The 57,671-nt window shown below is 44.3% G+C and carries 69 protein-coding genes and 1 pseudogene (2 of these 70 cut by a window edge); 64 read left to right on the plus strand and 6 right to left on the minus strand.

Annotated features, from left to right (window positions below; all coding sequences use genetic code 11):
* The 30 genes from BVG16_RS13725 to BVG16_RS13865 all read left to right on the plus strand — a co-directional run.
* Positions 1–1,554, plus strand: partial view of a terminase large subunit gene (locus BVG16_RS13725; RefSeq protein ID WP_078499244.1) — the 3' portion only. 237 nt of this gene lie to the left of the window's left edge; only the last 1,554 of its 1,791 coding nucleotides appear in the window; the start codon falls outside the window, past its left edge; it ends in the stop codon at positions 1,552–1,554.
* A gap of 21 nt (positions 1,555–1,575) precedes the next feature.
* A complete protein-coding gene (locus BVG16_RS13730) occupies positions 1,576–2,844 on the plus strand; it encodes a phage portal protein (protein ID WP_233147035.1) in 1,269 nt (422 codons plus the stop codon).
* Positions 2,795–3,403, plus strand: a complete 609-nt coding sequence (locus BVG16_RS13735) for an HK97 family phage prohead protease (protein WP_233147036.1) — start codon at positions 2,795–2,797, stop codon at positions 3,401–3,403. The genes BVG16_RS13730 and BVG16_RS13735 overlap by 50 nt, the downstream gene beginning before the upstream one ends.
* Before the next feature lie 3 nt (positions 3,404–3,406).
* Positions 3,407–4,582: a phage major capsid protein gene (locus BVG16_RS13740; protein WP_078499246.1), complete on the plus strand. Its 1,176-nt coding sequence runs from the start codon at positions 3,407–3,409 to the stop codon at positions 4,580–4,582.
* Between the two features lie 36 nt (positions 4,583–4,618).
* Positions 4,619–5,140 (plus strand): hypothetical protein, encoded by a 522-nt coding sequence (locus BVG16_RS13745; protein WP_078499247.1) that lies wholly within the window; start codon positions 4,619–4,621, stop codon positions 5,138–5,140.
* Entirely contained in the window at positions 5,137–5,619 is a 483-nt protein-coding gene (locus BVG16_RS13750) for a phage virion morphogenesis protein (protein ID WP_078499248.1), read from the plus strand. Before BVG16_RS13745 ends, BVG16_RS13750 begins: the two co-directional genes overlap by 4 nt.
* Positions 5,619–5,966, plus strand: coding sequence for a hypothetical protein (locus tag BVG16_RS13755; RefSeq protein ID WP_078499249.1), 348 nt, complete (start codon positions 5,619–5,621; stop codon positions 5,964–5,966). Before BVG16_RS13750 ends, BVG16_RS13755 begins: the two co-directional genes overlap by 1 nt.
* Positions 5,953–6,447 carry a phage neck terminator protein gene (locus tag BVG16_RS13760; protein WP_078499250.1) on the plus strand — a complete coding sequence of 165 codons (495 nt, stop codon included), beginning with the start codon at positions 5,953–5,955 and terminating at the stop codon, positions 6,445–6,447. The genes BVG16_RS13755 and BVG16_RS13760 overlap by 14 nt, the downstream gene beginning before the upstream one ends.
* A complete protein-coding gene (locus BVG16_RS13765; protein WP_078499251.1) occupies positions 6,437–7,441 on the plus strand; it encodes a DUF3383 family protein in 1,005 nt (334 codons plus the stop codon). Before BVG16_RS13760 ends, BVG16_RS13765 begins: the two co-directional genes overlap by 11 nt.
* 16 nt (positions 7,442–7,457) lie before the next feature.
* The gene (locus tag BVG16_RS13770) at positions 7,458–7,847 is read left to right on the plus strand and encodes a phage structural protein (RefSeq protein WP_078499252.1); all 390 of its coding nucleotides are present in this window, start codon (positions 7,458–7,460) and stop codon (positions 7,845–7,847) included.
* Between the two features lie 23 nt (positions 7,848–7,870).
* Positions 7,871–8,179: a hypothetical protein gene (locus tag BVG16_RS13775; protein WP_078499253.1), complete on the plus strand. Its 309-nt coding sequence runs from the start codon at positions 7,871–7,873 to the stop codon at positions 8,177–8,179.
* A complete protein-coding gene (locus BVG16_RS13780) occupies positions 8,142–8,330 on the plus strand; it encodes a hypothetical protein (RefSeq protein ID WP_078499254.1) in 189 nt (62 codons plus the stop codon). The genes BVG16_RS13775 and BVG16_RS13780 overlap by 38 nt, the downstream gene beginning before the upstream one ends.
* A 49-nt stretch (positions 8,331–8,379) precedes the next feature.
* Complete coding sequence (locus tag BVG16_RS13785; RefSeq protein WP_078499255.1) at positions 8,380–9,120, plus strand: phage tail tape measure protein; 741 nt, start codon at positions 8,380–8,382, stop codon at positions 9,118–9,120.
* Positions 9,121–9,169: 49 nt separating this feature from the next.
* Positions 9,170–10,255 carry a GIY-YIG nuclease family protein gene (locus BVG16_RS13790; protein WP_158081696.1) on the plus strand — a complete coding sequence of 362 codons (1,086 nt, stop codon included), beginning with the start codon at positions 9,170–9,172 and terminating at the stop codon, positions 10,253–10,255.
* Between the two features lie 192 nt (positions 10,256–10,447).
* Positions 10,448–11,950, plus strand: a complete 1,503-nt coding sequence (locus BVG16_RS13795; protein WP_078499257.1) for a phage tail protein — start codon at positions 10,448–10,450, stop codon at positions 11,948–11,950.
* Entirely contained in the window at positions 11,951–12,460 is a 510-nt protein-coding gene (locus tag BVG16_RS13800; RefSeq protein ID WP_078499258.1) for a phage baseplate protein, read from the plus strand.
* A gap of 9 nt (positions 12,461–12,469) precedes the next feature.
* Positions 12,470–12,790, plus strand: a complete 321-nt coding sequence (locus BVG16_RS13805) for a phage baseplate plug family protein (RefSeq protein ID WP_078499259.1) — start codon at positions 12,470–12,472, stop codon at positions 12,788–12,790.
* On the plus strand, positions 12,783–13,571 hold the full coding sequence (locus BVG16_RS13810) for a phage protein (protein WP_078499260.1): 789 nt from the start codon (positions 12,783–12,785) through the stop codon (positions 13,569–13,571). The genes BVG16_RS13805 and BVG16_RS13810 overlap by 8 nt, the downstream gene beginning before the upstream one ends.
* Complete coding sequence (locus BVG16_RS13815) at positions 13,568–13,960, plus strand: Gp138 family membrane-puncturing spike protein (RefSeq protein WP_078499261.1); 393 nt, start codon at positions 13,568–13,570, stop codon at positions 13,958–13,960. Before BVG16_RS13810 ends, BVG16_RS13815 begins: the two co-directional genes overlap by 4 nt.
* Positions 13,948–14,310: a GPW/gp25 family protein gene (locus BVG16_RS13820; RefSeq protein ID WP_078499262.1), complete on the plus strand. Its 363-nt coding sequence runs from the start codon at positions 13,948–13,950 to the stop codon at positions 14,308–14,310. The genes BVG16_RS13815 and BVG16_RS13820 overlap by 13 nt, the downstream gene beginning before the upstream one ends.
* On the plus strand, positions 14,300–15,403 hold the full coding sequence (locus BVG16_RS13825; RefSeq protein ID WP_078499263.1) for a baseplate J/gp47 family protein: 1,104 nt from the start codon (positions 14,300–14,302) through the stop codon (positions 15,401–15,403). The genes BVG16_RS13820 and BVG16_RS13825 overlap by 11 nt, the downstream gene beginning before the upstream one ends.
* Positions 15,404–15,817 (plus strand): phosphoglucomutase, encoded by a 414-nt coding sequence (locus BVG16_RS13830; RefSeq protein ID WP_078499264.1) that lies wholly within the window; start codon positions 15,404–15,406, stop codon positions 15,815–15,817.
* A 1-nt stretch (position 15,818) separates the two neighbouring features.
* On the plus strand, positions 15,819–16,841 hold the full coding sequence (locus BVG16_RS13835; RefSeq protein WP_078499265.1) for a DUF2793 domain-containing protein: 1,023 nt from the start codon (positions 15,819–15,821) through the stop codon (positions 16,839–16,841).
* Positions 16,842–16,854: 13 nt separating this feature from the next.
* A complete protein-coding gene (locus BVG16_RS13840; protein ID WP_078499266.1) occupies positions 16,855–17,451 on the plus strand; it encodes a hyaluronate lyase N-terminal domain-containing protein in 597 nt (198 codons plus the stop codon).
* 2 nt (positions 17,452–17,453) lie between these two features.
* Complete coding sequence (locus tag BVG16_RS13845) at positions 17,454–18,071, plus strand: YmfQ family protein (protein ID WP_078499267.1); 618 nt, start codon at positions 17,454–17,456, stop codon at positions 18,069–18,071.
* Between the two features lie 5 nt (positions 18,072–18,076).
* Positions 18,077–19,084, plus strand: a complete 1,008-nt coding sequence (locus BVG16_RS13850) for a hypothetical protein (RefSeq protein ID WP_078499268.1) — start codon at positions 18,077–18,079, stop codon at positions 19,082–19,084.
* Between the two features lie 15 nt (positions 19,085–19,099).
* Positions 19,100–19,369: a hypothetical protein gene (locus BVG16_RS13855; RefSeq protein ID WP_078499269.1), complete on the plus strand. Its 270-nt coding sequence runs from the start codon at positions 19,100–19,102 to the stop codon at positions 19,367–19,369.
* A gap of 19 nt (positions 19,370–19,388) precedes the next feature.
* Positions 19,389–19,529, plus strand: coding sequence for a hypothetical protein (locus tag BVG16_RS33115; protein WP_198957467.1), 141 nt, complete (start codon positions 19,389–19,391; stop codon positions 19,527–19,529).
* A gap of 78 nt (positions 19,530–19,607) precedes the next feature.
* On the plus strand, positions 19,608–20,036 hold the full coding sequence (locus BVG16_RS13860) for a phage holin family protein (RefSeq protein WP_078499270.1): 429 nt from the start codon (positions 19,608–19,610) through the stop codon (positions 20,034–20,036).
* Positions 20,029–20,766, plus strand: a complete 738-nt coding sequence (locus tag BVG16_RS13865) for an N-acetylmuramoyl-L-alanine amidase family protein (protein WP_078499271.1) — start codon at positions 20,029–20,031, stop codon at positions 20,764–20,766. The genes BVG16_RS13860 and BVG16_RS13865 overlap by 8 nt, the downstream gene beginning before the upstream one ends.
* Positions 20,767–20,853: 87 nt before the next feature.
* Here BVG16_RS13865 and BVG16_RS33355 read toward each other — a convergent pair whose 3' ends face one another.
* Entirely contained in the window at positions 20,854–21,057 is a 204-nt protein-coding gene (locus BVG16_RS33355) for a hypothetical protein (protein WP_078499272.1), read from the minus strand.
* A gap of 68 nt (positions 21,058–21,125) precedes the next feature.
* Positions 21,126–22,373, minus strand: a complete 1,248-nt coding sequence (locus BVG16_RS13875; RefSeq protein WP_078499273.1) for a hypothetical protein — start codon at positions 22,371–22,373, stop codon at positions 21,126–21,128.
* 240 nt (positions 22,374–22,613) lie between these two features.
* Between BVG16_RS13875 and BVG16_RS13880 the strand changes: the two genes are divergently transcribed.
* From BVG16_RS13880 to coaD, 5 genes are all read left to right on the plus strand, one after another.
* A complete protein-coding gene (locus BVG16_RS13880) occupies positions 22,614–22,970 on the plus strand; it encodes a YolD-like family protein (protein WP_078499274.1) in 357 nt (118 codons plus the stop codon).
* Positions 22,971–23,347: 377 nt separating this feature from the next.
* Positions 23,348–23,605, plus strand: a complete 258-nt coding sequence (locus BVG16_RS13885; RefSeq protein ID WP_078499275.1) for a hypothetical protein — start codon at positions 23,348–23,350, stop codon at positions 23,603–23,605.
* A 147-nt stretch (positions 23,606–23,752) separates the two neighbouring features.
* Positions 23,753–23,881 carry a hypothetical protein gene (locus BVG16_RS33705; protein WP_269845597.1) on the plus strand — a complete coding sequence of 43 codons (129 nt, stop codon included), beginning with the start codon at positions 23,753–23,755 and terminating at the stop codon, positions 23,879–23,881.
* A gap of 144 nt (positions 23,882–24,025) precedes the next feature.
* Positions 24,026–24,592, plus strand: coding sequence for a 16S rRNA (guanine(966)-N(2))-methyltransferase RsmD (gene rsmD / locus BVG16_RS13895; RefSeq protein ID WP_078499591.1), 567 nt, complete (start codon positions 24,026–24,028; stop codon positions 24,590–24,592).
* Complete coding sequence (gene coaD, locus BVG16_RS13900) at positions 24,589–25,098, plus strand: pantetheine-phosphate adenylyltransferase (protein WP_078499277.1); 510 nt, start codon at positions 24,589–24,591, stop codon at positions 25,096–25,098. The genes rsmD and coaD overlap by 4 nt, the downstream gene beginning before the upstream one ends.
* Before the next feature lie 7 nt (positions 25,099–25,105).
* Here the strand turns inward: coaD and BVG16_RS13905 are convergent, their stop codons facing one another.
* The gene (locus tag BVG16_RS13905) at positions 25,106–26,341 is read right to left on the minus strand and encodes a nucleoside recognition domain-containing protein (RefSeq protein ID WP_078499278.1); all 1,236 of its coding nucleotides are present in this window, start codon (positions 26,339–26,341) and stop codon (positions 25,106–25,108) included.
* A 98-nt stretch (positions 26,342–26,439) separates the two neighbouring features.
* Here BVG16_RS13905 and BVG16_RS13910 point away from each other — a divergent pair, with 98 nt between their 5' ends.
* Positions 26,440–27,486 carry a YlbL family protein gene (locus BVG16_RS13910; protein WP_078499279.1) on the plus strand — a complete coding sequence of 349 codons (1,047 nt, stop codon included), beginning with the start codon at positions 26,440–26,442 and terminating at the stop codon, positions 27,484–27,486.
* Positions 27,487–27,901: 415 nt separating this feature from the next.
* On the opposite strand, the gene BVG16_RS13915 is transcribed toward BVG16_RS13910, so the two are convergent.
* Positions 27,902–29,173 carry a nucleotidyltransferase gene (locus BVG16_RS13915; protein ID WP_078499280.1) on the minus strand — a complete coding sequence of 424 codons (1,272 nt, stop codon included), beginning with the start codon at positions 29,171–29,173 and terminating at the stop codon, positions 27,902–27,904.
* 109 nt (positions 29,174–29,282) lie between these two features.
* On the opposite strand from BVG16_RS13915, the gene BVG16_RS13920 reads away from it, so the two are divergent.
* From BVG16_RS13920 to BVG16_RS14030, 23 genes and pseudogenes are all read left to right on the plus strand, one after another.
* A complete protein-coding gene (locus BVG16_RS13920; protein ID WP_078499281.1) occupies positions 29,283–29,795 on the plus strand; it encodes a YceD family protein in 513 nt (170 codons plus the stop codon).
* A 63-nt stretch (positions 29,796–29,858) separates the two neighbouring features.
* Positions 29,859–30,032 (plus strand): 50S ribosomal protein L32, encoded by a 174-nt coding sequence (rpmF, locus tag BVG16_RS13925; protein ID WP_026263995.1) that lies wholly within the window; start codon positions 29,859–29,861, stop codon positions 30,030–30,032.
* Between the two features lie 142 nt (positions 30,033–30,174).
* Positions 30,175–30,778 (plus strand): annotated as a pseudogene (fapR, locus tag BVG16_RS13930) (transcription factor FapR); the annotation flags it as partial.
* Positions 30,765–31,751 (plus strand): phosphate acyltransferase PlsX, encoded by a 987-nt coding sequence (gene plsX, locus BVG16_RS13935; RefSeq protein WP_078499282.1) that lies wholly within the window; start codon positions 30,765–30,767, stop codon positions 31,749–31,751. The pseudogene fapR and the gene plsX, both read left to right, overlap by 14 nt.
* A gap of 10 nt (positions 31,752–31,761) precedes the next feature.
* Complete coding sequence (locus BVG16_RS13940; protein WP_078499283.1) at positions 31,762–32,748, plus strand: beta-ketoacyl-ACP synthase III; 987 nt, start codon at positions 31,762–31,764, stop codon at positions 32,746–32,748.
* 79 nt (positions 32,749–32,827) lie between these two features.
* On the plus strand, positions 32,828–33,757 hold the full coding sequence (gene fabD / locus BVG16_RS13945) for an ACP S-malonyltransferase (protein WP_078499284.1): 930 nt from the start codon (positions 32,828–32,830) through the stop codon (positions 33,755–33,757).
* 65 nt (positions 33,758–33,822) lie between these two features.
* Positions 33,823–34,572, plus strand: coding sequence for a 3-oxoacyl-ACP reductase FabG (fabG, locus tag BVG16_RS13950; protein WP_078499285.1), 750 nt, complete (start codon positions 33,823–33,825; stop codon positions 34,570–34,572).
* Positions 34,573–34,677: 105 nt separating this feature from the next.
* Positions 34,678–34,911: an acyl carrier protein gene (gene acpP, locus BVG16_RS13955; RefSeq protein WP_078499286.1), complete on the plus strand. Its 234-nt coding sequence runs from the start codon at positions 34,678–34,680 to the stop codon at positions 34,909–34,911.
* Between the two features lie 118 nt (positions 34,912–35,029).
* Positions 35,030–36,268: a beta-ketoacyl-ACP synthase II gene (gene fabF / locus BVG16_RS13960; protein WP_078499287.1), complete on the plus strand. Its 1,239-nt coding sequence runs from the start codon at positions 35,030–35,032 to the stop codon at positions 36,266–36,268.
* A 12-nt stretch (positions 36,269–36,280) separates the two neighbouring features.
* Positions 36,281–36,979: a ribonuclease III gene (gene rnc / locus BVG16_RS13965; RefSeq protein ID WP_078499288.1), complete on the plus strand. Its 699-nt coding sequence runs from the start codon at positions 36,281–36,283 to the stop codon at positions 36,977–36,979.
* Between the two features lie 208 nt (positions 36,980–37,187).
* Complete coding sequence (gene smc / locus BVG16_RS13970) at positions 37,188–40,757, plus strand: chromosome segregation protein SMC (RefSeq protein WP_078499289.1); 3,570 nt, start codon at positions 37,188–37,190, stop codon at positions 40,755–40,757.
* Positions 40,758–40,794: 37 nt separating this feature from the next.
* Positions 40,795–41,802 (plus strand): signal recognition particle-docking protein FtsY, encoded by a 1,008-nt coding sequence (ftsY, locus tag BVG16_RS13975; RefSeq protein WP_078499290.1) that lies wholly within the window; start codon positions 40,795–40,797, stop codon positions 41,800–41,802.
* Positions 41,803–41,878: 76 nt separating this feature from the next.
* Positions 41,879–42,526 carry a PAQR family membrane homeostasis protein TrhA gene (trhA, locus tag BVG16_RS13980; protein ID WP_078499291.1) on the plus strand — a complete coding sequence of 216 codons (648 nt, stop codon included), beginning with the start codon at positions 41,879–41,881 and terminating at the stop codon, positions 42,524–42,526.
* A 110-nt stretch (positions 42,527–42,636) separates the two neighbouring features.
* Positions 42,637–42,987, plus strand: coding sequence for a putative DNA-binding protein (locus BVG16_RS13985; protein WP_078499292.1), 351 nt, complete (start codon positions 42,637–42,639; stop codon positions 42,985–42,987).
* A gap of 22 nt (positions 42,988–43,009) precedes the next feature.
* Positions 43,010–44,389, plus strand: coding sequence for a signal recognition particle protein (gene ffh / locus BVG16_RS13990; protein ID WP_078499293.1), 1,380 nt, complete (start codon positions 43,010–43,012; stop codon positions 44,387–44,389).
* A gap of 45 nt (positions 44,390–44,434) precedes the next feature.
* Complete coding sequence (rpsP, locus tag BVG16_RS13995; RefSeq protein WP_078499294.1) at positions 44,435–44,707, plus strand: 30S ribosomal protein S16; 273 nt, start codon at positions 44,435–44,437, stop codon at positions 44,705–44,707.
* Between the two features lie 23 nt (positions 44,708–44,730).
* Entirely contained in the window at positions 44,731–44,961 is a 231-nt protein-coding gene (locus BVG16_RS14000; RefSeq protein WP_078499295.1) for a KH domain-containing protein, read from the plus strand.
* A 156-nt stretch (positions 44,962–45,117) separates the two neighbouring features.
* Positions 45,118–45,636 carry a ribosome maturation factor RimM gene (gene rimM, locus BVG16_RS14005; protein WP_078499296.1) on the plus strand — a complete coding sequence of 173 codons (519 nt, stop codon included), beginning with the start codon at positions 45,118–45,120 and terminating at the stop codon, positions 45,634–45,636.
* A 1-nt stretch (position 45,637) separates the two neighbouring features.
* Positions 45,638–46,375, plus strand: coding sequence for a tRNA (guanosine(37)-N1)-methyltransferase TrmD (trmD, locus tag BVG16_RS14010; protein WP_078499297.1), 738 nt, complete (start codon positions 45,638–45,640; stop codon positions 46,373–46,375).
* Between the two features lie 200 nt (positions 46,376–46,575).
* The gene (locus BVG16_RS14015; protein ID WP_408635337.1) at positions 46,576–46,794 is read left to right on the plus strand and encodes a hypothetical protein; all 219 of its coding nucleotides are present in this window, start codon (positions 46,576–46,578) and stop codon (positions 46,792–46,794) included.
* 68 nt (positions 46,795–46,862) lie between these two features.
* Complete coding sequence (locus tag BVG16_RS14020; RefSeq protein ID WP_078499298.1) at positions 46,863–47,318, plus strand: hypothetical protein; 456 nt, start codon at positions 46,863–46,865, stop codon at positions 47,316–47,318.
* A gap of 171 nt (positions 47,319–47,489) precedes the next feature.
* Positions 47,490–49,109 (plus strand): methyl-accepting chemotaxis protein, encoded by a 1,620-nt coding sequence (locus BVG16_RS14025; RefSeq protein WP_078499299.1) that lies wholly within the window; start codon positions 47,490–47,492, stop codon positions 49,107–49,109.
* A 226-nt stretch (positions 49,110–49,335) separates the two neighbouring features.
* Entirely contained in the window at positions 49,336–50,046 is a 711-nt protein-coding gene (locus BVG16_RS14030; RefSeq protein ID WP_078499300.1) for a response regulator transcription factor, read from the plus strand.
* Positions 50,047–50,109: 63 nt separating this feature from the next.
* Here the strand turns inward: BVG16_RS14030 and BVG16_RS14035 are convergent, their stop codons facing one another.
* Positions 50,110–53,535 (minus strand): response regulator, encoded by a 3,426-nt coding sequence (locus BVG16_RS14035; RefSeq protein ID WP_158081697.1) that lies wholly within the window; start codon positions 53,533–53,535, stop codon positions 50,110–50,112.
* A 284-nt stretch (positions 53,536–53,819) separates the two neighbouring features.
* On the opposite strand from BVG16_RS14035, the gene rplS reads away from it, so the two are divergent.
* From rplS to ylqF, 3 genes are all read left to right on the plus strand, one after another.
* Entirely contained in the window at positions 53,820–54,161 is a 342-nt protein-coding gene (rplS, locus tag BVG16_RS14040) for a 50S ribosomal protein L19 (RefSeq protein WP_078499302.1), read from the plus strand.
* 96 nt (positions 54,162–54,257) lie between these two features.
* Positions 54,258–54,890 (plus strand): signal peptidase I, encoded by a 633-nt coding sequence (gene lepB, locus BVG16_RS14045; RefSeq protein ID WP_078499303.1) that lies wholly within the window; start codon positions 54,258–54,260, stop codon positions 54,888–54,890.
* 15 nt (positions 54,891–54,905) lie between these two features.
* Positions 54,906–55,781, plus strand: a complete 876-nt coding sequence (ylqF, locus tag BVG16_RS14050; protein WP_078499304.1) for a ribosome biogenesis GTPase YlqF — start codon at positions 54,906–54,908, stop codon at positions 55,779–55,781.
* Between the two features lie 58 nt (positions 55,782–55,839).
* Here ylqF and BVG16_RS14055 read toward each other — a convergent pair whose 3' ends face one another.
* On the minus strand, positions 55,840–56,382 hold the full coding sequence (locus BVG16_RS14055; protein WP_078499305.1) for a hypothetical protein: 543 nt from the start codon (positions 56,380–56,382) through the stop codon (positions 55,840–55,842).
* A 104-nt stretch (positions 56,383–56,486) separates the two neighbouring features.
* Here BVG16_RS14055 and BVG16_RS14060 point away from each other — a divergent pair, with 104 nt between their 5' ends.
* Entirely contained in the window at positions 56,487–57,083 is a 597-nt protein-coding gene (locus BVG16_RS14060) for a TetR/AcrR family transcriptional regulator (protein WP_078499306.1), read from the plus strand.
* Positions 57,084–57,190: 107 nt separating this feature from the next.
* Positions 57,191–57,671 carry the 5' portion of an AEC family transporter gene (locus BVG16_RS14065; RefSeq protein ID WP_078499593.1) on the plus strand. Its footprint extends 446 nt past the window's final position, so the window shows 481 of its 927 coding nt (coding positions 1–481); it begins with the start codon at positions 57,191–57,193; the stop codon falls past the right edge of the window.

A 57,671-nucleotide genomic window follows, 5' to 3' on the forward strand; every position in this document is an offset into this window, starting at 1 on the left:
GGGCAGCTCATTGAGTTACTACCCTTTCAAAAGTTTGATTTAGGTGTTGTGTTCGGTTGGGTGCATCGCGAGTCAGGAAAACGAAGATTTAAAAAGGCATTTCATTTACGCTCCCGCGGTAATGTCAAATCAACCGAAATGAGCGGACTTGCCCTGTATGGCATGTGTGGCGATTGTGTTTATCCGCCTGGGAATCCTGCATTTAAGCGGTACGAGGACAGCCCGGAGGTTGAATGTGCTGCGGTAGATAAGACGCAAGCAAAACGGGTATGGGGCGACGCGCAGAAGATGGGCGAGCACAGCCCGGATATTATGAAACGCTTGCGAATTAAGCGAACATACATTGAGCATTCGACCCGCGGTGGGTGGATGCGTCCACTTTCGAGGGATACGAAAAATAAAGACTCGGGCGCGCCTTGTTTAGTTATCATCGACGAATATCATGCGCATCCAACTTCGGATATTCTTGATGTCCTTTTCTCCGGATTTGGTAAGCGACTGCAATCTCTCATGATGATCATCTCGACAGCGGGGAAGGATGCAGAGAACAGTCCATGTAAGAAGGAATATGATGCCCTTTGTAAGATGATGCGAGGTGAAAACCCTATGAACGAGACAATTTTTGCGATGATTCGTGAACTGGATAAAGGTGATGATCCGCACGATGAATCCAATTGGGTAAAAGCAAATCCGATTCTTCAAGAAGAAAACGAATACGCAGAAGAATTGTATAACCAGATTAAAGCAGAGCATGACGAAGCTTACAATACTGGTGACCCGGCTAAAATTCGGGAATGGTTGACGAAACGCGTTAACCGATGGCAAGCAGACAGTGAAACAAAATATATGTCCGGTATTATGGATAAATGGAAGGCGCTCGGTATTTCTCGGGACGCTTTTTTGGCGTTGGTTCGCAACCATAAAACTTGGAGCGGTTTGGATTTAGCAAAAACGACGGACCTTACCGCAGACGCAAATGTCTTCAAGCTAAGTGACGGAAGGTATGCAGTCACGGCTCATGGCTTTATGCCGAAAGAACGAGCCACGCAGCACGAACACTCTGATAGGGTGCCGTACAATACCTGGGCAGAAGAAGGTTGGTGTACGCTGACCGAGGGAGCCGTGACAGACTATAGATTCATCAAGAGCCACATGCAGCAATTAGAAGCCGATGAGGGCTGGACGATTGAAGAGATATGTTATGACCCGTACAATGCAACACACTTCACCCAAGAACTTGAAGCAGAAGGTTATCAACGGGTGGAGATTCGCCAAGGGGTTCAGACGCTATCAGAGCCGACGAAGTTCTTTAGAAATCTTGTGCTCAAAGGATTGATTGTTCATGATGGCAGTCCTTTATTGACTTGGTGCCTTTCTAATGCCGTCGAGGTTGTAGATAACAACGGTAATATCAAACTGAGCAAGAAACACAAGGACGATAGTCAGCGGATAGACTTGCTTGCCGCAATCATAAATGCGTTTGTTCGAGCGATGTTGGATGAAGGCGACACAGATTTGAACGAGCATATCTTAAGCGAAGAATTTTCATTCTGAGGAAGGAGGTGAAACAAAACTTTGGCTAAACGATGGTGGAAGTTTTGGAGTAAACGCTCCATCGAATGGAATGGTGGCAGATTTGATGGGGGCGGTCGCACAAGAAGTGGTGAGTTAATCACAACAGAAACCGCCATGCTGAACAGCAACGTGTATACGGTCGCTTCGATTCTGGGCGGAGATATCGGAAAGTTTCCTCTACAGGTATTTAAACGTGTTGGTGACAACATTCGCCGCGATACGAATCACCCCGTATCAAAGCTGCTTGGCAAACGATCTAACCCACACATGACCGCCTACACGTTTAAAGAAACGATGAAGCTGCACTGTGTGGTTTGGGGAAATGCTTACGCAGAAATTGAATTCGGCGAAGATGGTTATCCCAAAGCTCTTTGGCCTCTTGATCCCGGACGTACCGATGTGATGACAGACCTTGAAGGGAATGTTTGGTATGTAACTACATTACCAAACGGTTCGCGTCGGAAATTAACGGTTGATCAGGTACTACACTTTAAAAGTATAGGTCGCAGCGGATTAAAAGGGATTACGCCTATTGAAGTCATCCGCGAGGAATTAGGGATTCAAAAGGCGCAGAAGAAATTCCTAGGGTCCTTCTATGGGAACGGGACAACCGTCGGCGGAGTACTTAACGTTGAATCAGATAAGCCTTTAACAGGAGCAGCAAAGGACCGTATTCGTGACGAATGGGCAAAGATTAACTCCGGTTTAGATAATATGGCGCGCGTTGCGATATTAGATAACACAACGAAATACCAGGCATTAGGTATGCCCCTCAAGGATGCGGAATTTATCGATTCATCGAAATTCGGTATTGCCGAGGTCGCCAAAATTTATAAAGTGCCAGGTTACAAGCTAGGTATTTCGGATGTGAAGTACTCCAATATGGAGAATCAATCCTTGGAGTACGTGAAGAATACGCTGCAACCTATCGTAACCAATTGGGAAATGGAAATCGATACGAAACTATTCACTGAAACAGAACAAAAGAAATACTACGTCAAATTTAACATGACAAGCGAATTGCGGGGCGATTCAGCCACGCGCGCCGCCTTCTATAAGGCGATGTTAGAAATTGGTGTCCTGACTATCAATGAGGTTCGTCTTATGGAAGAACTAGACCAGATCGGACCTGACGGAGACAAGCATTTCATTAATTTGAATTTAGTGAATTTGGCGAATATGGACCAATATCAGAATGCAAGGGCAGGAACGAAGGGGGGTGAGGACGATAAAGAAGGAAATACGGTACCTAACGATCCAGCAGCTTGAGACACGATCAACAAGTGAAGGATCGGATTCGATTACCATCGTGGGGTATGCTGCGAAGTTCAATACACGATCAAGGCTTTTGTATGGCGAGTTTTTCGAAAAAATCGCACAAGGTGCCTTTACGCTCACGTTACGAGAGGACACGATCAAAGCGTTATGGAATCACAACAGCGATATGGTCCTTGGATCAACCAAAAGCGGCACATTAAGGCTTTATGAGGATCAAATTGGATTGCGTATGGAAATAGATTTACCTAACAGTACATGGGGACACGATGCCTATGAATCCGTGAATCGCGGAGACGTAGACGGCGTGTCCTTTGGTATGTATGTGCGACGAGATTCAGTCGTGTACCTCCCGGATGAGGATGTATATGAACGCACGTTACTTGATATCGAACTATTCGAAGTATCGCCCACGGCTTTCCCTGCCTATGAAGACAGTGAGGTCGAAACAGAATCCAGAACCTTAGAGGATTTGGGCATTGTCCCGAAAGAAATACGAAATCTTGCTGAATTAGAGCAATTATTAATACAAATCGAATTGATGGGGGTTTAATCTATGAAAAATAAAGTACGTGAATTACGCCAGTTATTAGCTGCGAAAAAAGAGGCTGCAACGGTAGCCGCGAACGAAGGAAGAACCGAAGAAGCACGTTCAATGTTATCCGAAATGCGAAGTTTACAGGAACAGATTCAAACGTTGGAAGAATTGGACGATGTTCAAGTTCCGATCCCAGGAACGGAAGTCCCTGTTATCGAGAATGAAGAAGAAACGCGTTCGATGAAAAAGGTAAAAACTATTGTTAGCAGCAAAGAGTATAGAACGGCGTTTTTCAATCGAGTATTAGGTGAAGCGACGAACAAAGATCGCCAAATGCTTGAAGAAGTGCGGACTCTCTCGGGCATTACAGGAAAGGATGGAGGCTACCTAGTTCCGAAGGATGTTGAGACAGAGATCATTCGATTGAAGCGCGATTTACCACAATTAGAAAAACTCGTTCGCGTAATTCCGGTGAAATCGAATACTGGTACGCGAAATATTGAGACGGGTTCTCGCTTTACAAAGTTCCTCCCATTAGCTGAACTACAGGATATGAAAGAAGGTGGAAGCCCTCAATTTTCTCAAGTTCCTTTTTCTGTTGTGGATAAAGGTGGGTTTTTCCCGATTCCAAATGATTTACTTGATGATTCACCAGAAGATATTGAGGCTTATTTGGCTGAATGGATCGCCCGCGGCGTAGTTGGCACGAGGAATGGTGAAATTTTGGTATTACTAGGTGCAATTGAAAGTAAGGTTCCGATCGCTAACATTCAAGATTTGAAAAAAATCTTGAATGTTACTCTTGATCCAGCCATTTCAAAGATCGCCTCGATTATTACGAACCAAGATGGTTTCAATCATTTGGATAGTCTTGTTGACGGTCAAGGGCGTCCTTTACTTCAACCTAATCCATCTGATTCGACCGGGAGATTATTACTTGGTAAACCTGTTGAAGTTGTGTCTAACGAATATTTACCTTCCACAGGTACAACCGAGAAAAAAGCTCCAATTTTTATTGGCTCTTTCTCTGATTTCATTGTTATTTTCGAGCGTCAAGGCTACCGGATTGATACAACAAATGTCGGCGGCAATTCATGGCGTAACAACAGTACCGAAGCACGGGTAATTTACCGGGATGATACTGAGAATCTTGATAGCGCAGCGGTAGTTGCTGGTGAGATCACGCTTGCATAACTCAAGGGGCTTTAAGCCCCTCCTGTGAGGTGTAGAATGTTAACGACCATCGAACGATTAAAGCAATCAGTTTCAAACGTCGAGGATCAGCAACTTGAATTTTTAATCAAGGCGGCATCATCGTCAATCATCCGATATATCAACCGCCCACTCGAACAAAAAGAATTGGGAGAGTTCCATAATGGGCATGCAGAATCAAAATTTTTGAACTTGGAACTCTATCCGCTACATGAGGTAACATCGGTTGAGATGGACGGTGAGACAATCCGGGACATTAAGTTGATTCCGGAAATTGGGCGCTTGTATAGAGAAAAAGGTTGGACTCCAGGCTTCCGAAATATCGAAGTTCGCTATTCGGGCGGGTACGTGTTGCCTGGTAATGAGAACGCAAATTTGCCAGAGGATATTGAACTTGCTTGTATCCTTCACGTACAAGACCTCATGAGAACGCCGGGTGTTGTATCTGAGCGCGTTGGAGATATATCGGTAACATATTCACAGGATCGAATGTCAAACGCAGTGAGAAGCCTTCTAGAAGGTTACAGGCGGTACTTATGAGTAAGGCAAGACGAACAAGATCACGGAGAGCGAACGTGGAGGTCACCGAAGTTACTTATTTACCGGATATTCTTCGCAAGCTTGAAGAGTTGACAAAGCATGAAGTGCATATCGGTGCTAGTGGGGATCAAGAAACGGCGATGATTGCCGGAATCCATGAATATGGCTCCTTGAAGGCGGGCATCCCGGCTCGTTCGTTCATTGGTACCGGGAAGAAGAAAGCACAGGCGGCTATTTCCAAGCTTGCTAAATCCGGTGTGAATGCGATTGTTCAGAAAAGCGAAACCGCTAGGGGGTTGCTGGAATCGATCGGGCAAGAAGGGGAATCACGCGTTGTTAAAAACTTCGATAAGATTCGCACGCCTTCATTGTCGCCATTGTACGCACGTCGAAAGGGTAACGGTAAAATTCTGGTACAAGAACAAAAGTTGAGGGATTCTATCACATTTATTGTGATTCCTAAAAAGGGGCGTAGGTGATGAGGAATTTTCGTTTTGCATCTATCGTCCGTAAATACTTTCGTCCATATGTCCAGGTTCAAGAAAGTGAAGGGAAGAGGGATGAAGACGGCGTATGGATTCCGTCTGAACCCATCCTTAAGAGTTTGCAAGGGCATATCCAGCCGATCAGTGCTGAATTGCAGCAGGTCGAAGGTGGCCGCTATACGAAAACGGACCGGATGCTCTTCACGGAATCAAGTCACGAATCCGGCGATATTATCGGATACCAGGGCAATCGATATACCGTAGGGACCGAAGTGGAACGAGAGTATAGTGACATCAATCAATACGTCATTAAGAAGGTGATCGTCAGTGATACAGTTTAAGTTGATTCGTTCAACGATCATTCGGAACCTAAAAGCATATCTTCATCTTGAGATCATAGAAATGAATGGTGGCGGAGACATTCCGAAAACAGCTTTCCTGACCTATGACTTCACAGAAGGGATAGGAGATGCCAAAGGTTTCCCTATCGTTTACGCGGAAGAAAACAAAATTAAGTATGTCGAGACGGTGCCTTTTACCGTCTCTTTTTTGTCTTACGCAGATGATAAAGCGACCAGTTTCGAGAATGCGATAAAGGCTCGGGATTGGTTCAAAACTATTGGACACGACATATTAAAAGATTTGGCCAATGTGATTGTGGTGGATACGGGTCCTGTTGAAAATCGAGATATCGCGATTGGGATTGAGTGGGAACGAAGACAGGGTTTTGAGGTCATGTTCCGTACGCTGGACATTATCGAAACAGAGCTGAACCCCATCGAGAAAGTAAATATAAAAGGAGCTGAGAACCTTGGCAGTTAAAGGTGATGTAACAGTAACGATAGACATGCAACGCCCTACACCAAAATTAGGTTTTGGGAAGCCTCTTATCATTGGATCGAGCGCTACAGGCATGGAGTACACGACGTATTCTGATTTAGAAGGCGTCGGGAAAGATTTTGCTGCTAATTCAGACGTTTATAAAGCTGCATTAGCATTATTAAGTCAAGGCGATAATTCACCTGCGGAAATTGCCATTATGTTATATAAGACCGAGGGAGAAACATTACAGACTTTTCTTCCCAAAATTTTCGCGAAAGATTGGTACTTCCTTATTTCGACAAGCAGCCAGGTTACCAATATTACCGCGATTGCGGACGCCGTAGAATTGGATAAATCCCGCCAGTTCTTCGCGAGTACGAGCAGTTTAGAAGACTTGGCGAAAATCTATGCAAAGAAATACGACAGAACGACTCTTTTCTATCATACGGATACAGATAATTACCCGGAAGCCGCTTGGATTGGGGAGGCTGCTTCGGCAGAACCCGGAAGCCTGACATGGAAATTCAAGACATTAAAAGGGATTGCTCCATTGGATATCGATACGACAGAGCTAATGGAGATTGAAGCGTTAGGTGCCAATACCTATGTCACGAAAGCAGGGGATGACGTGACAAGTGAGGGTAAAACGGTCTCCGGTGAGTACATCGATATTATTCATTCTCGCGATTACCTCGTAACTAGCATTCAGTATGCAATTCAAAAGTTACTCAACAAAGCAAAGAAAATTAACTATGACAATGGAGGGATTGCACAACTAGAATCTGCTACTCGGAATGTATTGAAACGCGCGGATTTGAACGGTATGATCGCGCACGATGACGATGGACAAGCGTTGTACGCAACTTTCTTCAAGACGCGCGACCAGGTCGATCCTGCCGATAGACAAAACCGGGAATACAACGACGGAACATTCGAGTTTGAACTTGCTGGAGCGATTCACAGATCGAAAATTAAAGGAATTATCAAACTGTAAGGAGGATTGAAAAATCATGAATACGTATGATCCAAAAGATGTGACGGTTGTCGTCGGCGGGACGTATCTCACGGGTTTTAGTGAGGATATGGTTGAAGCTGAGAAGGACGAGGATAACTATGAGACGAAAGTCGGCGCGCAGGGGGATGTTATCCGTACAAAAGTGAATAATCCCCTTGGCACCATTACATTAACTTTACTCCCGACCAGCCCTCAAGTGGCATACATGGATAAATTAGCGAATACCGGGGCACTAGTTCCGGTTTCGGTCATCCATAGCGGTACACCGAAAGAGACGATCACAGTTACAGAGTCTTTTGTGAAGAAACCAGCAACACGCACGTACGGTAAAGATGCCGAAGATCGCGAGTATGAATTGCAATGCCTTGATATGGATATCCAATAACAAACAAAGGGAGACGATTCACAATGTTTAAACAAAAGAACTTTACAACTAAAGCAGGAAATAAATTTGTATTCCAACATCCAGGTGTGCGGATGGTATCCAAGATCAATGACGCCAGTAAAAACAAGCATGGCGTTGTATCGGAGGAACGGCTTGCAGAAGAAATGTTAAAGCACGTGGTTGTTGATCCAAAAATGAAAATCGATGATTTCACTAATTACAAGGAGTACAGCGAAGTAATTAATTCCGCATATGCTTTTATTTCCGGTCAATCAGACGGTGGTGAGGAAGACAATGACAATCAGCAAGAAGGAAGCGAAACGGAGGGCTAAGGAACGTTGGTTCCAATGGCGGATACTGCTTTCTGATATGAATATCACATACGCGGATTTAATGCTCATGGATGATGATGATCTTGCGGAAGCAAACGCCGCACTTGATATTCATATCGAACAGCAACAAAAAGAAATGAATAAGAAGTAACGCAAGCGCCCAACATGGCGCTTGTTTTTGTGTAGAGGTGGTGAGGTATTTGGGTGTAATCGGTAACCTGATGTTTGCCGTTGGCTTCAAAGTCGGCGATAGTGCGCTGAAAAAGGTCGATAAGCAAATGACCGGGTTGAAAGATAATTGGACAAAAGTCGGAATCGCGACCGCTGCGGTGGGGACGGCAATTATTGGCGTTGGTGTTGCGGCGTTATCAGCTTCAAGTGATTTCAATAAATCTATGGCATCTATTCAAATGGCAACCGGACAAACTGCGGATCAAATGGAAGCGACGAAGGATGTCGCTAAAAATCTGTATAAACAGAATTTCGGCGAGAATTGGCAATTACTCAGTGATGCGATAGCGGTAACGACTCAAATTACACAGCAGCACGGTAAGGAACTCGAAAACACAACGCGTAACGCCTTGCTATTCCAGGAGGCATTCAAAAAGGATATTCCCGAATCCATCAAAACTACGGATACCATGATGAGGCAATTTGGGATTACGAGTGATGATTCCTTTAATCTTCTGGCTCAAGGACAGCAGAAAGGGTTGGATAAGTCCGGCGAGCTGCTAGATACAGCGAATGAATACGCCAATCAGTTTAAAGCGCTTGGGTTCTCTGCTGATGAAATGTTCGACACATTGGCAGCCGGGTCTGAGAACGGCGCGTTCAATTTAGATAAAGTGGGTTATACGGCTCACTATAAACTCCTCTATTTGCTGGGACGTCTTATGTTGATATTAAATCAAATCATATGTAAAAGAATTTGTTTGATATAATACATTTAACAAGATAATCAGCAGGGAAGCTTTTTGGGAGGGACTAATTTTGTTTGATATTTACGTCATTAGAAATATCATTAACGAGAAAAAATATATCGGTTACACCTCGAAAGGATATAAAACGAGATTTAGACTTCATATAAAGGAAGCATATGAAGGAAATACTTCGCGTTACCTTTGTAAAGCCATTCGCAAATATGGTAAAGAAAATTTCACCGTTGAATTACTTGAAACCGTTGAGACTCATGAGCTTGCAGTAGAGAAAGAAATCTACTATATCCAAAAAATGAACACCTTTGCTCATAAAAAAGGAAGCCATGGATATAATGCAACACTCGGCGGGGAAGGTGTAAACGGTAAGTTAGTTCCCCAAAGTATGAGAGACAAGATGAGTAAAATAAAAAAGGACCAGTTAGCTTGGGTCGGTAAAAATAATCCTATGTATAAGAAGGGGTATTTGATTGCCGGAGATAAGCATCCTTTGTTTGGAAAGAATCATTCATCTGAAACAAAATCAAAAATAAGTCAGTCAAATAAAGGACGACATATTGGGATTAATAACCCTGCTTCTAAGCTGACCGAATGTTACTCTCTTGAGTGTAAAACAGGAAAAATTGAAATGTTCAGTAGTTTTTATGAAATGCAGCAGTTTTTCATTAGCTTGGGGATGAAGTTGAATAGAAGTATCGTACTAGGTATTATGCGAATGGATAAAGGTAAGAAAAGCTACAAAAGATATAAGTTTTTTCGAGAAGACGTTACACCGAATGATATTTTTTCGGAAATAAGACGTAAATATCAAATGAAAATCTTTGAGCCCATAGAATTAAAGGATCATAGGCAAGGTGAAGAACACCCGAAAGCCAAAAATATGATATGTTTTGCTAGTGAGATTTCAACAGGAAAGATATATAGATTTGAATCATGGTATGAATTGAAAAGAGGACTCGGAATAATTACAGGTAAAGAAATTACATACTCTAGCCTCTTTAAAGTTCTCACTGGTAAATATAAACAAACGACAGGATATCATGTTTTTAGGGAGGATATTACCGAAAAGTCAACATTCAGTGCCATATCCGATAATTATGAAATCCAAAAAGAACCTTCAACGACTAGCCGAGAGGCGTAGGGCGCAAGCTATTGGCGTTCGAAACGGGGAGCATCCAAGCTCTCTTTTTTTATGCTTGGGTGAAGATATAGTCTGGTCTGCATGGAAACATGCAGCAGCCAAAAGGCGGTACAGAAATAGCGAATCTGTACGAACAAAACGGATGCCGTCAAAGAATTTAATATCCGTTCAAAGGACGGAAGCAAGACATCGATGGAAGCTTTTGAAATGCTTGGATTGAATGCTGATAAGCTGATGCATACGTTCGCCGCGGGTGGACCCCAAGCCAAGCAAGCATTTACACAGATCATGCAAATGATCGGCGATGTTGAGGACCCTGTTGCCCGAAATACGATCGGGGTCGCTTTGATGGGTTCGCAATTCGAGGATTTAGAAGTTAAGACGATTACCGCCATGGGTAGTGCAAGGACGCAGTTTGATATGACGATTGACAAGATGAGCGAATTAAATCAAATCAAGTTCAATTCGCCAGGAGAGGCAGCAGCGCGGATTGGGCGGCAGCTTAAAACCAATTTGATCATTCCGATAGGCGATAAACTTCTTCCCTACCTTACACAGTTTTCGGTATGGATGGAAAATGCCGGACCACAAATTCAAAAGGTAGGCGGGGCACTTATTGACGGTATAGCAAAAGGTATTAATGCCGTTGTAGATGGCGTGAAATATCTTGTTGACAATATCGATGTTATTGGTCCAGCTCTGGGGGGATTTGCAACCGTCATTTTGATTGCGTTAGTACCTGCAATGTGGGCATGGGTAACAGCTCAATACGCTTCGGCTGCCGCAGGTTGGGCGGCTATTGCTCCGTGGCTTCCCGTCATCGGCTTGGCTCTATTGGTTGCCGCAGCAATCACGGGTGTAATATTAGTTTTCAAGAATTGGGGAGCTATTAGCACATGGTTGGTCAATGTGTGGAACAATTTTAAAACGTGGGTTATGAATATATTCAATAGCATTATCCAATTTTTCAAAACTTGGGGTACAACGATTCTGGTGGTTCTTGGTGGTCCGATTGTGTGGGCTGTTGCGCTTGTAGTGAAGTACTGGAAGCAAATCAAGACATTCACCATATCTATATTTACGAGTATTGGGAATTGGTTGTCATCGACTTGGAATCAAATAACTTCGAGTGTGTCTAACTCAGTCACAAATATATGGACAAAGATAAAAGAAATATGGGACCGGATCATAGGATTCCTTAAAGGCATTAACTTGTTCGATATCGGCAAGAACATCATCGAGGGTTTGGTGAACGGAATTGGTTCCATGGCGAATGCAGTCGTGGATAGGGTAAAGGATATTGGGAATAGCATCACCGATAAGGTCAAGGGGATTCTAGGTATTCATTCGCCTTCGCGAGTCATGATGGAAATGGGGGTTTATACCGGGGAAGGGTTAGCCCTGGGGATTGATAGCACGCAAAACCGCGTTGGCGAAGCATCGGCAAGTTTAGCGAATGAAGTAAAGGGTCAACCCGCCTATGTAAAAACCACGGCACCAGCTCCGGCGAGAGTTGTTTCTTCAAGCGCTTCATCATCGTCACGAATTGATTTGAGTATTGCCGTTAAAGTTGATGGAAGTGGATCAAATGAAAAAATGGGTAGTGATATAGCCTTACAGGTCAAACAACAAGTGCAAGAAATACTAGAAAGCACGATTCGTCGTATGGGGCTAACTCCTGAGGTGGTCGAGTAGATGGCAAAGATTGATGGTTACTATATTCTTGTTGAGAGCGAAGAGCCTAATTACGAGGTTGACATAACAGATCAGCCCGTAGAAAAGGGAATTAACCTCACGGATCACGTGAAGCGAAGAGCTAGAACCATTTCGCTGAGTGGTTACATTGTAGGGGAAGACGCAAGCCGTATTCGAACATATTTACTTGACGCCCAGGATAATGGAAAAATTGTTCAATACCAGGGACGAAATACATTTAAGGGCTTGCTCGGCGGGTTTTCAACAAAGCATGATTATAAAACTGCCGATGGATTTCCCTTTACTTTAAAACTCGTGGAAATCCGGTTTGCTGAATCATCTTATGTTGATACACTTCCACCTCCCGTGAAATCACAAGCGGCGCCCGTCGTGAACGCCGGGAGAAAGCAAACGAAGAACGCCAAAAAATCTAAGAAAACTAGCAAGAAAAAAGATAGTAAAACGGTCCAGAAAGTGACATTCAAGAAAGGCAGCCCGTGGGCAGAATAAGGTGACAAAATGGAATATATCGATATCGAAAAGGACCTTGTTCCGTATCGTTTTGAAATCTCACTCTTAGATGAATTATTTACTTTCGAAGTAAACTATAACCCTGATTTTGATTACTTCACCGTAGATATAGAACGAGATGGTGAGATATTAGCCCTCGGGGAGAAGATCGTTTATGGTGTGCAGCTCTTCAATGATATCCAAGATAACCGATTTCCGAAAGTGCCTATTGTGCCTTACGATGAATCTGAAAATAGTATAGAAGTGACTTGGGGAACACTCGGCCAGAGTGTTTTTTTGTATCTTATTGAAGGTGATGAGGATGCCTAATTTTGGGCGTGTAATTGAAGTGATGACTTCAAACATGAGTTTTAGCAATGATAAATTCACGATCGAGGGTACAATCCCATTCGATAATGATTTACTACCCAACGAAAGCGAAATCAAGCTTTGGAATCTATCGATGGATACAATCAACAAAATAAAAAAACAAGCGACATTAATGGTGAACGCCGGGTATCGCGGTGATGTTGGGTTGGTGTTGCATGGATTTATTTCCAAGGTACGTACAAAGCCGGAAGGTGTAAACCGGGTAACGACTATATATGTCATGGATTCCGTTGATTTATCAAAAGCTAAAATAAAAGATATTACCTACGCAAAAGGCACAGCGGCAAGTTATATCATCAAAGACATGGCGAAAAGATTGGGATTACCTATCGCACAATTTGAGTTAAACAAAGATGTTCGATACGTGGACGGTTTTACGGCTCAAGGCGAAGGCGTGGACATTATTCAGAGCGTTGCGAAGGATTGTGGGACCTCTGCTTTTATCAATAAGGGGAGGCTATACGTCCGAAGTTTACGACGTGGTGCAGATGGTCTATTTCGTTTATCGCCCGAAACCGGGTTAATAGGTTCGCCGGAGTATTTTGAGGATGATACAACGAAGGGGTTTAGCATTACATCACAATTGCAACATCGAATTACAACAGCTTCCGCCATTCAGTTGAAATGCTCGCAGTTCGATGGCATTGTTCACGTCAGATCGGGCGCCCATCACTTAAGTATTACCGGAGATTTCACAACGGAAGTGGAGGCGATTCTATGAAAAGAGCAAGAGACCCGGCAGCGACAATGGGGAAATTATTACACTTATATGGGCAAAAGCAGAACGCGAGCTTACACGTCGGGTTCCCTTGTCGAGTACTTTCGTTTGACCAGGAGACTTGTATGGCAGATGTTCAACCCTTAATTCTTGCCGGGGTTGATCCACCTTCCATGATTCAGAACGTCCCTGCCTTGGGTCAACGATTGCTTATCAATGGTGCGGAATCGGTTTGTAAACCTGCCCTTAAGCAAGGGGATACGGTTTTGGTGATTTGCTCAGATCGTGAACTGAAAAATGCATTGAACGGTGACATAGCAGCGGCAGATAGCCAACGCATGCATAGTTTAAATGATGCAGTAATCGTGGGGGTGTTTCCTTGCAGTCTCTGAAATTGATAGATGGCGATTTGGTCATTGAAGGCGGGGATTTACTTATGATTGATGGAGTGGGTGAGGTTATACAATGTGCTGATCTGGTTCTAGGAACTAATCAAAATGAGTGGTTTTTAAATCCGCCACTCGGCATTGACTTCGGACTGTTTCGGGGTAAAAATCCCGATGAGGAAATGATGAAAGAGGATATTCGTCGCGCATTGCACGATCATGAGCCAAGAATTCAAAGTGTGGATCAAATCGATTTTACCTATGATATGAAAAATCGAAATATGGAGATCACATTTTTGGCAACAACAACGGAAGGGAAGCAACTACGAAGCGAGGTGGGTCTTGATGCTAGATGATAAGGGGTTTAAGCGCAAACGTTTCGCGGACCTCTTAGACGAAATGGAAGCAAAAGCAAAGGAAGCTTTTGGAGTAACGGTTAACACGGCGGAACGCTCGCCGTTAGGTATTATATTACGTATTTTTGCCTGGTTTTTAGGAAAGCTTTGGGCACTTACAGAAGATGTGTATCATTCCGCGTTTATCAATACAGCCCGCGGAGTGAGTATGGATCGATTAAGTGCGAATATGGGTGTCGTTCGATTTCCGGAAAGGTTTAGCAGCGGACCGATAGAGATCACTGGAACGCCTGGTTATCTTGTCGTTTCGGGCTTTGTGTGTGGAACAAAATCGAATGTGTTATTTTCTACTACACATGATGTCGTGATTGGGGAAAATGGACAGGCATCCGTTGAAGTTCAAGCGGTCTTAGCCGGATCGGGAGGTAATGTCCCGCCTGGCACGATTACAGAAGTGATAAATCCAGACCCTAATATTAGCTCAATACGAAACATTATATCTATCGAGGGTGGTCGCGAAAGAGAGACAGATAATGAGTTTCGGGAAAGATATCTCGTAGAGATTCAAAACCCCGGCACCAGTGGCAATAAAGCGGATTACATACAATGGGCACGCGATGTTTTAGGGGTTGGTGGTGCGAAGGTCTTTCCCTTATGGAATGGCGGCGGCACCGTCAAAGTGGTCATCATCAATGATCAGAAGAAGCCCGCCAGCCAAACGTTAGTAAATCAAGTGCAGGTGTATATCGACCCCGTATCAGGCGAAGGGGAGGGGAAGGCGCCTATCGGTGCGTCCGTGACCGTAGTTTCTGCAATAGGGAAAAGTATTCATATAACCGCAAATGTTACCCTTGCCCCTGGATATACGATCCAGGGTGTTTATGATGCTTTTCAAATTGCCACCATAGCTCATATGAAAGAAATTGCATTCAAAGATTCATATATCAGCTATGCAAAAATGGGTGTGTTGTTATTGAATACCCCAGGGGTCATTGATTACACAGTACTTACGATAAACGGCGGAACATCGAATATTCCTCTCGCACCAGAGGAAGTGCCTATTTTAGGAACAGTGAATTTGGGGGTGCATTAGATGGCGTATCCCAATGGAATTGATCGCTTTAACGAGAAGTTGAACAAGAAACTTGACGGCACCGTTCATGTGATTGAAGAGAAAATAGCAATGACCGATGGTGTATATGAAGGACTATTAATACATGACAACATTGAAATTAGTAGTATCAAGGTATACACAGGACCCAGGTTCACAGGGGAAGAGGTTAAAAATTTTATTGTATCTATTCTTTCGGACACACCTTGGAAGATATCGATCAAGATTTTTTCCAATACTCCAAACGTTTATGTCACCTACGAAACACCAGGAGATACCATCGAGGCGGATGATATAAATGTGTTGCAGTCGAGTGTGACTGAAACTCAAAAAGAAATTGAGCATTACAAGGAAAATGGTGTGATCGATGGAGGATCATTCGTAAGGGGGAAATGAGTTGCCACAAACGATTAAGATCAAAAGAGGAACCAGGGCACAGCTTGATACCTATGGCGCGTTACAAGTGGGCGAACTTGGATTTTGTACTGATACCAAGGAAATATATGTTGGTGATGGAACCTCAAATATATTGAGTGGACGAGCAATGTCCGGGACGCTTGCGCTTAGACCTAATCCGGGCACTTTGGGGCGGTTATACTATGTTTCTAGTGGTACAAGTGTCGGTTATCTTTTTGTAGATGATGGGACAGCATGGAAAACGGTAAATGCATTAAAATTATCAGATTTAACCGGGACGTTAGATGACATCGGGGATGGATCAACCTATGCAAAGGTAAAGAAGACTGAAATTACAAACGGCAGTGTGAACAAGGTATCTGATGGCACGAATACCAAAACAGCGGCAGAAATAAAGACGCATATTGATAATATCGCTTTGCATCGCCAAATCAATGATTCTGGTATAACAAATATCGATCTTTGGTCCGCTTTAAAAATTAAAAACGAAATTGAGCTTGCTAAACATAACATTGAGCCGCAAGCGTCTGTAAAAAATCGATCTACTGTGGCGCCGCCAGCTTCTCCTGTCGAAGGGGATCGGTATATTATCCCTTCGGGTGCAACAGGCGTTTGGGCAGGGAAGACCAATCAAATCGTGGAATATCAATCCGGGATATGGACCTATTATAATCCGGCTACGGGTTGGACTTGTTATGTCGATGACGAACAAAAAATATATAGTTGGAACGGTACTGCATGGGTCCGAACAGGTGGAGCGCTTCAAACCATCACCGCAGGTAATGGATTAACGGGCGGCGGTCAATCGGATACGGTGACATTAACAATCGGACAAGGTAATGGGATAACCGTTGCAGCGGAATCCATTTCCGTTAAACCAGGTAAAGGCGTCTTTGTTGATGCAAATGGAGTGGCAGCAAACGTCGATGGAACCAGTATTTCGTATGATCCATCGAATGGGAATAGATTAACGGTGTCCGTCGTAGACGGAGGGACATTCTAGGAGGGAATCACACATGGCGAGAAAAGTTTTGATACAAATACGGCGTGGACTTGAGCGCAATATTGGAGTGCTTGGGGTCAGCGAACTTGGTTACTGTACCGATACAAAAAAACTATATATCGGCTCTGATTCCGGCAATGTGTTACTGGTCGCCGCACAATCTACAGGGGACATGCTCAAAAGCATCTATGATACGAATAACAATGGCAAGGTTGATGCTGCGGACAGCATACCGTGGGCAGGTATAACGGGTAAGCCGACATCTTTTGTTCCGGATGCGCATGAACATAGTAGAGTGCAAACAATAGATGATAGAGATAGAAAACCCGCCGACACATCAAAAGGCTATGCTGAATTCGCCTTTACCTCTCTTGGAGGAATGATGGGGGCAGCCAATTCTGATTATCAGGATATGATCGTGCTTAATATGTATAAAGATGTCTCAGGAGGTTTGGTGAATGCCCTGGTATTTGATAAAAAGCAAATGAAAATATTACATTACCAGGCAGCACAGACAGCAACAACCTGGGGAGAGCCTAAAACACTGGCGTACTTGTCGGATGTTATGCCTAAAGGACCCATCACGTGGAACCAGTTAAAAGGGGTGTAACAATGGGATACGGCAATCAAATATATGGCACGAGTCAATATGGCGAAGAACCAACAACGGAAAAGCCCAGTGAATCCTATACACCGGATTTAATGAAATACTTGCCCCAGACCTATAAAAGAAAAGGTGTCTTACACACCATTCTGAATATACTTGGGGAACAAATTGGACTTCTGCATCAATTCATCGAAGAGGTAAGGGACCAGCCTTGTGTGGAACACGCCACGTGGGGGCTTGGTGATTGGGAGCAAGTATTGGGTCTGCAAACGGACCCATCAAAATCTTATGAACGACGTCGAGAAATCATCAAAGCAAAATTACGAGGAACAGGGACTACAACTAAAGAAATGATCGAGCGTGTAGCTTCGACTTTTTCCGGCGGAGACGTTCAGATCATTCAATATCCCGCTCGATATCACTTTGAGGTACGATTCATTGGGATTAAAGGCATTCCGCCCAATATGGCAGGCTTTATTCAAATGCTAGAAGATATAAAGCCAGCGCACCTTAGCTATGAATTCAGTTATACCTATGCACAATGGGATTCGATTCGAAATCTCACTTGGAACCAAGTTAAGAAGAAATCATGGAATGAAATTAAAGTTTACGAAGGGAAGTGACATAGATGAAATTAACCCCAAATCTTTCTTTGAAGAAGCCGGATGGCACAGAAACCGCAGATATCGATGTGCTTAATGGTAATGCAGATTCACTGGACGCGGCTATTGGTGGACCTCTAACTTCTTTAAAGACTACAGATAAAAAAATTGTAGGAGCTATTAACGAGCTTTTTCAATCTGCCAGTGATATAAAGAGTAAGGTTGCCGATGCTGTCACTGGCAAGGGAGTTCCGGCAAGTATTAACGATACAGGTCAGCAATTAGCTGATAAAATCGGGCAGATCAAAACAGGTACCGATACCACGGACGCAACCGCAGTTGCCGCGGATATTCGATCCGGAAAGACCGCGTATGGTAAGAACGCTAAAATTACAGGTACACAACCAGTTCAAGCAACCGCAGCGCAGACGATCACGCCAGGTAAAGCGGATATCGTTAAGGGCCCAGGTATCTATGATGGAGCGATAACCGTCAAAGGCGTACCAGTAGATGCATCCAAAGTTTTGGTTGGTACAACGATTGCAGAGACTGCGGGAACGCTTCCAAACCGAAGCGCAGAAAATCAACATATGCCCTCAACAGGTGGTACGGTTTGGGCGGGTGATCGACTATTTTTACAACCACCGCCAGGGTATTATAACGGTTCAACATGGGTAACGGTTGCTGCGCCGGATGTGCGACCAGAACATATAAGGTCGGGTAAAAAAGTGTTGGATATGGCCGGGACGTTACAACCTGGAAGGAACTTTAGATACTTAGAGTTCGGGGCGACAACAGGGGGCCAAGCCATTGAACTTGGGTGGGAGTGGCAAGCAATAATATTTACAATTGACGTTGACCCATCAAGAGGAATGGCCCTTATGAGACGACCATCAGATAATGCCGCATTGGAAATAAGTTCAGGCGGGAGGCATCTTCCGTATATAAGTCCCTTCGATATAACAGCAACAGGGTTCGGGATACAGTACTACGCAGAGGCAGTGAGAACAAGGGTCTATGTATACGGAAAATAACAAGGAGGTTTAACCATGGAAGAAACGTTGATTTTTTACGACACAACAGGATATATCATTTATCAAGCATTTGGTAACTTTAGGGAGCCTGTCGGTATTCCATTTTTGAAGGTATCTATACCTGACGGGAAACGTGTATCAAAAGTAGACGTATCAGGAGAAACGCCAACGGCTGTATTCGAAGATTTGGCAAAGTCAGATATAGAACTTTTAAAAGTATCGAATGAAGAGTTGAAAAAGTCCATAGCTGAATTAACGATATTGATTGCAACGCCACAAATTTAAATAATGGAGAATGATGAAGATGACATTTACAAAAGATAGCGGATTGGTAAAGGTTTGGGTTAGCTTGGTGATGGCAGGAACATATAAGCATGAGCAAGTGCCGCAGCTCTCTAATCTTAAGACAGTCGTTACAGAAGTTATCAACAGAACAGCAGCTTAAGCGCCGCCGATATGGTAGGCGCTATTATTATGCCCTTAGCATGCGCTAGGGGCTTTTTCATTAAAAGGAGGTCACGTTGTGGAACGTTTTGGAATGATTATAAAAAGTGCTATCGCTATTGGCGGTAGTGCATTAACTTGGGCTTATGGTGGATGGACGCAGACAATGGGTGTTCTTGTATTACTGGTGGTTGCAGACTATTTGTCTGGTATCGGAGCGGCAGCCGTTGAGAGTGAGAAGGAAGGCAAGAACGGTTTGTCTTCACGTGTTGGGTACGTTGGAATTATCAAGAAGCTTGGTATTTTCCTGATTGTTGCCATGGCGCACCAATTAGATGGAATTCTAGGCGGTACAAACGCTTTGAGGGACGCAGCTATCTTTTTCTATATGGCGAATGAATTGATTAGTGTTGTAGAGAATGCGGGGCGTATTGGCTTACCCCTGCCCCCTGCCGTTGTGAAAGTTATTGAAGTCTTGAAGAACAAGGGAGGAAATAACAATGAATAAAACGGTTGTGCTAGATGCCGGACATGGTGGTAAAGATGGCGGCGCGTGCGGTAACGGACTTAGAGAAAAGGATATTGCATTGAAAGTGGCTAATGAAATCGCTAAACGATTGAAAGCCGAATATGAAGGCGTTGAATGTATCCTAACACGTTCGACAGATGTTTTCTTGGAGTTGAAAGAACGTACAGATATGGCAAACAAAACAAAGGCAGATATGCTAGTTTCGATCCATTGTAACGCAGGTGGAGGTGCGGGTGGATTCGAGTCCTTCACATACAACGGAAGCACAAACGCAGCTACAGCAGCCTTCCAAAACGTGTTGCATGGCGAAATATATAGTCGGTTGAAAGGTTTTGGTGTCAATGATAGAGGACAAAAAAGAGCTAACCTTCATATGTGCCGTGAATCTAAGATGCCTGCCGTGTTGATAGAAAATCTATTCATTGATGTTGATAGTGACGCAAACAGATTAAAACGTACAGAAGTGTTAGAAGCCATAATAAATGGTCATGTTGTTGGTATAGCTAAGTATCTAGGCTTGAAGACCAAGCAAACGGAGAAGCCTACCGACGAGGTTTTAAACGTGTTTGTAGATGGTGTCAATGTTGGGCAAGGCGACAATTTAAAGGGCGTTACACGCGGGCCTGTTCGTGCATTAGCGCAGGCTTTAGGTGCACAAGTTATTTATGATGCTACGAATAAGCGTATTGACGTTATTTCCAAAAAATGATATATTACCAATAACAAATCCGAAAGAATCGGTAAAAGAACCGCTAGGGGCAAATCCCTTGGCGGTTCTTTTTTTGTTTCCACGCTCTTATTTAAACAATTTGCGAATGAACTTGAACAAGTCGAAAGTTGTTCGATTGTATACCTTATTATATATGGCCTTCTTCGGGCTTCTTAGCGCGCCATATCCTCGCGGCATCTTAAGTCCTGCTCTATGTACAATCTGACGTTTAATACTTGTCCTCGCTGCAATCCTCTTTTTTAAACTCGGTTTACGCATACCGAACTTCATTATAAGACCACCTCTTGACTTAATAACTTACCCTCATGTTTATTACTGTTTCAGCATGTAAAGGGATGTTATCTAATAGTATTTATGGCAATCTCTCTTTGAATTTTTACATCTTGAATAATTTTATAAACTGATATTATTTTTTCAAACATAGACCAACAATTATATACATACTCAAGAATATATACTTCATCCGTTCCGTATTTAACCATATGTTCGTATGGTATGTACTCCCAATTCTCATGTCCTATTGCATTTCTTATTTTCCTTTCAAACTTAGGCATAAAAATATTGAAGCCTTCATTCAGTTCAACGAATTTCAATTTGTGCGCTTTAGATAATTTTTGATATTTTGCTAGTGTATTGATTTCTTTACCATCAATCTTAATATCAGGCATCAGTGAGTGATTTCCTCTTTCTAGAATATTGTTTAACATCAAAAGCAATTGATACACTTCTATCAGATTCTCATATACAGTGATATAAATGTCTTTTACATCTAAGAAGTTGGTAGTCGTGAGGGTGTAGTCTTTATATATTTGATCTATTTCTCCTTCAGGTAAATAATTAAGAAAAGTTGCAGGTATGAAGTAGTAATAGTTACTAAGAATGCTACTTATTGTTCTATATAATTTCTTGTCATTTCCTAGTAGCACCTCATTGCTGCATTGATCAATGAGGAATTTATTAAACTCTTCATATCGATTGGTTTTCATAAGATTCATTTTCTCTAATATTTGAGAATTGAATTCTTCAAAATCACTATTATGAAAGAAAGTATTAAAGTAATTAATATTGTATGAATATAAATGTCTAATTATCTCTTCATTAGAAAAACTATCAGTAACTTCTATATCGAGCTGTTTTGCAAGTTCTAAAGATAAATATTTTATATTATTATTCAAATACAATTCGTTGATTCTTTCAAAAATATGATTATGTTCTTTGTGTATATAGACGGCTCTCATAAAGCTTTCGTGAAAAGCGGCATACTTATCTAGTCCTATCATTTGAGTAGAACGTATAAAAGGAGTATAGCCGGGGATTATGTTTTGTTGATTAGAAATTTTGAACGTAAGTAATTCTGATGAAGTTTCAGCATAATATTTCGGTGTGGTTCGTTTTACTGGGGTTGCATTCTTTGATTTAAGATCGATTGTGACTTCCTCATTGTTTGTATAAAGAGTAAATTTCAATACAGTAAGGCAATCTGGACAAACAATACTTACAGGCGCTTCATCAATATGTCCTACTTGCCACTTTAAATTTATTATTGCCTCACATACATCGCATTTTACTAGAATATTTGATACCATAAGCAATCTCCTTTAATTCGATGTCCAATTAAGTTTTAAATAACGTTTGTGTATATCTTCCTAGCAGACTCACATTCCTCTACGATTACCCTTAATATCTTGCTCAGAACTTCGTAAATTACTTCACATGTTAAATTATTCGAGGATCTACTTACATATCCTGCCTGTAAACATGAATTATGTTTTATGGATATTGATATGGGAACGTTTATTCGTATATAATGTGAGATAGTTATTATTATGCAAATTTACTTGGAGGGAATTATAATAGGTAAGAAATTAGATGGTAACGGTTTATTCGAATCAAGTCGTTTTATTATGCCGCAGCACCGGGAAGCACTTAATGAACAGGCGAGGCAAAAACTATTAAATTCACGGCCTGAGCTTGACCCGCAGGAACTTGATATGATCGCTCAAGCAATCGATGATTCATATTCAGAGGGAACGCAATTGGGTTTAGAATTATTCGATGAGTATAATAATATGGTTATTAATGGAGTCATAATTGGAGTGAATCAACAGCGTGGGATAGTACAGCTTGATATTAATGGAGAAATTAAGGATATAAAACTTAAAAACATTATAGGAGTGAAGTAACCCGGCTCAACCGGGTTTTTTTGTGCGGAAAAGTATGTGTAAAAAATGTGTAAAATGATACGAACTTCTAACGTATTCTCAAAACGCGGTGTATAATATGAGAAAAAGCCGCGAACCCTTATATATCAAAGGTTCACGGCTATTTATGTATACAATCAATCCTCATTATTATTGAATAGATGGCGTCCCAGAAGGGCGTTGAAGACACTAGTGAGATTTTCACTTATAAAATAGAGACTACGAATGCATAAGCCTTTGTGGTTTTTCGCCCTTGAATACGAACATGTATTCCCGTATAATGGGAACAAAAGTTCTTATTTGGTGACGGAAGCTAATTAAATCAAACGTGGAAAGCTCAACAACGGGAGGAGTCATATATGATTGAAGAGATACTAAAGCCATACATCGAGAATCGATGCAATGAGCTTGCAGATGATTGTGACAACGAAGAAGATGAAAACTATAAAAAATTCATGTCACTATTAATAGAAGAGAATGTTTCAGGATCAACGCTATATGAGCTTGAGCACTTATATAATAGCATCAAATATAAAGTGATAAAGGCGGTGTATCCAGTTGCTCTAAAAGACGGAATAATTATTAGCAATAAGATGATGGAATTTATGAAGAAATAAACTGTAACAATTTTTGATTATTAAATGAATGGAATTAGTTGTTTTGCCACCTTAACTGCCACCTTTTTGGAAGACAAACAGATAAAAACCCTCGTAATCACTGATTACAAAGGCTTTTATCTGGAGCCCTCTTGCGAGAGCTCCATCATGGGAGAGGAGAAACCGGACGAAGAGCTTATGGGGAAACGTAAGTCTTCTCCGCGGTTGTCTACGACATTCGATGATGTCGATAACTTTATGATTGCCCTTTTGCGGGGAATTATACATCGGTTATGAAAAAAAGAAGTTCTCTGGATTCAGAGGGTCTGATTTATTTTTCAACAAGCTTCAATTGTGGTACGATATCGTAAAGTCAATGCGGACAGGGAATATGCCATGCATGGACAGAAACACCGACGTAAAGAATGGGTGAGACAACAAGTGAGAGTGATATCAGGAACGGCGAAAGGCCGCCCCTTGAAAGCCGTGCCAGGCATGGGGACAAGACCGACGACAGATAAGGTAAAGGAAGCGGTATTCAGCATCATTGGGCCTTATTTTGATGGCGGACGTGTATTGGATTTGTTCGCGGGTACCGGAGGTCTTGGGATTGAAGCGTTAAGCCGTGGTGCGGAACGGGCTGTATTTGTAGATATGGACCCGAAGAGTATTGAAGTGATTCGCCAGAATCTAAAGACAGCGAAGCTAGAAAATCAAGCGGAGGTCTATCGCAATGAAGCGACCCGAGCCATCAAAGCATTGGAGAAGCGGGGGGGAGGGTTTGATCTTATTTTTCTGGATCCGCCTTATAAAATGACCCAAGTGGATGAGATGATGATGGACTTAGCACAGCGTGGATTGGTACAGGATCAAGCCGTTATTATGGTAGAACATGACGCAGACCATACCTATCCCGAACAAGTGGGACCTTTCCGAAGTACGCGTGTAGCTCATTATGGGGAGACGACAATCTCCATATATCGATATGAGAAGGAGGAACAAGCATGACTGATCATCAGACGCGAGTGACAAGGGTGGCTGTATACCCTGGCAGCTTTGATCCGATTACGCAAGGACACATGGACATCGTAGAGCGCGCAGCCAGACAATATGACAAATTAATTGTTGCTGTGCTGAATAATACAAGCAAAAACCCGTTGTTCACGCTTCAAGAACGCGTGGAGCTCATTCAACGGGTGACCCAGCATCTTCCGAACGTGGAAGTGGACAGTTTTAGAGACTTGACGGTGAATTTCGTGAAATCGCGTCAAGCAGACGTGATTGTACGGGGGATCCGTTCGGTGACGGATTTCGAATATGAATTACAAATGGCATCCACCAATAATAAATTGGATGAATCCATTGAGACGATTTTTATGATGACAAATCCCAAGTACTCGTATTTAAGCTCAAGTATCGTCAAAGAAATAGCCCGTTTTCACGGGCCGGTTAACGATTTGGTTAGTCCGGAAGTGGAACAGGCGCTACGTGCGAAGTATAGTCCATCGACGTAAGTGTGAGCTAAGAATGGCGACGTCGGAATAAGGAGAACATCCCAGAGCCCAACATGAGAAGGGCTAAAATTCCGATGAACCAGATCGGCAGTACATACCAGGAGAACCAGCCTTGGAACTGTGTAAGCCAATGGGAAGTTGGTTCCTCAGCGGATGTCCAAGCTGGAAGCAAGGTTGGCATCACACGTCCCATAAGCGACTGCAAGGGATTCCAACAAGCGAAGGTGATGATCATCGCCAAGATCGCATGCAAGAAGCGCGTAGCAATAAAGAAGATATGACTCATATCGGTCGATTGGGTCATGCTGCGTACTTGTAAATGGGCGCATATACCGCTCCAGGCAAGAACGCCGCTCAAGAGTGCCATTTGAACCAGCGTAGACAAGGTTTGAATATGGCTGAAAGCGTAGGAGCCTAAATGGATCTCGAAGAAGCCTTGAACCCAATAAGATTCGATCGTAAAAGGAAGCAAGAAATGAAAGATCTTGGCGATTATGGAGAAAATCATCATGTAGCCGCCGATCATCATAAGTCTCTGGACAGCAGATGTCACCGCGTCTCCTAACAGCTTGCCAAATGTGCGCCCGTCGGATCGATGCGCTTCTTCGATGGCTCCAATAATCTGCTGCCAACGCCGCTTAGGCGCGTGGCTATTTGGGGACGATAAGGTCTGTACGGTTGTGTCGTCTGTCAGAAATGTCCTTGGAGGTCTGGGTGAAATGATGTGAAGGATGATACCGGTCAACAAGGCGGATCCCCAATGGAAAATACCTAGCAGGATGCCTGTCTGCGGCTGATGAAGAAAGCCTACGCCAACGACGACAACGATAAATACGGGGTTGCTTACATGGGAAAGAGCCAATAAGCGATGTGCTTCATGCCGTTCTAATGCTTGTTGATTCCGCAGCTTCGCTGTTGCTTCTGCACCCGCAGGATATCCAGCAGTCCAGCCGAGCGCAAGCGCCCACCCGCCAACACCGGGAATACCGAAGAGTCGTTTCATGACAGGGTCCAACAAGATACCTAGACCGTGAACGAAGCCGAAGGCGATCATCATCTCAGAAAGAACCAGAAACGGTAATAAGGCAGGGAAAATGAGCTTCCACCAAATGGAGAGTCCTTGAAGTGAAGCTTGAAAAGCTTGATCCGGATACAAAACGATACAAAATACAAGCAGTACGGCGCCAAAGCTGGAGATTAAAGTCAGCCAAGGGCTAGTTCGAATATTTTTGTTCAATAACATAAGTTCCACCTCTTTGAGCATAAACAGGAATAGTACATGTCTACGCCAAGAGACGAGCATTTAGACCTAGGCGTATGCCAACCGAAAGGGCGATGGGAATGGATTCATATAATCGAAAAGCAGCCCGCAACAGCAATTTGAAGCTGCTGACTTACATGTTTGGACTAATTATTGTAATTTATGTTCTCGTGTTTTTACCAACGCCTTACGTCATTTATGAGCCGGGAAGTGCGGAAGATATCAAGCCGTTCGTGAGTGTGAAAAACGGGGACACCGAAGAAAAAGGGACATTTATGCTGACGACGGTGCTGCGTAAAAAAGCGAATGTTGCTTTAATGCTCGGTTCGGTGCTGGATAAAAATGAGCAGCTTGCCAAAGAAAATTTAGGCGGCAGAACAGAGCAGGAATATGCGACAGAACAGATTTTTAACATGAGCAATTCTCAGACAAATGCGATTGTATCCGCCTATGTTCATGCGAAAATTCCGTTTGATATCAAGATGGATAAACTTGTTATTATTTATAATAATCCAAAATTAGCGACAAAAAATGATTTTCAGAGCGGGGATCAGCTGCTTAGTCTGGATGGCGTTACCTTCAAAGAGTATGACGAATTGATAAACTTGTTAAAAACGAAAAAGGTCGGCGATGTCCTGAAAGGAAAAGTGCTTCGGAACAAAAAAGAAACGGATGTAACCGTGGAACTGATCGCGTTGAAAGATGAAAAAGGAAATACGCGTCCGGGAATGGGCGTGAACTTTGGGATTGAACAGAAGGTTGTTCCACGCGACAGCGATAAGGAAATTGAATTTAAGTTGAAAGACATTGGTGGGCCATCTGCTGGTTTGATGTTCACGCTTGAATTATACAACCAATTAACGCCCGGGGATTTGAGCAAAGGATATCGTATTGCGGGTACAGGCACGATGAGCCCGGATGGAACGGTTGGGCCTATTGGCGGGATTCCGCATAAAATTGTAGCTGCAGATCGGGAGAAAGCCGATATTTTCTTCGCTCCAGCCCAGAATTATGATGAAGCGAAAAAGAAATACGATACCATGAAGACGGACATGAAGCTTGTTAAAGTTTCCACGGTAGACGAGGCATTGAAGTATCTTGAAGCGTTACCTGTGAAAGGGAAATAACAAAAACTGTCAGGGGAAATCTGGTCAAGCCCCAATTTTGTATACTTTGAAAAAAAGCCCTAAGCAGCAGATCACCGGACGATTCTTTATTGTGTAAACCTATAGCATTAATCCTAAACGGTTAGCTACTTGGGGTTTATACACAGACTGCGAATTCTTGATGAATGATTAAGCTCGCGGACATGAGAGACCTTATTGTGTGCTATGCTCACAGATTAGCTGCGTTTGCGGACAGAGAGTCCCTTATTCCATGCTAATCATGAGTATATAGCTTATGTTTAGCATGATAAGGTCTCCTGAGTCCGTTCACCTTGCATTTTGGGTGCTTTTTGCACAATTAAGGCTCCTGAGTCCGTTCATTTTTCGCTCTGTATTGAGGCATCCGAAGATGAGCGACCGCGATTAGAAGTAGGTTTTAGATTAGATATCGAATCGGCGGTTCATAATAGTCTCGAAACAAGGCGCGTGCAGGATTCGCTTGATTGTGGTAAGCTGAAGCATAAATTGCTGTTGCACGTAAATCGAATCCAAAGTATGGATGTTCAGATACGGATGCATCAGGCGCGTTCGTAATCACGGGAAGTTTCGCTTTCTTCTTCATTTCTTTCAACAAGGCTTGTCCTCGGGTGGAGAAGCCGAGAACCCGGATATACGATACGCCATGCTGAAGCTTATCTGGTGTTAATTCAGCCTTGGGATGATTCAACAATAAATGAGTAAGCGTTCGCTGCAATTTAGTTCGCGTGTAACGTTTGGTTTTGAGCGTGTCGAGCAGGTCTCCCACCGTTAGGGCTGGAAGGGATGGCAAGGATTGCAGAATACGCTGCTCCAGTCCTTCGGTTACTTCGTGATGCGATGCAAGTGCGGCTGCATCTTGCTGGAGTAAGGTATGGAACAAGGGAGCGGCATAATTCTCCCAAGTGATCGGACCGCGCCCAGCTTCCCATTCCCGTTGCAGAATCTGCAAGGTGGAAGAGGGCACGAAAGGTGCGAGCGGCGCAAGGTCGCCGTTGTTCTCTGTAAGCAAGCGGCGCAGTGCCGTTGCGCTTGCGATCTGCGCATCTGTGATGCGCTGCTCGTGGTAGCCGGCGACATGCCTGGCTACCGTCAAGGGCACGATATCGCTCTGCAGGCGCAGCAGCGCGATGAGATAGTGCAGCCCCAACGAATTGTTGGGCTGCTTGAGCAAGGCGGCGAGCGCTTCCGCATCGCCGCCAAGGGACGCCGCCTGGGCGGCGTATTGCCCGGCCGCTGCCGCGAACGCGGCCGGGTAGCTCGCGCCGCGGCGGAGCTCGGCGCGCACGGCGTCGCCGAGCCCGGCGGGCTCGCGGTGCAGCAGCTGCGCGAGCTGCTGCAAGAGCGACAGCTCGCCATGCTCGCTGCCGAAGCACAGCGCGTCTACGACGCCTGTTGCGTCCAGCAGGCTTACTGCGCCGTAGGCGAACCATTCGGCGGGTTGCACTGCATACGCCGTCGGGAGCTCGATGACCATATCGACGCCCATGGCAAGCGCCATTTCGGCACGTGCCCATTTGTCGACAATCGCGGGTTCACCTCTCTGCAGAAAATGTCCGCTCATGACAGCGACGACAGCATCAGCCTCGGATTTGATTTTCGATTGCTGGAAATGATAGAGATGACCGTTATGTAACGGGTTATATTCAACAACGATTCCAACGGTTTTCACCGATTTTCATCCTTTCGGGTCTTAGTTAAAGATGTTAGACTTACTATAACATGTTGACAAAACCCTAGTAAAATCGATATAATAATTTTTGTTTGTTTGGAGTGATGTTATGTACTTAAATTTTCGTGAACTCATGTCAAAAGATACGGCAGTAAACTTCCATCAATCCATCAATTTGAACCGAATCATCGAAGGACGACAAGATATTACATATATCAGTCCGGTGAAGGTTGACTTAGAAGCACGTCCTGTGTTGGGCGGAGTCATTGATGTACAAGGAGAGTTAACCGCAGAGTTGAAGATGCAATGTTCGCGTTGCCTCACTCCGGTAACGAAAAACTACGTCATTCCGTTCCATGAACGGTTCAAACTAGCGGAATCTCCTGAGGAGATGAACGAAGACGAAGATATTACGGTCGTCACGGAAGAGAAGATTAATCTCGAGTCGTATGTGGAAGAGGAAATGTACATGAGCCTTCCATATGCTCCGTTATGTATTGAGGATTGCAAGGGATTATGTCCGACCTGCGGAATCAACCGGAACGAACAGCCTTGCGGTTGTTCCAACGAGAAGATTGATCCGCGGCTTGCCGCGCTAAAGGATTTCTTCAAGCAAGATTAATCTGATTGGCGCGTAACAGTAACGTTAGAACAGAATGTAATTTTGGTAAGGAGGTGGGAACACATGGCAGTACCTCAAAGAAGAACGTCCAAAACACGTCGTGACAAACGTCGTACTCACTTTAAATTGGCGGTACCTGGAATGGTAAAATGTGAACAATGCGGAGAGTTAAAACTAGCTCACCACGTTTGCAAAGTTTGCGGAACTTACAAAGCAAGAGAAATCATCAAGCAATAACAACGCATAAGTAGTACTTCATCGAAAGATGAGGTGCTATTTTTTTTGCCCAAAAGCTTTCTTTTTCGGTTCGAATTCACTATACTATTACCTAGTACCTGGTTCTAAAAAAGGGAACTAGTATGAAAGGCGGTATAAACCTATCGAACGTTTACCTAAGAGACAGCGGCAGCAGTTGCTCGTGAAGATCATTGAAGAGAATCCGTTCGTGACGGATCAAGAGCTGACTCGCCAGCTGAAAGTAAGCATACAGACGATTCGATTGGATCGCATGGAACTCGCCATTCCGGAACTGCGCGAACGTCTGAAGATGATGGCAGAACGCTCCTATGACCAAGTTCGCTCTTTGCCTTTACATGAGGTGATAGGGGATATCGTAGATTTGCAGCTCGATCGCAGCGGCATATCCATCTTTGAAATTAAACCTGAGCATGTGTTCTCCCGAACGATGATTGCTCGCGGACATCATATATTTGCACAAGCGAATTCATTAGCAGTTGCGGTGATAAATGAAGAGATTGCCTTAACGGCCTCGGCAGATATACGTTTTATCCGTTCCGTTCATTTAGGTGAGAAATGTATTGCGAAGGCTTATGTGCGTTCCATTTCTGGACAGAAGGGAAAGGCTAAGGTTGAAGTCTTCTCTTACGTAGGAGAGGAAATGGTATTCCAAGGCAACTTTATTATATATCGAACCACGCATGAAGCGAACATCGAGGGAGGGAACGAATCATGAAGATCGCCATAGATGCAATGGGTGGGGATCATGCTCCGGCTTCGAACGTGGAAGGTGCAATCATCGCGGCGCAAACATGGAGTGATATTGACATCATTCTCGTTGGTGATGCGGCTCAGATTGAACCGCTAGTGACGGTGAAATTGGGTAACTTACATATTCATCATTGTACGGAGGTTATTGGTCCGGAAGATGAGCCTGTGAAGGCCGTTCGACGGAAGAAGGATGCATCCATGGTCGTTGCAGGGCGCTTGGTCCGTGAGGGACAAGCTGACGCCATGATCTCTGCAGGAAATACAGGAGCATTAATGACGACTGGATTATTAATCGTCGGCCGTATGGAAGGGATTGAACGGCCTGCTCTGGCGCCTATGCTTCCTACGATGGATGAAGTAGGGGTGTTGGCCCTTGACTTAGGCGCGAACATGGATGCGAAACCTGAGCATTTGGTACAATATGCGATAATGGCAAGTGTCTATCGCTCGAAGGTACATGGCATGAACAATCCGCGTGTGGGTCTGTTGAATGTCGGTACGGAAGCGATGAAAGGGAATGAGTTAACGAAAGCAACGTATCCGCTCTTGGAGGAAGCTCCAATCAAGTTCGTCGGGAATGTGGAATCCCGTGATGTGTTGGAGCGGAACTGTGACGTCCTTGTATGTGACGGTTTTGTTGGGAACATCTTACTGAAGACGCTGGAGGGGACAGCGGGATCGTTATTGTCTGTCTTGAAGCGAGAATTTACGAAGAATGTGTTCACGAAATTAGCAGCGGCCATCATGATGCCAGGCTTGAAAGGTCTGAAGAAAACGATGGATTACAAAGAGCACGGCGGTGCCCCTTTGTTAGGTCTGAACGGTCTTGTGATCAAAGCGCATGGTTCTTCCGATGCAAATGCCGTGAAGAATGCCGTGCGTCAGGCGAGAGTAGCGATTCAGAATCAATTGATCCAGACGATCTCAGCGGAAATTAGCAGGAAGTGAGTGTTGTAGAATGAATTTGCGTCCAGTTGGAATTTTGGGAACCGGCAAGTATGTGCCAGAACGCATCCTGACGAATGCGGATCTGGAGAAAATGGTGGAGACGAACGATGAGTGGATCGTGACGCGCACCGGGATGAAAGAACGCCGGATTGCGGCGGAAGATCAAGCAACATCGGATTTGGCTTATCATGCAGCGCTTGCTGCGATGGAGAAAGCGGGCGTAACGGCAGACGAGATTGATCTCATCATCGTATCGACAGTCACGCCAGACACGATGTTCCCATCGACAGCATGTATTCTTCAAGATAAACTTGGCGCGAAAAAAGCAGCGGCGTTCGATTTGTCCGCGGCTTGCTCGGGATTTATTTACGGTCTGGCAACAGCGAATAATTTCATTACGACAGGCATGTATCAGAAAGCGCTAGTGATCGGAGCAGAATGCTTGTCTCGCATCACGGATTACACTGATCGCAATACCTGTGTATTATTCGGCGACGGAGCTGGAGCGGTCGTCCTTGGGGTTGTGCCTGAAGGCCGCGGATTTAAATCCTTTGAGCTGGGTGCCGATGGATCCGGCGGTGAGTTGTTGACATTAAGCGGCGGCGGATCGCGCTTGCCGGCTACGGTCGAGACCATCGAAGGCAAGAAGCATTACATTCATATGGCTGGCGGCGAAGTATTTAAATTCGCGGTTCGCACGATGGGGAACGCAGCAGAAGAGGCGCTGGCCAAAGCGGATATGACCAAAGAAGATATCGATCTTCTCATTCCGCACCAAGCGAATATTCGGATTATTCAAGCATCCATCAACCGTTTGAATTTACCGGAAGAGAAATGCATGATTAATTTGCCAAAATATGCGAATACTTCCGCAGCTTCGATTCCGTTAGCTTTAGCGGAAGCGGACGAAGAAGGACGCTTGCAAGAAGGAGACTGTGTTGTTCTTGTTGGATTTGGCGGCGGTTTAACATGGGGTGCTTCGGTCATTGTATGGTAATTAGGTAGAGGCTATTTATTTCTTAATTCATATAGCATGACGAGTAGAATGGGGCACGACTGGAAAGGAGCTTTTAATTTTGTCGAAGATCGCATTTGTATTCCCCGGTCAAGGGGCGCAAGCCGTTGGCATGGGGAAAGACGCTTATGATACAGTGGAGGCTGCTCGCAGCATCTACGATCGTGCAGATGAAGTATTAGGTTTTTCGCTTACAGATATAATTTTTAACGGTCCGGATACCGATTTGAAGAAAACCGTTAACACGCAACCAGCCTTGTTAACAACGAGCGTGGCATACTATGAAGCCCTTAAGTCTAAAGGGATCACACCCGACTATGTTGCAGGACATAGCTTAGGTGAATATAGTGCGCTCGTTGTAGCTGGTGTATTGTCCTTTGATGATGCTGTAGCTATCGTGCGTGCTCGCGGTCAATACATGGAAGAAGCTGTTCCAAATGGCCAAGGCGCTATGGCTGCTGTACTCGGCGCTGATCGTGAGGCATTGTCGAATTTGTGTGCACAAGTAACAACGGACACAGGTGTCGTAGAACTAGCTAACGTCAATTGCCCAGGACAAATTGTTGTCTCTGGCAGCAAAGAAGGCGTGGAGGGTGTTGTTGCTCGCGGCAAAGAAATTGGCGCGAAGCGTGTCATTCCTTTGGAAGTGAGCGGTCCGTTCCATTCTTCGCTCATGAAATCCGCTTCCGAGAAATTGGGAGATGCATTACATTCGGTAGCGATGAATAACGCATCCGTGCCGGTCATCGCGAATGTGACGGCGCAGCCCGTTATAGAGGCTGAGCAAATTCGCCAGTTGCTGGTTGAGCAGGTGTATTCCCCTGTTCTGTGGGAAGACAGCGTGCGCTTTTTGATGGAACAAGGTGTAGATACATTCATTGAAATCGGATCGGGATCTGTTCTTGCAGGACTCATTAAGAAGATCGATAAGAATGTACGCATTGTATCCGTGAATAGCCTTGCCGCCTTGGAAGGGGAACTCTTCTCCTAATCTGACGAAGCTTTCGTCTAAGGTTGCCTAGAGTTGTACATGATGTAGAGGAGGAGAGATGATCGATGTCGAATACATTAGATGGAAAAGTTGCAGTAGTTACAGGTGCGTCACGCGGTATTGGCCGTTCGATTGCGCTTGAATTGGCTCATAACGGCGCAGATGTCGTTGTGAACTATGCAGGGAGTCAGGCTGCTGCTGCAGAAGTCGTGGAAGCTATTACGGCGCTTGGTCGCAAGGCTGTCGCTGTCCAAGCAAATGTCGGCAAAACCGAAGAAGCGGACGCATTGATCAAGCAAGTACTCGATCAATTTGGCCGTGTAGATATCTTGGTGAATAATGCCGGCATTACAAGAGATAATTTAATTATGCGCATGAAGGAAGAAGAATTCGATGCGGTCATTGAGACGAATTTGAAAGGCGTGTTTAATTGCGTTAAAGCAGTCACACGTCCGATGATGAAACAACGCTCAGGCCGAATCATTAACATTTCTTCCGTTGTAGGCGTGTTGGGTAATCCCGGTCAGGCGAACTATGTTGCGGCAAAAGCAGGTGTTATTGGATTAACGAAAGCTTCCGCACGTGAACTTGCTTCTCGTGGTATTACAGTGAACTGTGTTGCTCCTGGATTTATCGAGACAGATATGACCGATAGGCTGCCAGAAGAATTGCGTACACAGATGTTAGGTCAAATCCCGCTCGCTCGTCTGGGGCAGCCGGAAGAGATCGCAAAAGCGGTCCGCTTCTTAGCTTCAGATGACGCAGCTTATATGACAGGCCAAACCCTCCATGTGGACGGTGGCATGTACATGTAGTATATTGGTACCGTTGGGATTTTTAGGTACCAGGGAATTTTACTGCTCTATTGTATGGTAATTTAGTTAAGATTCTCGTATAATACCAAAGAGGAGGTGAACCGGATGTCCGAAGTAATTGATCGCGTAAAACGTATCGTTATCGATCGTTTAGGCGTTGATGAGGCAGAAGTTACACTTGAAGCATCTTTCAAAGATGACCTTGGCGCTGATTCTCTCGATGTCGTTGAGTTAGTAATGGAATTGGAAGATGAGTTTGATATGGAAATCTCTGATGAAGATGCAGAGAAGATTACTACTGTTGGTGAAGTTGTGAAGTACATACAGTCGCATACTTAAACCTAACTTAGTCCCGTTATTACAACGGGACTTCTCCTCATTATCTGGATTACCACACTTGGTTTACATAGCTATTATTATAAATGCAGATTTGCAGTCTATATAGAGGTGATTGTGTTTGAAGCAAAGAGTTGTTGTTACGGGAATGGGTGTTATGACATCCCTGGGTACAGATTTAAATACATTCTGGAATAACCTGATGGAAGGGAAGTCCGGAGTATCGCATGTAGAGGCATTTGATGTAAGCGAATACCCTACACAAATTGCAGCATCCATAAAGGATTTTAATCCTGAGGATTACATGGATAAGAAAGAAGCGCGCCGCATGGACCGTTTCGTACAGTTCGCGGTAGCAGCAAGCTTGAAGGCTGTAGAAAATGCGAAATTAAATATTCAAGAAGATACAGATCCTGAACGCGTAGGCGTGATGATTGGATCAGGGATTGGCGGTCTTGGAACTTGGGAAGACGAGCATAACAAGCTTCTTGAGAAAGGGCCAAAACGTGTGAGTCCATTCTTTATTCCGATGATGATCGCGAACATGGGCTCTGGACAAGTCTCCATGATTCTCGGTGCGAAGGGTCCGAACAGCACAACGGTTACAGCTTGTGCAACAGGAACACACTCCATTGGAGACTCGTATCGTCTGATTCAACGCGGAGACGCTGATGTGATGGTCTGCGGTGGAGCAGAAGCTACGATCCGTCCAACAGGGATGGCAGGATTTTGCGCAATGCGTGCCATGTCCACCCGCAATGACGAACCAGAGAAGGCAAGCCGCCCGTTTGATACGGGACGCGATGGATTCGTTATGGGTGAAGGTGCTGGGGTTCTTGTCCTGGAGTCTCTCGAACATGCGCAGAAGCGCGGCGCACATATTTATGGTGAGGTTATCGGTTACGGGATGAGCGGAGATGCGCATCACATGACAGAACCGGATCCAACTGGAGCAGCTCGTTGTATGATCAAAGCGATTCAAGATGCTGAGATTGCACCAGAAGACGTAGATTATATCAATGCACACGGAACATCTACACCTGTAGGTGATAAATCGGAAACAACCGCGATCAAAATCGCGCTAGGCGATCATGCTCATGAAGTAGCAGTCAGCTCGACGAAGTCGATGACAGGCCATTTACTTGGCGCTGCAGGCGGTGTTGAGGCGGTTATTTGCGGACTATCTTTAGAACATGGCGTTATTGCACCGACCATCAATTTGGACAATCAAGATCCAGAATGTGATCTCGATTACGTTCCAAATGTACCGCGTAAAGCGGACTTAAATATTGTGATGTCGAATTCATTCGGCTTTGGCGGTCATAACGCGACGATTGTCCTGAAGAAATACGAAGCGTAAGGAGCCAAACTTTTGAGTGCGGATTTGAAGCATTTACAACAAAGCTTAAATATTCAGTTCAAAAATCGACCATTATTAAAGCAGGCCTTCACGCATGCATCGTATGTCAATGAACATCGGTTCGGTCAGCATCAAGATAATGAACGGTTAGAGTTTCTAGGTGACGCCGTGCTTGAACTTACGGTGTCGGAATTTCTATTCCAAGCCTACCCTAACCGTCCAGAAGGTGAACTGACCAAGTTACGGGCAGCGATTGTGTGTGAACCTTCTCTCGTGAAATTTGCGGAATCCTTGCAATTCGGTCAATACGTATTGTTAGGTAAAGGCGAAGAATTAACGGGAGGACGGATGCGTCCTGCATTGCTTGCGGATGTATTCGAATCATTTGTTGGCGCATTGTATTTGGATCAAGGGTTGGAGGTTGTGCGAACATTTCTGAATACCTATGTATTCAGACAATTGTCCAATGATGGAAAGATGCAAATTAACGATTATAAGACCCGCCTTCAAGAATATACACAGCAGCATAACATGGGCGTCCTCGAGTATCGTATCGTGGAGGAACGCGGCCCAGCACATGAACGTGAATTTGTATCTGAAGTACATATGAGCGATGAATGTCTTGGACGTGGATCAGGGCGTTCGAAGAAAGAAGCGGAACAACAAGCAGCCGCACAGGCGCTTGAACGCTTAGCGAATCCCAAGTCATAGAACAATAAGATGGTGACCAAGAGCAAAAGAGCAGCGGGGCGGTAAACCTTCACGGGTGAAGACGTGCGCTCCTTTTGCTCTTCTTTGTGAAAAGGCTCGTACATGTAAGATTCAGTTGAATTCCTCCAAGAAGCGGTGCCGTCCTATGGACGAACAGCTTAACCGTTTCGACTTGTGTTACAATAGGTAATGAGGTGAATAATGAACGATGTTCTTGAAACGGATTGAGCTCGCTGGCTTTAAATCTTTTGCAGATAAAACCGAATTGGAATTTGTCCAGGGGATTACTGCAGTCGTCGGGCCGAACGGAAGCGGAAAGAGTAATATCTCGGACGGTATCCGTTGGGTGCTCGGGGAACAAAGTGCTAAAAGCTTGCGTGGCGGCAAGATGGAAGACATTATTTTTGCGGGCAGTGATGCGCGTAAAGCGGTGAATTTTGGTGAAGTATCGCTAACACTCGATAATACCGATCAGGCGCTCCCGCTTGATTTTAACGAAGTGACTGTGACACGCCGGGTCCATCGCAGCGGAGAAAGTGAATATTTAATTAATAAACAAGCCTGTCGTCTCAAAGATATTACAGAACTATTCATGGACACAGGGATTGGTAAAGAAGCTTACTCCATTATTGGACAGGGCCGAATTGAAGAAATATTAAGTACGCGTTCTGAGGATCGTCGGGGTATTTTTGAGGAAGCTTCAGGGATTGTCAAATATAAATCTCGTAAAAAAGAAGCGCAGCGCAAACTCGATGACACGGAGCAGAATTTACTGCGTATTCATGATTTAGTAAGTGAATTGGAAGATCAAATTGAACCTCTTCGTGAGCAATCCGAGAAGGCGGTTCTCTATAAAGAGCTTCGCAATCAGTTAAAGACCCAAGAAATCTCCATGTACGTGTATCAAATTGAACAAATTCACAGTTCATGGCAAGAAGCAAATGAGAAACTGGCGACGCTGAAAAAGGAAGAGCTGGAATTCTCGACGGTGGTTAGTCAACATGATGCTCATTTGGAGAAGCATCGGGTTGAAATGCGTAAGCTTGAAGAAGAATTAGATAAATTGCAGCATGCGTTGCTCCAGTATAGTGAAGAGTTCGAGAAATGCGAAGGCTTCGGCGAAGTGCTGAAGGAGCGCCATAAGAACTTAAAGCAAAATGAGCAGCAATTAACCCAGTCGCTCGAGATGCATGAACGTCGAATGCAGGATAAAGAAGCTGAGGAACAGAACTGCAAAGACAAGCTGCAAGAGATCGAAGCACAGCTTACAGATTTGAAGAATCGATTGTCCGCAGAAGAAACCCGGCTTGTGGGTGTTAGTGGTGGGACGAGTGTTCAGGCGGAAGAAAGCTTGAAAGGCGAACTTCTGGACGTCATGAATGAAATGGCGCAGCTTCGAAATGAGATTCGTTATATCGACCAACAGCGTGAGACGTTGGGACGACGGATGGAGCGAATCGAAGGTGAAGAGTCCAAGCTGACCGAACAGAAAAAAGTGTTCGATGCCAAAGCCAAAGCATTAACTTCGCAATTGGCTCAAGCGGCTGAAGCTGTGGAGTCACTGCGTAATCAATATATTACAGAAAGCGAACGTCTGCGCGAGGTCCAACGTTTACTGGAAGAAGCGCAGCTTACGGCTCGTAAATGGGAACAAAAGTTAGATTCGATTGTGTCGCGTCGCGATACGATGAAAGAGCTTCAGGATGATTTTGACGGCTTCATGCTCGGGGTTAAGGAAGTATTGAAGGCCTCTCGTAAAGGTGCACTGCAGGGTGTTCACGGAGCCATCGCTGAATTAATTACGGTTCCTGAGAAGTTAGAGACTGCGATGGAGACGGCTTTGGGTGCATCTATGCAGCATGTCGTCATGGAGAATGAAGCCCTTTCGCGGGAAGCCATCGGTTTTCTCAAACGTCGTCAATTGGGACGCGCAACCTTCTTACCACTGAGTGTTATACGTCCGCGTACGATATCGGATAGTGACCGTCGTCTATTAAACGGCGAAGAAGGTTTTGTCGGTATAGGTGTTGATCTGGTTCAATTTGATTCCAAATATAACGCTATTCTAGGCAGTCTCCTAGGCAATGTCGTGATCTCAGAGACGCTGGAGCAAGCCAATAAAATTGCTGCGAAGTGTCAATATCGGTTCCGCGTGGTGACCCTGGAAGGCGATGTTGTCAATGCCGGCGGTTCCATGACCGGGGGTAGTGTTCATAAAAAGAATACAAGTCTACTGGGCCGGAATCGGCAGATTGAACAGTTAGATGCGGAAATCAAACAGACGGAAGCTCAATTAGCGAAGCTGCATGGCGGCGTCAAAGACATGAAGCAAGAGAGTGCTTCCATTCAACAACGTCTGGAGAAGCTTCGTGAGAAGACGGAAGAGAAACGCATGGAAGAGCAGCAGTATGCAGCGGATATGAAGCAGCTTGAACATGAAGCTCGCCATGTCAGCGAACAACTGGCCGTGATTTTCCAAGAAAATGACGGTTACTCGAAGGAATCAGAGGACTTCGTAACCGGTCGTAAACGTTCAGAGGAGAAGCTTGCCACCTTCCAAGTCGAAGAAGCGCGCATTCAAGCAGCCATTCAAGCCGCAGAGTCTACACGCAAATCGAATGAATCGGCGAAGGAAGAGCTTCAATCGCAATTAACGGATCTGAAGGTTCAAGCCGGGAAATGGGATCAAGAGAAATTCTCTTTGCAAGAGCAGCTCAAGCGTGTCCGGGAAGAGAAATCAGGTTATATTCGTGATTTAACGACGAACCAACAAGCGCTTGCGCGAATTCAAGAGGATTTCACGGTGTATGAACGCGAAAGTGTGAAACAGCGGGAAGATTTGAACCATTATAAAATTCAAAAAGATAAGACATCTGAGCAAATTGATTTCAAACGTGCTGAGCGTGCGGAATGGGTCAAAAAGCTGGAGCTTGAGGAAAGTGAAACGAAGGAACAGCGAACCGCATTGAAGCGTGTTGAGGAACAACTTCGTCAGACGGAGATTCAAGTGAACCGATTAGATGTCGAGCTTGATAATATCTTGAAGAAGCTAAGCGAAGAGTATGAATTAAGCTTCGAGCTCGCGAAATTCCGGTATCCTGTACCAGAAGATATTCTGGGTACACAGAATGAAGTACGTGAGCTCAAACGTAAAATATCTGCGCTTGGCGATGTGAACTTAGGGGCAATTGAGGAATTCCAACGTGTGAACGAACGATTCGTATTCCTAAGTGAGCAGAAGGATGATCTCATCGAAGCGAAGACGACGTTGTATCAAGTCATTCGTGAAATGGATGAGGAGATGGCGAAGCGGTTTAAAGAGACGTTCGATGCCATCCGCCGTGAGTTTGTGATTGTCTTCTCGAAATTGTTCGGAGGCGGGCGCGCAGATCTTGTCATGATTGAGCCGGATCGCATCTTGGATACAGGGATCGATATTGTTGCTCAACCGCCGGGCAAAAAGCTGCAGAATTTGCAATTGCTGTCCGGTGGAGAACGGGCATTAACGGCCATGGCGCTGTTATTCGCGATTTTGCAAGTCAAGCCAGTACCGTTCTGCGTACTCGATGAAGTGGAAGCGGCGTTGGATGAAGCGAACGTAACCCGTTTTGCCCAGTATCTTCGAGAATTCTCGGAACAGACGCAATTTATCGTCGTTACCCACCGGAAGGGAACGATGGAAGAGGCCGATGTACTATATGGCGTCACGATGGAGGAAGGCGGCGTTTCGAAGCTTGTCTCGGTTAAATTAGAGGATGAGGAAGCCGAAATCGCCTAGATATATATAGCATCTTTGACTTAGATGGAGGGGTACCATGAGCTTTTTTAAGAAGCTAAAAGAGAGCATTTCGAAGAAAACGGAATCCGTGACGAATGTCTTCAAGGATGGCTTAAGCAAGACGCGGACCGCGTTAGTCGAGAAAGTGCAAGATTTGATTACGCGTCGGAAGAAAATTGATGAAGACTTCTATGAAGAGTTGGAAGAAATTCTAATCGGGGCGGATGTTGGCGTCAACACGGTCATGAAATTGATCGATGATTTGCGATCTGAGGTTCGTAAACGCAAAATAGAGGATGCCGCAGAATTACAACCTGTGCTGTCGGAGAAGCTTATCGGATTACTCCGCAGCGAAGAGAATACAGGCCTTCAAATGAACAAGGACGGCATTACGGTCATCTTGTTCGTAGGCGTGAACGGCGTTGGTAAAACAACGACGATCGGTAAGCTGGCTCACCGCTTCAAGCAAGAGGGTAAGAAGGTGCTTCTGGCAGCCGGAGATACATTCCGTGCGGGAGCGATCGAACAACTTGAAGTATGGGGACAACGTGTTGGTGTGGATGTGATTAAGCAGCAATCGGGCTCAGATCCTGCAGCGGTGATGTTCGATGCGGTTCAAGCGGCGAAGCAGCGCGGAGTGGATGTGCTCCTCTGCGATACTGCAGGCCGTCTACAGAACAAATCCAATTTGATGGATGAATTGAACAAAATCTACCGCGTGATTCAACGTGAAATTCCTGGAGCTCCGCATGAAGTACTTATGGTTCTTGATGCAACAACGGGGCAAAATGCGCTTAGTCAAGCGAAGTTGTTCGGTGAGAAGAGCGGCGTTACCGGCTTGGTGCTTACGAAGCTGGATGGAACGGCCAAAGGCGGCATCGTCATTGCCATTCGTCAGGAGTTGAACCTGCCGGTGAAATACATTGGATTAGGCGAGAAAATGGACGACTTGCAGGAATTTGATTCCGAACAATTTGTCCATGCGTTATTCGCTGGCTTAATCCGTGACGCTGAAGAATTGGAAAACGAAGAAAAAGTAGAGTAGACTAGGAATAACAATCGCACATTCGCCTAGGATGCGTATACGAATGAAATACCACTGGAAAGAAAGGAAGTGCAGTATGGCAGACACCTACACGTATTCAAGACGCGAAGAAATTGCAAATGCCATTACTCACGGAATCGGAGCATTTCTGAGCATTGCGGCTTTAGCGCTGCTTATCGTTTTCTCGAGCCTCTTCGGTACGGCGTGGCATGTCGTGAGTTTCACGATCTATGGGATAACGATGCTGCTGCTCTATGCTTCGTCGACGTTGGTGCATAGTTTTCCCGAAGGCAAGGTCAAGGATTTGTTCGAAATTTTTGATCATGCGTCGATTTACTTATTTATCGCAGGGACATACACGCCGTTTCTGTTCGTTGTCGTTCGCGGAAGCTTAGGTTGGACCTTGTTCGGGATTGTCTGGGGCATCGCGATATCAGGCGTCGTATTTAAAGCTTTCTTTGTGAAGAAGTTCCTGTTTCTCTCCACGTTGTTCTATGTTGCGATGGGCTGGTTAATCGTATTGGCGTGGAATCCTTTGGTGGATACCTTAGCTACTGGGGGAATTGTACTCCTCGTTGTTGGCGGGTTATTGTATACGCTTGGAACGGTCTTCTATGTATGGCGGGGATTTCCATTCCATCATGCGATATGGCATATGTTCGTCTTAGCAGGCTCAGCAGCTCATTTCTTCGCTATTCTGCTGTATGTCTTACCCATAAATTAATTATTCGAAGATGTTAAGGTAAAAGCCTTGACATCTTCTTTTATTTTCAGTAAGATAGGTGATGTTGAATTGCTGTAAAGGACTTTTCCTTGACGGAGGGAGTTGCTCAGGTGAAAGAGGAGAATATGCTCGACAAAACGAATCGGGTGAATCTGCTGTTTGACTTTTATGAGCCGCTGTTAACAGAGAAACAGCAGACATTTCTGAAATGTTACTTCCACGATGATTTCTCATTAGGCGAGATTGCAGCGGACTTTAACATCAGCCGGCAGGCGGTATATGAGCACATCAAACGAGCCGAGCAAATACTCGAAATGTATGAAGAGAAGCTTGGACTTGTGCGCAAATTCGAAATGCGTCATACTTATATAGAACAATTAAATGAGATACTTAAATATATACCCTTAGAACATCAAGAACAGGCGAAGCAAACGTTGATGAGCCTACAGAACATGGAGTAAATTGTGGACGGAGGTGACTTGATTGGCATTTGAAGGATTAACGAATCGATTATCGAGCGTATTCAGTAAATTACGCGGTAAAGGTAAGGTTTCCGAGGAAGATTTGAACGAAGCGATGCGCGAGGTTCGCTTAGCTTTACTAGAAGCCGATGTGAACTTTAAAGTCGTGAAAGAGTTCATCGCCAAGGTGAAAGAGCGTGCACTAGGTCAGGAAGTAGAGAAGAGCTTCACGCCAGGCATGGTCATTATCGACATCGTTAATAAAGAATTAACGGACTTGATGGGCGGAACGAATGCCAAGCTTGCCAAAGCCAACAAACCGCCGACAGTGATCATGATGGCAGGTTTGCAAGGGGCCGGTAAGACGACGACAAGCGCTAAGCTTGCGAAATTGCTTCAGAAGCAGAATCATAGACCATTAATGGTAGCAGGCGATATTTATCGTCCGGCAGCGATTAAGCAGCTTCAAGTTTTGGGTGAGCAGATTAAAGTTCCTGTCTTCACGTTAGGTGATCAGACAAGCCCGGTTGAAATTGCTCGTCAAGCCGTTGAACATGCGAAAGACAATGGTTTGGACTATGTGATTATCGATACAGCAGGCCGCCTGCATATTGATGAGCAGCTTATGGAAGAGTTGAAGCAGATTCATGCGACGGTGAAACCGGATGAAGTCTTGCTGGTTGTCGATGCGATGACAGGGCAGGATGCCGTGAATGTTGCGGACAGCTTCAATAAGCAGCTTGAATTGACAGGGGTTGTGTTAACGAAGCTGGATGGAGATACACGCGGTGGTGCTGCAATTTCCGTTAAAGCTGTTACAGGATGCCCGATCAAGTTCGCGGCTCTTGGCGAAAAGATTGATGCACTCGAGCCATTCCATCCGGAGCGGATGGCATCGCGGATTCTGGGTATGGGCGATATGCTCTCCTTAATTGAGAAAGCACAGTCCAATATCGATGCTGAGAAGGCGAAGGAAATGGAACGCAAGATGCGCGATGCATCCTTTACGTTCGATGATTTCCTTGAGCAAATGCAGCAAGTGAAGAAGCTGGGTCCGTTGGATCAGATTCTAGACATGATCCCAGGCATGGGCAAAGTGAAACAAATGAAAGATCTGAAAGTCGATGAGAAGCAAATGGGTCGGATTGAAGCCATTGTGCACTCCATGACTGCGAGAGAACGTAATGAGCCAGATCTTATCAATCATAGCCGTCGTAAGCGGATTGCAGCGGGGAGCGGAACGACATTAACCGATGTGAACCGCCTCATCAAGCAATTCGATGATATGCGTCGCATGATGAAACAGTTCTCAGACATGATGGGCGGCGGCGGTAAAGGCGCCAAAATGATGAAGAACTTAAAGAAGCAAGCTGGAAAAGGCGGTATGAGACCATTTAGATAATGGTTCTAAAATGTACTTGTTAATTAATTTAGGGAGGTGAATTTCGTGGCAGTTCGTATTCGTCTAAAACGCATGGGTGCTCATAAAGCTCCTTCTTATCGTGTCGTTGTTTCTGATTCTCGTTCTCCTCGTGATGGACGTTTCATCGAGGAAATCGGTTTCTACAACCCGGTTGCACAACCAGCAGTTGTAAACATCGACGAAGAAAAAGCATTAAAATGGCTTCAAACGGGTGCTCAAGCTTCTGATACTGTTCGCAACTTGCTTAGCAAAGCGGGCGTAATGACTAAGTTCCATGAGCTTAAGCAACAGAAATAAGCTGTTGATACGGAGGAAATCGTATGGAAGATTTAGTAAAAGTTATTGCTAAGGCTTTAGTCGATCATCCGGAGGATGTTCACGTCGAGGTTGTGGAGAAGGAACATGTCATTGTCTACGAGTTAACGGTGAATCCTGACGATGTTGGGAAAGTCATCGGTAAGCAAGGACGGATCGCCAAAGCACTTCGTACCGTGGTCACATCTGCAGCAGTGAAAGTCAATAAACGGGTAACCGTTGATATTGTCTCTTAAGGACAACGATGAAGGGGTTGGGATGAATGTCCCAGCCTTTTTTCGTACAACAATATAAGGACAAGTAAAAATAAATACTTAGATAGAAGAGCATACTTGTTTTCAATAGACGAGAACATGTTTACACATAGATGATGACCAATTTAGGAGGTTCGCATGACTGAGAAATTGTTTACAGTGGGAACGATTGTGAATACGCATGGAATTCGGGGTGAGCTGAAAGTCGTCGCACATACGGATTTCCCGGAGGAACGTTTTCAAAAGAAGAGCAAATTATTTATGCACCATGCAGATACGCAGCAAACGATCCCCGTTGAGGTGGAAAGCTCGCGTTCGCAAAAAAATATGTTTGTGATTAAATTCAGTGGATTTAACAATATTAATGAAGTTGAGAAGTATAAGGGCTGGCTTTTGAAGGTCTCGGAATCTGACCGCGAAGCTTTAGATGAGGACGAATATTACTACAGTGATATTATTGGGTGTCAGGTCGTGACGGATGAAGGAGAAGAGCTTGGGGTGATCCATGAGATTCTGAGTCCGGGAGCGAATGATGTATGGGTTGTGAAGCGCAAAAAGGGCGGCGATGTATTATTGCCTGTCATCGACGAAGTGATTCTGGATATTAATATCACCGATAAGGTGATTCGAGTGCATATCATGGAAGGGTTGCTGTAACATGCGTATGGATGTCCTTACCCTTTTTCCGGAGATGTTCGAAGGGGTATTCAATAGCAGTATTCTAGGTAAAGCCAAAGAGAAACAGCTTATTGAATTAAATACGGTAAATTTCCGTGAGTTCTCGAACAATAAGCATAACACCGTGGATGATTATCCTTATGGCGGAGGGGGCGGGATGGTACTCCAAGCAGAACCGATCTTTGGGGCGGTAGAATCATTATTAGAACCGGATGCGCCGCGCCCTCGCGTGATCCTCATGTGCCCTCAAGGGGAGACCTTCACACAAGCGAAGGCCGAAGAGCTGGCGAAGGAAGAACATTTGATATTTATCTGCGGGCATTATGAGGGCTATGATGAACGAATCCGGGAGCACCTCGTGACCGACGAACTCTCGGTTGGTGATTATGTACTTACGGGCGGCGAATTGCCTGCTATGGTCATTATAGACAGTGTAGCGAGACTTCTACCCGGTGTCCTTGGCAATGAAACATCCGCGGTGACGGATTCATTCAGTACGGGGCTGCTGGAGTATCCGCATTACACCCGGCCTGCTGAATTTAGAGGCTGGAAAGTACCTGACATCCTTCTATCTGGGCATCATGCCAAGGTGGAGGAGTGGCGTAAGCAGCAGTCTTTACGTCGGACGGTTGCCCGTAGACCTGATTTACTCGAGCGTGTGGAGTTAAATAAGAAAGAAAAGAAATGGCTCCAAGACATATTGAACGAACAACCTTAACGAAACGAAATATTGAGTTTTTTTCTAGGAAACACTTTCCAGTTATTTGACTGGGAGGTGTTTTTTTACATTTATGCGTTCAATCTTTCATGCAAGTTAGTATTCTATGAAAATATTAAACAGTAATCTAATACTTAGCTTATAATCGTTTAATTCGCGTTTAGTATGATAGAAGGTATTATTGGGATGGAGTGAGCAGAGTGAAGCCGATGATGTTAGATTTCTGTCAGAAGCGCGTACCAGTATTCCGTTATCATGCAAACGTAGACCTATCATCTTTGGAATACAAAATGATTGAGTATCAATATGATTTTATGTTTCGCAAGAAATGGCGTTGTATTATGTCGATTGACCTGTGCGGCCAGGTAGCGATATTTAAATACAAGGATGGAACAAAATTATATTTGGAAGTTGCCTAGATATTTCCTAAGATGAAGGACTTCGGTGATGGCGAGCTATTTATTAAGTTTAGGGAGTTATTAGCAGCATGCCTTTGCCCTCTTATGTCAACGAATATGTCCATGGGTATACAGATGAATTTGATCAACAGATTCAAGTGATCCAAGCGGAATTGTTGAACTTAGATTTATGTCAGAATCAAGACGCAGGTATTCAAATGCTTGTGCAAGCAACACATACACTTTATGAATGTTCAAAGTCCATGGGGTACAAACCACTCGTTCACCTCACGTATGGGATGGGAGAGATCCTAGAATATATGAGGAAGGGTCAAATCGCGGTGGACACAGCATTGACGAGTATTCTATATCATGCAACAGATTATTTGCTATTATTACGTCACACTTGGCTGGTAGGACCAATAGACTCCATTTCGATACAGCCGTTGTTCGTGCTTTTTGAACATATTCGACAGCATAATTGGATCTCAGATGAATTAGACGTGGGCCGTTTTACTGAACAGCTAGGAAGCAAGGTGAAGTGAATCACGTTTTTCCGTATGAAATTGGAGGGATGAACACATCGTATAGCAGGTTTCATGTTTACAAAGTGTTAGGAGTCGATGAAGTGGTGGGGTCATTGTGAGGGCCTGTTTTAATGGCAATGATCATGTCTACATCGGCGCGGCGAGAAATGGAAGGGGACAACAGAGAAGATGAAGGTCAGAATCAGCGTTAAATTAATCGTGATATCCGTACTGCTATTAACGGTACCCACCTTTTTTACAGGATTAACAGCGTACAATATATCCAAAAAGCGGTTGGATGAAGCGGGAATGATTAACCTCAAGAATAATGCGCATATGGCCATCGCACTTATCGACGTGTTAAATAAGGAGGTTGAAGAGGGAACGCTTACCATTGAACAAGCACAAGAGCAAGTGAAGAAGACCATCCTAGGTCCTAAACAAGCTGATGGTACACGTCCGATTACGGAGCAATTTAATCTAGGAAAATACGGTTATCTTTTTATTCTAGATACAAAAGGGAAAGCGCTCGGCCATCCTACGATTGAAGGGAAAGAGATGTGGGATGCAACCTCTGCCAACGGCGAATTTTTCGTAAGAGAACAAATTGAAGCAGCCAAGGCAGGGGGCGGTTACTCCTATTTTGAATATAATTTGCCTAATTCCGAAGAAGTGGAGCAGAAGATCACATATTCGGAGCAATCGCCGCATTGGGGTTGGATCGTATCAGCAGGATCTTACATGTCCAGTTTCAATGAAGGTGCCAAAGAAATTGCTATGAAAATTGTACTCACATTCGCGATCAGTCTGGTTCTAGGTATTGTGATTATTCTTTACTTCTCGAGACATATTTCAAGACCGTTAAAAATGATTGCTGGCCAATTAAATAAAATTGCAAGTGGGGATCTGTCCGTAAGTCCTTTGCAATTCCATATGCGAGGTAAAGATGAAGTCGATGAATTAACGATGTCTTCGAATGCGATGGTCGAGAATTTAAAAGATCTCGTGGGACGAATCATCATGTCCTCACAGAATGTTGCCGCAGCTTCGCAAGAAATATCTGCTACAACCGAGGAAATCGCAGCCGGCGGTGTTGAACAATCGACAACCGTACATGCTGTGAATGAACTGTTCAAAGAACATTCGATGGCGATCAATGTCGTAGCCCAAAATGCGGAGATGGCCGCAGAATTGTCCGATCTAACGCAGCAGAATGCCATCCAAGGTGGACAGGATGTTAAGGAATCTGTTCAAGCGATGAATCATCTTTCTAATCAAGTCTCACGGTTACAACAAGAATCGGAACAAATCGGAGAAATCATCGAAGTGATCGACGAGATTGCAAGACAGACGAACTTATTGGCGTTAAATGCTGCCATTGAAGCAGCAAGAGCTGGGGAACACGGCAAAGGCTTTTCCGTTGTCGCTGGTGAAGTTCGCAAGCTTGCTGAACGAAGTGGCGAAGCGACGAAGAGAATTGCTGGAATCATCAAAGGAATGCAGCAAAATATGGAGCAAAGTGTGCATTCTGTGAATGGGGCGGTTGTGCTGACGGAGCAGACAGGTCACAATTTCAATAAGATTCTCGATCAGGTCGTAGACATGGCGCGACAAGTGACAGAGATTGCAGCAGCTAGCGAAGAACAGGCAGCACAAACGCAGGAGATGCTGCATTCCATCGAGAGCATCTCTGTGGTTAGCCATGAATCTGCGGCAGCAGCGCAGCAGACCGCAAGTTCAAGTCAGGAACTGGCACGATTAGCGGAAGAATTAAATGAGATGGTATCCAATTTCAAGTTACAAGCATAATTGAACCTCTTGCTCCAACAGACCTTAGGCATCAATAAGCTATTGATGCTTATGGCTGTTTTTTTGTATCCTAACAGTTTCCTAACACTTTCATTTAGATAGACGATTTTGTCGGAATATAGTATATTGGGAACAGAAATTAGTTTAAATTTTAAATAAGTATAAGATTTGTGTTAAAAATTATGCACAAATTTGTTAAATTTTGTTATTAAGGGTGAACTTCTCCATGGATAAAGTACTTATTATCGAAGACGATAATATGATTGGTGAGATGATGACGATGTACTTATCAGAAGAGGGCTACTCAGTAAAAAGAACCGACAGTGGGCTGGAGGGATTACTTGAGTTGGAACGCTTTCGTCCCGATGTCGTTTTGCTAGATTTGGTATTGCCAGACATGAATGGCATTGAATTATGCAGCAAATTGAGGTCGGCTACATTGGCTCCAATCATCGTCGTATCGATGAAGATGGAAGTATCTGATAGAATAAATGCTCTGCAGGCGGGTGCGGATGATTTTCTAAGTAAACCGTTTAGTATGCGAGAGCTTACCGCAAGGATAAACGCAAATATTCGAAGAACGCATTTGTATGAACAATTAGTATTGCAACGGGATCATCGAGATGTAACTTCGGAAATGGCGGAAATTATTGTACTGGATTCCGAACGAAGATCACTATATGTGAATCAACGTTATGTAGAGACAACATTCTCTGAGTTTGAGATCATGAAATTATTCTGTGCGAACCAAGGCAAGGTATATACGAGAGAAGAATTAATCAATACTCTGCGCGGGTTTGATTCCTTCGTGACAGACCGTGCGATCGACGTTCACATTGCGAATTTGCGGAAAAAAATCGAAGAAAATCCCAAAGAACCGAAATTTATTAAAACAGTATGGGGTGTGGGATACAAATTTAATGTGCATCCAGAATAAAAGAGACAACACAGTGAGGATACTTTTCACCGTGTTGTTTTTTTTATTCCGTTCATTGTTAGATTAGTTGGTAGAGGACTCTACGATCTGGTGTTCCATAAAGTGCTTCAAGGCGAACAATACATGAGATAATTCCGTCTGTAAATCTTCTAGCTGCACAAGAAATATCGGATCATGGATATCGATGCCATGCTGCATGGATTGTTCCAATTGCGTGGCTGCATCAAATAATCTTTGCACGGACAAATTCCCAGCCGTGCCCTTCAATGTATGTATCATGCGCATGGCGGTCGTCTTATCTTCAAGATCCAGCACATCGAGGAATCGTTCCATAAAATGTTCGTTATCTCGACGAAAAGTCGTTAGCATCCGGGTAAAAATATGTATCTTATTATTCAAACGGTAGATGGCTTCCTCGACATGAATCCCATAATGCTTCAACATTTGAAATGGGCTCGAATGCTGTAACTCGTTGGTAAGCAACAGGGATCGATCTGCATCTTGTGGTGCTAGCCACTTCGAGATGGTGGAATACATCTGCTGCACATCGATGGGCTTCATGATAACGTCATTCATCCCGGCTTCGAGATAGGTCTTCTGATCTTTTTGAAAGATATTTGCGGTCATAGCAATGATCGGCAAACGTTCGTAACCTGCTCGGCTTCGAATGCGTTTGGTGGCTTCCAGTCCATCCATGTCAGGCATATGAATATCCATCAGGATGAGATCCCATTCGAAGGAATTAAGCAGCGTTAACACTTCGTATCCATCAGACGCAATACCGACAGAATACCCTCGGCTCTCCAAGAGTTCGATCGCAATTTGTTGATTGATTTCATGATCTTCCGCCAATAAAATGCGATAAGGCTTTTCTTGCGTAACCGCTGTCTCGATTTCAGTGAAAGGTATTCGCTCTATTGGTTGTTCATGTTCGAATAGATTTCGGATCGCACATTCGAGCGAGCGAATATGGAATGGCTTTAATAAGATTGCGTGCGGTTGGTATTGCTCGGGCAAAGATAGAATGGCGTCCCGCCCCAAAGCCGTAGTCATCGGAACGATGACAAGACCTTTTTGTCGGGCAAGGCTGTGCATCCGTATCCACGTCTCCTCGCCATACATATCGTAACATTCCATGTCTAACATAAGGATCTCTGCCCGTGTATTTTCATGCCGAAGGATTTGCTCAGCTTTTTTCCAGGAGTGAATACACTGGACATCAAGCTCAAGCGCTCGTAGCATACGTTCCAGATGCGAGCGCATTTCATCATGATCTTCCACAACAAGAATAGGATGACCTTGCAGTGAAGCCTTGGGTTGTAAGGAACCTGTAGAGGATTGCGGCGTGAGACGAAAGGGAATGGTGAAGAAGAAGGTGCTTCCCACGCCGACGGTACTATGAACCTCCAAATTTCCTTGCATCACCTCGACCAGCTTTTTGGCAATAACCAATCCAAGGCCTGTCCCACCGTATTTACGGCTTATTGAGCTATCCGCTTGCATAAACGGCTCAAATAGATAAAGCTGCTGTTGTTCAGATATACCAATACCTGTATCTGTAATGGAAAAGCGAATTTCAAGCGTGTCAGATGTTTGACGGACGGTTTCGGCATGAATGGTGACGGTACCTTTATTCGTAAATTTAATGGCGTTGCTGATCAAATTCAATAGAACTTGCTCCATACGTAAAGGATCGCCCACGACGTATTGGGGCCAGTCATGGGGGAGATCAATCATCACGTCCAGTTCTTTTTTGGACTGCAGGATGCTTACGGTGTCTGATAAGTTATGAAATAATTGATATAAATGAATGTTGGTTTCCTCCAAGTCAATTTTTCCGGCTTCTACCTTGGAGAAATCGAGGATTTCATTAATGATCTGTAATAACGTCTGTGATGATGATGAGATTTTGTTGACATAATCTTGCTGGACGGGTGTTAGCTCTGTCTTCTGGATCAGCTGCGTGAGTCCAATGATGCCGCTAAGCGGTGTACGTAATTCATGGCTGACCGTGGCTAGAAATGCGCTTTTGGCTTTATTGGCATTCTCTGCCGCTTTTTTGGCTTGCAGCAATTCAGATTGATTGCGTTTGGATTCGGAAATATCGCGGCATATTCGAATATAGCCAATGATTTTGCCGTTATGATCCAGCATCTTATTCACGTTGACGGAGACGGGAATCCGCGTTCCGTCTTTATGCCGGTAATTGGCTTCTAGATCATAAGACGTCTGATCATCCGGGAACATGTAGCGAAATAGAGATAAGTCAGGCTGAACCGTTTTGCCTATGCGTTCGGAGATCTGGGCAGCGTATTTCTTAATATCATCCATGTCTTGTAAGAGCATAAGATTTTCTTTGCGAATGATCTCTTCTGAAGAATACCCCAACATTTTTTCGGCAGTCTTGCTAAAATAGGTGATTTTAAAGTTGGGGTCCACAACAATGATGGCATAATCATTCTGATTAATGATGGCTTCGCCAGTAACGAACTTCTGTATAACATTCGATAAGAAGGGGAATCTTTTTAAATAATACGCTAATAATAGATAGGTCACGACTACCGTCACGAGAATGCCTATGCTGGAATATAGAAAAATCGTGCTGGAGTAATTTTTAAGTTGCGACATCGGACCTTTAGAAGGGGTACTAACAGCTACCGACCAATTCGTAAGTGAAATCGGTGCGTAACTGATATATTCTTCGCCAGCGGAGGTCTGAATGCACTCAACGCCGGTAAGCTGATCCTTCATTTTTGCAATAATGCTCTCTAAGCCCGTCTCGGATGCAGGGAATTTGCTAATCATCGTGTACCGAGGCTCAGGGTGGTAAATAATTTGACCATCTGCATCTATAAGGAAAGAATATCCTGAACTATTCGATTGATAGGACCCCATGATTTGAGGGAACGATTCTAGCAGGATATCTGCCGCTACATATCCGATCGGTTCTGAACCATAAATAATCGGATAAATAATACTGATGACCCATTTTCCTGATGCTGCATCAATATATGGTCGACTGTAGGAAATCTCTTTTGAGGAACGCGCTTCCTTGTACCATTCTCTCGTGGTAAGGGAATAATCCGGCGACGAGTGTTTGAATCCGCTACCAATATAGAAATTGCCTTTCTCGCTCGCAATCCAGACAAGAGACAGTCGCTGGTTGGAAGCCGCAATGGCATTTAGCGCATTCATCGCATCCTCATAATGGAGATCTTGGGTTATATCAGAACGGCGATCAGCACTTTGCAGAAATTGAATCATATCTTGATTGGTAGTCATTTGCTCAACCAAAGTTCCGTATTCCTGAAATAAAGAGCTGATCTTCTGGGCAATTAGCGTACTTTTGCTCGTTAATGTGTTCTCAATGTCATGCACGATTGTTTGTTTGGTTTGGTAGTAAATGGCGATACCCGTGAGCGAAGAAATGAACATGATAGAAATAAGAATTATAATAGATAATTTGAGAGAGATTCGATCTAACTTCATTCCAGGTCTTTTCCATGAAGACTGTCCCTTATTCTCCATATGCTTCCTACTTTCCTGGTTTCGTGAATTACAATGTTTGTCGTTGTATTATAGCATTTGTTACCAAACGGGTGGATGAAATTCTTTTGCAATATTCATAGATTTTTTCTGAAAGTAAACTTGTAATTTCGAAGAAAGCATGTTAAAATGGTCTTTGTGTGAATTCGGTGGTCCTCTACGAACGATGATGCGGAGCTAAGCTCCCTGAGACGTATGAACACCTGAGTGGAAGGAGGGAGTCATAGATGAATATCGTACAATTGATTACTCAAGAACAACTTCGTAAAGATTTACCGAACTTTCGTCCTGGTGATACTTTGAAAGTACATGTAAAAGTTATCGAGGGATCTCGTGAGCGTATCCAGCTTTTCGAAGGTGTTGTAATTAAGCGTCGTGGTGGTGGCATCAGTGAGACTTTTACAGTTCGTAAAATTTCTTACGGTGTTGGTGTGGAAAGAACTTTCCCACTTCATTCCCCGAAAATCGAGAAAATCGAAGTGGCTCGCCGTGGTAAAGTGCGTCGTGCGAAGCTTTATTATCTTCGTAATCTTCGCGGTAAAGCAGCGAGAATTAAAGAAATTCGTTAATGTAAGACCAAGGGGCTTGTTTAACAAGCTCCTTTCGCATTTCTAGCGGTATGGAAACGCTTTGAAATAGGGAATGTAATATAAGGAGGGAATACGATGACGAATCAAACGGATTTAAATGGGGATGTGTCAGAGCCAAACGATTCGCAACAGCAGCCTGCGAACAGCAAGCTGAAGAATGAAGCGATCGAATGGGTCAAGGCAATTGCAATTGCCGTAGTATTAGTAGTAGTTATTCGTTGGTTGGTATTCGCTCCCTTCATGGTGGACGGCCCATCCATGCAACCGAATTTTCATACGGGCGAACGCGTCATTGTGAATAAGTTCTTATACGATTTCCGTGCGCCAAAGCCGGGTGAAGTTGTTGTATTTCATGTTCCGCAAGAGAAACGGGATTACATCAAACGCGTAATTGCGGTCGCTGGTGATACGGTGAAAGTTCAAGGCGACGATGTATACGTAAATGGTAAGAAAATAAGCGAAGGCTACATTCAATCGCAAATTGATGAATATCAGGCCAAAGGTGAGCCATATAATAATCTTCGTGATTTTCCAAATAGCGAAGTGACAGAAGATAAGGTACCTGAAGGACATATCTTCGTGATGGGGGATAACCGCCGTAACAGTACCGATAGCCGCATGATCGGGTATGTAGACCTGAAAGAAGTCGTTGGCCGTGCTGAACTTGTATTCTGGCCGCTGAACGATATTACGATTGTAAACCACTAAGGTAGGTGAAAGATTGTGACGATCCAATGGTTCCCTGGACATATGACGCGAGCGCGCCGAGAGATCCAGGAAAAGTTAAAGCTCATTGATGTCGTGATTGAGCTATTGGACGCCCGTCTTCCGCTGTCTAGCCGCAATCCGATGATTGATGAAATTTTACAAGGGAAACCGCGTATGATCGTGTTGAATAAAGCCGATTTAGCGGACCCTGCGGTGACGGAAAAATGGGTAACGTATTTTAAAAATAAAGGCATTTTGGCCTTTCCGGTCGATGCTGCCACAGGTACACGTGTTCAAGATATTCCTGCGCAAGCAAAGGTTCTGTTCCACGATAAAATTCAGAAGCAAATTAGTAAAGGGATTAATCCACGAGCGATTCGCGGATTAATTGTGGGTATTCCGAATGTCGGTAAATCCACCTTGATTAACAAGCTGGCTGGTAAAGCGATTGCAGCGACAGGGGATCGCCCAGGTGTGACCAAAGGACAGCAATGGATTAAGATCGGCAAGGAAATGGAGCTGCTGGATACACCGGGGATTCTGTGGCCGAAATTTGAGGATCAGGAAGTAGGGTATCGATTAGCCGTGACGGGTGCCATTAAAGAACAGGTCATTGATATCGCAGAGGTTGCATTCTATGCGGTGAAATATTTGACCCAGTATTATTGGGATACGCTCCAAGAACGATTTGATCTATCCAAGAAACCTGAGAATTTCGATACACCGGATGAAGTGGTCGAGGTGATGGAGGAGATCGGACGGAAGCGGGGCTGCATCGTTAGCGGCGGACGCGTAGATCTCGAAAAAGCCTCCGGCATTATTCTTCGCGAACTTCGCGCTGGTAAATTAGGACGGATTTCCATGGAAGTTCCATTATCCTTCATGCTATAAAAGATAAAACGTGCTCCTTCATTGAAGGGCACGTTTTTTTTGTACGTTTTACGTAGAATTATAGTGTTTCTTTGGACTTACGCGGGAATAAGGTGTAGCTAAAGCTAATCAGAAAATCGATACCAAGGACAAGTGACCAGACCCGTATTACCTTCACGAGGGCTTCCGTTTTCCCTGCATCCTGAACCATCCAGATGACCCCTAGTAATAGGACACACCCTACCACCCAGGCCAAGAAATGATGCAGCCATCCGATTCTTTCATAGCGAGCATGTTCTGCACCGTATTTCGGTTTTTTGGTCGGTTCAGGACCTTTCGCAAATAAATAGGCAAATCGTTGATCGGCCCATTGAATCATTCGATGTCCGAAGGCGATGGATACCCCGATATAGATCGCGGCGAGTCCATGAATAAAAGTCGCTTCTTTCCCGCTTCTTAAATCAATAATCGTGGCAATCAATAACGCTAAGTCGACAACAGGCGTACAGAATAGCAACCAGGCTCCAAGCTTCTTCATCCGCAGGATATATCGACTGAATAAACCCGCAAGGACAAATAACCAAAAACCAATCTCACAACCAATAATAAAAGCAGTAATCAACAGGCATTCTCCCTTAAAATGTTTTTTAATACACATGTATTATTAAGAATGAATTTATTTTAGCATGACTGTATTAAAAAAGACAATAGTGATATACTAAAAATATGCCTAAAATTGTGAATCATGATCAACGTCGGGAGCTACTTGCAGAAGCAGCTTGGCGTGTTATACGCAGGGAAGGGTTGGAAGGAGTGTCTGTACGTCGTGTTGCAGAGGAAGCTGGCATGTCGCTAGGATCGCTGCGGCATTATTTCGTGACACAGTCCGAGCTGCTTGCTTTTTCCATGCAAATGGTGTCCGACAGGGTCAATCAACGCATTATGAAATTAGCTTTTAATGGCAATCCCCGGCATGATATCGAAATCGTTATTCGTGAACTTATGCCTCTAGATGAGGAGCGTAGGGCAGAAGCCGAGGTCTGGCTGGCTTTTTCGGTGCGAGCACAGGTAGACGCTGCGTTAAAAGAACTCAGTCAGGAAGTCCATGGATCGCTGTATGATGGATTTCGCAAAATGATCGACATGCTGGTGAAAATGAAACTCACGCCGGAGGATATAGATGCGGAACAGGAAACGAAACGTCTTCACGCATTAGTGGATGGGCTTGTGGTCCATTGCGTGTTGAATCCAGAACGATTGGATAGCGATGAGATCTGGAGAATCGTGATGTACCATCTAGATCGGATTATCGTGAATCGTTGAAGACCAATCCATAAGTGGTCTTAAAAAAAGGATATTCCCAGCGCGGCAGAATCTGGTACAATCAAATGGAAGAAAGTACCTAGATGATAGAAAGAGCAGATGCCGCGATGGGAATATTTTTTCATATTTTATTGAATAATGTCCTTCCGATGAGCGTCATGATCGGCATTGGCATTGGGTTGCAGCGGGCTTTTAAGCTGGATATTAAGACGCTGTCGAAGTTGAATTTCTATTTGTTTTCACCAGCGATGATTTTTAATCTACTCTATACAACGGATATATCGGCTCAATTGATCGGGCAGGTTCTTTTATTTTTCGTCATATTCATGGTGGCGCAGTATATCTGTGTGGAAGTGGTCATTCGACTGCGTGGGTATAAGCAAGGGATGGTCGGCGCAATGCGTAACAGCGTGCTCTTCTATAATAGCGCGAATTACGGGATTCCATTAAACCAATTGGCGTTCGCAAGCAATCCTTACACATTGTCCGTTCAGGTTATCATCATGATGATGCAATCCTTAATTCCGAATACATACGGTGTATACACTGTGAACGCGCATAAAGCGGATATGAAACAGATTTGGCGAA

Source organism: Paenibacillus selenitireducens (assembly GCF_002021565.1).
Classification (GTDB): domain Bacteria; phylum Bacillota; class Bacilli; order Paenibacillales; family Paenibacillaceae; genus Paenibacillus_K; species Paenibacillus_K selenitireducens.

Coding starts and splice junctions, on each gene's coding strand:
- BVG16_RS13740 (WP_078499246.1), top strand. CDS start 3,407: ATGAAAAATAAAGTACGTGAATTACGCCAGTTATTAGCTGCGAAAAAA.
- BVG16_RS13745 (WP_078499247.1), top strand. CDS start 4,619: ATGTTAACGACCATCGAACGATTAAAGCAATCAGTTTCAAACGTCGAG.
- BVG16_RS13750 (WP_078499248.1), top strand. CDS start 5,137: ATGAGTAAGGCAAGACGAACAAGATCACGGAGAGCGAACGTGGAGGTC.
- BVG16_RS13755 (WP_078499249.1), top strand. CDS start 5,619: ATGAGGAATTTTCGTTTTGCATCTATCGTCCGTAAATACTTTCGTCCA.
- BVG16_RS13770 (WP_078499252.1), top strand. CDS start 7,458: ATGAATACGTATGATCCAAAAGATGTGACGGTTGTCGTCGGCGGGACG.
- BVG16_RS13775 (WP_078499253.1), top strand. CDS start 7,871: ATGTTTAAACAAAAGAACTTTACAACTAAAGCAGGAAATAAATTTGTA.
- BVG16_RS13780 (WP_078499254.1), top strand. CDS start 8,142: ATGACAATCAGCAAGAAGGAAGCGAAACGGAGGGCTAAGGAACGTTGG.
- BVG16_RS13795 (WP_078499257.1), top strand. CDS start 10,448: ATGGAAGCTTTTGAAATGCTTGGATTGAATGCTGATAAGCTGATGCAT.
- BVG16_RS13800 (WP_078499258.1), top strand. CDS start 11,951: ATGGCAAAGATTGATGGTTACTATATTCTTGTTGAGAGCGAAGAGCCT.
- BVG16_RS13805 (WP_078499259.1), top strand. CDS start 12,470: ATGGAATATATCGATATCGAAAAGGACCTTGTTCCGTATCGTTTTGAA.
- BVG16_RS13810 (WP_078499260.1), top strand. CDS start 12,783: ATGCCTAATTTTGGGCGTGTAATTGAAGTGATGACTTCAAACATGAGT.
- BVG16_RS13815 (WP_078499261.1), top strand. CDS start 13,568: ATGAAAAGAGCAAGAGACCCGGCAGCGACAATGGGGAAATTATTACAC.
- BVG16_RS13825 (WP_078499263.1), top strand. CDS start 14,300: ATGCTAGATGATAAGGGGTTTAAGCGCAAACGTTTCGCGGACCTCTTA.
- BVG16_RS13830 (WP_078499264.1), top strand. CDS start 15,404: ATGGCGTATCCCAATGGAATTGATCGCTTTAACGAGAAGTTGAACAAG.
- BVG16_RS13840 (WP_078499266.1), top strand. CDS start 16,855: ATGGCGAGAAAAGTTTTGATACAAATACGGCGTGGACTTGAGCGCAAT.
- BVG16_RS13845 (WP_078499267.1), top strand. CDS start 17,454: ATGGGATACGGCAATCAAATATATGGCACGAGTCAATATGGCGAAGAA.
- BVG16_RS13850 (WP_078499268.1), top strand. CDS start 18,077: ATGAAATTAACCCCAAATCTTTCTTTGAAGAAGCCGGATGGCACAGAA.
- BVG16_RS13855 (WP_078499269.1), top strand. CDS start 19,100: ATGGAAGAAACGTTGATTTTTTACGACACAACAGGATATATCATTTAT.
- BVG16_RS33115 (WP_198957467.1), top strand. CDS start 19,389: ATGACATTTACAAAAGATAGCGGATTGGTAAAGGTTTGGGTTAGCTTG.
- BVG16_RS13865 (WP_078499271.1), top strand. CDS start 20,029: ATGAATAAAACGGTTGTGCTAGATGCCGGACATGGTGGTAAAGATGGC.
- BVG16_RS33355 (WP_078499272.1), bottom strand. CDS start 21,057: ATGAAGTTCGGTATGCGTAAACCGAGTTTAAAAAAGAGGATTGCAGCG.
- BVG16_RS13875 (WP_078499273.1), bottom strand. CDS start 22,373: ATGGTATCAAATATTCTAGTAAAATGCGATGTATGTGAGGCAATAATA.
- BVG16_RS13880 (WP_078499274.1), top strand. CDS start 22,614: ATGCAAATTTACTTGGAGGGAATTATAATAGGTAAGAAATTAGATGGT.
- BVG16_RS13885 (WP_078499275.1), top strand. CDS start 23,348: ATGATTGAAGAGATACTAAAGCCATACATCGAGAATCGATGCAATGAG.
- BVG16_RS33705 (WP_269845597.1), top strand. CDS start 23,753: ATGGGAGAGGAGAAACCGGACGAAGAGCTTATGGGGAAACGTAAGTCT.
- coaD (WP_078499277.1), top strand. CDS start 24,589: ATGACTGATCATCAGACGCGAGTGACAAGGGTGGCTGTATACCCTGGC.
- BVG16_RS13905 (WP_078499278.1), bottom strand. CDS start 26,341: ATGTTATTGAACAAAAATATTCGAACTAGCCCTTGGCTGACTTTAATC.
- BVG16_RS13910 (WP_078499279.1), top strand. CDS start 26,440: ATGGATTCATATAATCGAAAAGCAGCCCGCAACAGCAATTTGAAGCTG.
- BVG16_RS13920 (WP_078499281.1), top strand. CDS start 29,283: ATGTACTTAAATTTTCGTGAACTCATGTCAAAAGATACGGCAGTAAAC.
- rpmF (WP_026263995.1), top strand. CDS start 29,859: ATGGCAGTACCTCAAAGAAGAACGTCCAAAACACGTCGTGACAAACGT.
- plsX (WP_078499282.1), top strand. CDS start 30,765: ATGAAGATCGCCATAGATGCAATGGGTGGGGATCATGCTCCGGCTTCG.
- BVG16_RS13940 (WP_078499283.1), top strand. CDS start 31,762: ATGAATTTGCGTCCAGTTGGAATTTTGGGAACCGGCAAGTATGTGCCA.
- fabG (WP_078499285.1), top strand. CDS start 33,823: ATGTCGAATACATTAGATGGAAAAGTTGCAGTAGTTACAGGTGCGTCA.
- acpP (WP_078499286.1), top strand. CDS start 34,678: ATGTCCGAAGTAATTGATCGCGTAAAACGTATCGTTATCGATCGTTTA.
- smc (WP_078499289.1), top strand. CDS start 37,188: ATGTTCTTGAAACGGATTGAGCTCGCTGGCTTTAAATCTTTTGCAGAT.
- ftsY (WP_078499290.1), top strand. CDS start 40,795: ATGAGCTTTTTTAAGAAGCTAAAAGAGAGCATTTCGAAGAAAACGGAA.
- trhA (WP_078499291.1), top strand. CDS start 41,879: ATGGCAGACACCTACACGTATTCAAGACGCGAAGAAATTGCAAATGCC.
- BVG16_RS14000 (WP_078499295.1), top strand. CDS start 44,731: ATGGAAGATTTAGTAAAAGTTATTGCTAAGGCTTTAGTCGATCATCCG.
- rimM (WP_078499296.1), top strand. CDS start 45,118: ATGACTGAGAAATTGTTTACAGTGGGAACGATTGTGAATACGCATGGA.
- trmD (WP_078499297.1), top strand. CDS start 45,638: ATGCGTATGGATGTCCTTACCCTTTTTCCGGAGATGTTCGAAGGGGTA.
- BVG16_RS14020 (WP_078499298.1), top strand. CDS start 46,863: ATGCCTTTGCCCTCTTATGTCAACGAATATGTCCATGGGTATACAGAT.
- BVG16_RS14025 (WP_078499299.1), top strand. CDS start 47,490: ATGAAGGTCAGAATCAGCGTTAAATTAATCGTGATATCCGTACTGCTA.
- BVG16_RS14030 (WP_078499300.1), top strand. CDS start 49,336: ATGGATAAAGTACTTATTATCGAAGACGATAATATGATTGGTGAGATG.
- BVG16_RS14035 (WP_158081697.1), bottom strand. CDS start 53,535: ATGAAGTTAGATCGAATCTCTCTCAAATTATCTATTATAATTCTTATT.
- rplS (WP_078499302.1), top strand. CDS start 53,820: ATGAATATCGTACAATTGATTACTCAAGAACAACTTCGTAAAGATTTA.
- lepB (WP_078499303.1), top strand. CDS start 54,258: ATGACGAATCAAACGGATTTAAATGGGGATGTGTCAGAGCCAAACGAT.
- BVG16_RS14060 (WP_078499306.1), top strand. CDS start 56,487: ATGCCTAAAATTGTGAATCATGATCAACGTCGGGAGCTACTTGCAGAA.